Source organism: Streptomyces sp. NPDC002734 (assembly GCF_040295685.1).
Classification (GTDB): domain Bacteria; phylum Actinomycetota; class Actinomycetes; order Streptomycetales; family Streptomycetaceae; genus Streptomyces.
In genome coordinates this window covers 1-56,583 of sequence record NZ_JBEOVU010000030.1, presented here as the reverse complement: position 1 = coordinate 56,583, position 56,583 = coordinate 1, and the positions used below count along the sequence as shown (strand labels likewise).

The 56,583-nt window shown below is 72.0% G+C and carries 50 protein-coding genes; 21 read left to right on the top strand and 29 right to left on the bottom strand.

The features are described from left to right. Positions 1 to 452 precede the first annotated feature (452 nt). From truB to rimP, 7 genes are all read right to left on the bottom strand, one after another. The gene (truB, locus tag ABT026_RS24245; RefSeq protein WP_351117245.1) at positions 453 to 1,358 is read right to left on the bottom strand and encodes a tRNA pseudouridine(55) synthase TruB; all 906 of its coding nucleotides are present in this window, start codon (positions 1,356 to 1,358) and stop codon (positions 453 to 455) included. Then, positions 1,355 to 1,813 carry a 30S ribosome-binding factor RbfA gene (rbfA, locus tag ABT026_RS24240; RefSeq protein WP_351117244.1) on the bottom strand — a complete coding sequence of 153 codons (459 nt, stop codon included), beginning with the start codon at positions 1,811 to 1,813 and terminating at the stop codon, positions 1,355 to 1,357. The genes truB and rbfA overlap by 4 nt, the downstream gene beginning before the upstream one ends. 66 nt (positions 1,814 to 1,879) lie before the next feature. Then, entirely contained in the window at positions 1,880 to 2,176 is a 297-nt protein-coding gene (locus ABT026_RS24235) for a DUF503 domain-containing protein (RefSeq protein WP_351117243.1), read from the bottom strand. A gap of 180 nt (positions 2,177 to 2,356) precedes the next feature. Then, entirely contained in the window at positions 2,357 to 5,440 is a 3,084-nt protein-coding gene (gene infB / locus ABT026_RS24230; protein ID WP_351117242.1) for a translation initiation factor IF-2, read from the bottom strand. A 150-nt stretch (positions 5,441 to 5,590) separates the two neighbouring features. After that, on the bottom strand, positions 5,591 to 5,899 hold the full coding sequence (locus tag ABT026_RS24225) for a YlxR family protein (protein ID WP_351117241.1): 309 nt from the start codon (positions 5,897 to 5,899) through the stop codon (positions 5,591 to 5,593). A gap of 146 nt (positions 5,900 to 6,045) precedes the next feature. Next, positions 6,046 to 7,038, bottom strand: coding sequence for a transcription termination factor NusA (gene nusA / locus ABT026_RS24220; protein WP_351117240.1), 993 nt, complete (start codon positions 7,036 to 7,038; stop codon positions 6,046 to 6,048). Positions 7,039 to 7,040: 2 nt separating this feature from the next. Next, the gene (gene rimP, locus ABT026_RS24215) at positions 7,041 to 7,538 is read right to left on the bottom strand and encodes a ribosome maturation factor RimP (RefSeq protein WP_351117239.1); all 498 of its coding nucleotides are present in this window, start codon (positions 7,536 to 7,538) and stop codon (positions 7,041 to 7,043) included. Positions 7,539 to 7,858: 320 nt separating this feature from the next. Here rimP and ABT026_RS24210 point away from each other — a divergent pair, with 320 nt between their 5' ends. From ABT026_RS24210 to ABT026_RS24200, 3 genes are read left to right on the top strand one after another with little or no spacing between them, the layout of a single operon-like run. Continuing rightward, positions 7,859 to 8,431: a hypothetical protein gene (locus ABT026_RS24210; protein WP_351117238.1), complete on the top strand. Its 573-nt coding sequence runs from the start codon at positions 7,859 to 7,861 to the stop codon at positions 8,429 to 8,431. An 18-nt stretch (positions 8,432 to 8,449) separates the two neighbouring features. Further along, positions 8,450 to 8,863 (top strand): ferritin-like domain-containing protein, encoded by a 414-nt coding sequence (locus ABT026_RS24205; protein WP_502968047.1) that lies wholly within the window; start codon positions 8,450 to 8,452, stop codon positions 8,861 to 8,863. A 39-nt stretch (positions 8,864 to 8,902) separates the two neighbouring features. Further along, on the top strand, positions 8,903 to 9,820 hold the full coding sequence (locus ABT026_RS24200; RefSeq protein WP_351117236.1) for an aminoglycoside phosphotransferase family protein: 918 nt from the start codon (positions 8,903 to 8,905) through the stop codon (positions 9,818 to 9,820). A 131-nt stretch (positions 9,821 to 9,951) separates the two neighbouring features. On the opposite strand, the gene ABT026_RS24195 is transcribed toward ABT026_RS24200, so the two are convergent. The 7 genes from ABT026_RS24195 to ABT026_RS24165 all read right to left on the bottom strand — a co-directional run bounded on the left by ABT026_RS24195 (position 9,952) and on the right by ABT026_RS24165 (position 18,889). After that, positions 9,952 to 11,646 (bottom strand): proline--tRNA ligase, encoded by a 1,695-nt coding sequence (locus ABT026_RS24195; protein WP_351117235.1) that lies wholly within the window; start codon positions 11,644 to 11,646, stop codon positions 9,952 to 9,954. Between the two features lie 182 nt (positions 11,647 to 11,828). Continuing rightward, positions 11,829 to 12,380 carry a GNAT family N-acetyltransferase gene (locus tag ABT026_RS24190; RefSeq protein WP_351117234.1) on the bottom strand — a complete coding sequence of 184 codons (552 nt, stop codon included), beginning with the start codon at positions 12,378 to 12,380 and terminating at the stop codon, positions 11,829 to 11,831. A gap of 109 nt (positions 12,381 to 12,489) precedes the next feature. Further along, the gene (locus ABT026_RS24185; RefSeq protein WP_351117233.1) at positions 12,490 to 13,338 is read right to left on the bottom strand and encodes a GNAT family N-acetyltransferase; all 849 of its coding nucleotides are present in this window, start codon (positions 13,336 to 13,338) and stop codon (positions 12,490 to 12,492) included. A gap of 123 nt (positions 13,339 to 13,461) precedes the next feature. Then, positions 13,462 to 14,619 (bottom strand): flavodoxin-dependent (E)-4-hydroxy-3-methylbut-2-enyl-diphosphate synthase, encoded by a 1,158-nt coding sequence (gene ispG, locus ABT026_RS24180; RefSeq protein ID WP_351117232.1) that lies wholly within the window; start codon positions 14,617 to 14,619, stop codon positions 13,462 to 13,464. A 198-nt stretch (positions 14,620 to 14,817) separates the two neighbouring features. Next, positions 14,818 to 16,128 carry a M50 family metallopeptidase gene (locus ABT026_RS24175; RefSeq protein ID WP_502968046.1) on the bottom strand — a complete coding sequence of 437 codons (1,311 nt, stop codon included), beginning with the start codon at positions 16,126 to 16,128 and terminating at the stop codon, positions 14,818 to 14,820. Further along, entirely contained in the window at positions 16,125 to 17,366 is a 1,242-nt protein-coding gene (gene dxr, locus ABT026_RS24170) for a 1-deoxy-D-xylulose-5-phosphate reductoisomerase (protein WP_351117231.1), read from the bottom strand. Before dxr ends, ABT026_RS24175 begins: the two co-directional genes overlap by 4 nt. 80 nt (positions 17,367 to 17,446) lie before the next feature. Beyond that, positions 17,447 to 18,889: an aldehyde dehydrogenase family protein gene (locus ABT026_RS24165; protein ID WP_351117230.1), complete on the bottom strand. Its 1,443-nt coding sequence runs from the start codon at positions 18,887 to 18,889 to the stop codon at positions 17,447 to 17,449. A gap of 202 nt (positions 18,890 to 19,091) precedes the next feature. On the opposite strand from ABT026_RS24165, the gene ABT026_RS24160 reads away from it, so the two are divergent. Then, entirely contained in the window at positions 19,092 to 21,185 is a 2,094-nt protein-coding gene (locus ABT026_RS24160) for a type IV secretory system conjugative DNA transfer family protein (RefSeq protein WP_351117229.1), read from the top strand. An 84-nt stretch (positions 21,186 to 21,269) separates the two neighbouring features. Here the strand turns inward: ABT026_RS24160 and ABT026_RS24155 are convergent, their stop codons facing one another. Further along, positions 21,270 to 22,802, bottom strand: coding sequence for an MFS transporter (locus ABT026_RS24155; RefSeq protein ID WP_351117278.1), 1,533 nt, complete (start codon positions 22,800 to 22,802; stop codon positions 21,270 to 21,272). Positions 22,803 to 23,194: 392 nt separating this feature from the next. Between ABT026_RS24155 and ABT026_RS24150 the strand changes: the two genes are divergently transcribed. The 3 genes from ABT026_RS24150 to ABT026_RS24140 all read left to right on the top strand — a co-directional run bounded on the left by ABT026_RS24150 (position 23,195) and on the right by ABT026_RS24140 (position 27,521). Beyond that, on the top strand, positions 23,195 to 24,919 hold the full coding sequence (locus ABT026_RS24150; protein ID WP_351117228.1) for a PucR family transcriptional regulator: 1,725 nt from the start codon (positions 23,195 to 23,197) through the stop codon (positions 24,917 to 24,919). Between the two features lie 177 nt (positions 24,920 to 25,096). Beyond that, the gene (gabT, locus tag ABT026_RS24145) at positions 25,097 to 26,437 is read left to right on the top strand and encodes a 4-aminobutyrate--2-oxoglutarate transaminase (protein WP_351117227.1); all 1,341 of its coding nucleotides are present in this window, start codon (positions 25,097 to 25,099) and stop codon (positions 26,435 to 26,437) included. Positions 26,438 to 26,852: 415 nt separating this feature from the next. Continuing rightward, positions 26,853 to 27,521 (top strand): phosphatase PAP2 family protein, encoded by a 669-nt coding sequence (locus ABT026_RS24140; RefSeq protein ID WP_351117226.1) that lies wholly within the window; start codon positions 26,853 to 26,855, stop codon positions 27,519 to 27,521. A gap of 72 nt (positions 27,522 to 27,593) precedes the next feature. On the opposite strand, the gene ABT026_RS24135 is transcribed toward ABT026_RS24140, so the two are convergent. From ABT026_RS24135 to ABT026_RS24110, 6 genes are all read right to left on the bottom strand, one after another. Next, the gene (locus tag ABT026_RS24135) at positions 27,594 to 28,058 is read right to left on the bottom strand and encodes a hypothetical protein (RefSeq protein WP_351117225.1); all 465 of its coding nucleotides are present in this window, start codon (positions 28,056 to 28,058) and stop codon (positions 27,594 to 27,596) included. A 136-nt stretch (positions 28,059 to 28,194) separates the two neighbouring features. Then, complete coding sequence (locus ABT026_RS24130) at positions 28,195 to 29,613, bottom strand: NAD(P)/FAD-dependent oxidoreductase (RefSeq protein WP_351117224.1); 1,419 nt, start codon at positions 29,611 to 29,613, stop codon at positions 28,195 to 28,197. 30 nt (positions 29,614 to 29,643) lie between these two features. Next, a complete protein-coding gene (locus ABT026_RS24125; RefSeq protein ID WP_351117223.1) occupies positions 29,644 to 30,465 on the bottom strand; it encodes an ABC transporter permease in 822 nt (273 codons plus the stop codon). Then, positions 30,465 to 31,406 (bottom strand): ABC transporter permease, encoded by a 942-nt coding sequence (locus ABT026_RS24120; RefSeq protein WP_351117222.1) that lies wholly within the window; start codon positions 31,404 to 31,406, stop codon positions 30,465 to 30,467. The genes ABT026_RS24125 and ABT026_RS24120 overlap by 1 nt, the downstream gene beginning before the upstream one ends. Continuing rightward, positions 31,403 to 32,608 carry an ABC transporter ATP-binding protein gene (locus ABT026_RS24115; RefSeq protein WP_351117221.1) on the bottom strand — a complete coding sequence of 402 codons (1,206 nt, stop codon included), beginning with the start codon at positions 32,606 to 32,608 and terminating at the stop codon, positions 31,403 to 31,405. Before ABT026_RS24115 ends, ABT026_RS24120 begins: the two co-directional genes overlap by 4 nt. Positions 32,609 to 32,613: 5 nt before the next feature. Next, positions 32,614 to 33,828 (bottom strand): ABC transporter substrate-binding protein, encoded by a 1,215-nt coding sequence (locus tag ABT026_RS24110; RefSeq protein WP_351117220.1) that lies wholly within the window; start codon positions 33,826 to 33,828, stop codon positions 32,614 to 32,616. Between the two features lie 356 nt (positions 33,829 to 34,184). On the opposite strand from ABT026_RS24110, the gene ybiA reads away from it, so the two are divergent. The 4 genes from ybiA to ABT026_RS24090 all read left to right on the top strand — a co-directional run bounded on the left by ybiA (position 34,185) and on the right by ABT026_RS24090 (position 38,055). Continuing rightward, positions 34,185 to 34,700: a riboflavin biosynthesis intermediates N-glycosidase gene (gene ybiA / locus ABT026_RS24105; RefSeq protein ID WP_351117277.1), complete on the top strand. Its 516-nt coding sequence runs from the start codon at positions 34,185 to 34,187 to the stop codon at positions 34,698 to 34,700. Between the two features lie 118 nt (positions 34,701 to 34,818). Further along, entirely contained in the window at positions 34,819 to 35,895 is a 1,077-nt protein-coding gene (locus ABT026_RS24100; protein WP_351117219.1) for an adenosine deaminase, read from the top strand. Beyond that, positions 35,880 to 36,644, top strand: coding sequence for a glycerophosphodiester phosphodiesterase (locus tag ABT026_RS24095; RefSeq protein WP_351117218.1), 765 nt, complete (start codon positions 35,880 to 35,882; stop codon positions 36,642 to 36,644). The genes ABT026_RS24100 and ABT026_RS24095 overlap by 16 nt, the downstream gene beginning before the upstream one ends. Before the next feature lie 151 nt (positions 36,645 to 36,795). Next, positions 36,796 to 38,055: a serine hydrolase domain-containing protein gene (locus ABT026_RS24090; protein ID WP_351117217.1), complete on the top strand. Its 1,260-nt coding sequence runs from the start codon at positions 36,796 to 36,798 to the stop codon at positions 38,053 to 38,055. Here the strand turns inward: ABT026_RS24090 and ABT026_RS24085 are convergent. Together ABT026_RS24085 and ABT026_RS24080 are read right to left on the bottom strand one after the other, a co-directional pair. After that, positions 38,045 to 38,632 carry a hypothetical protein gene (locus ABT026_RS24085; RefSeq protein WP_351117216.1) on the bottom strand — a complete coding sequence of 196 codons (588 nt, stop codon included), beginning with the start codon at positions 38,630 to 38,632 and terminating at the stop codon, positions 38,045 to 38,047. The two genes, ABT026_RS24090 and ABT026_RS24085, sit on opposite strands and share 11 nt — an antisense overlap. Positions 38,633 to 38,782: 150 nt before the next feature. Next, positions 38,783 to 40,222: a gamma-aminobutyraldehyde dehydrogenase gene (locus ABT026_RS24080; RefSeq protein WP_351117215.1), complete on the bottom strand. Its 1,440-nt coding sequence runs from the start codon at positions 40,220 to 40,222 to the stop codon at positions 38,783 to 38,785. 187 nt (positions 40,223 to 40,409) lie between these two features. On the opposite strand from ABT026_RS24080, the gene ABT026_RS24075 reads away from it, so the two are divergent. The 6 genes from ABT026_RS24075 to ABT026_RS24050 all read left to right on the top strand — a co-directional run bounded on the left by ABT026_RS24075 (position 40,410) and on the right by ABT026_RS24050 (position 45,945). Next, positions 40,410 to 40,907 carry an Lrp/AsnC family transcriptional regulator gene (locus ABT026_RS24075; protein ID WP_351117214.1) on the top strand — a complete coding sequence of 166 codons (498 nt, stop codon included), beginning with the start codon at positions 40,410 to 40,412 and terminating at the stop codon, positions 40,905 to 40,907. 2 nt (positions 40,908 to 40,909) lie between these two features. After that, complete coding sequence (locus tag ABT026_RS24070; RefSeq protein WP_351117213.1) at positions 40,910 to 42,301, top strand: aspartate aminotransferase family protein; 1,392 nt, start codon at positions 40,910 to 40,912, stop codon at positions 42,299 to 42,301. A 91-nt stretch (positions 42,302 to 42,392) separates the two neighbouring features. Further along, complete coding sequence (locus ABT026_RS24065) at positions 42,393 to 43,091, top strand: hypothetical protein (RefSeq protein WP_351117212.1); 699 nt, start codon at positions 42,393 to 42,395, stop codon at positions 43,089 to 43,091. A gap of 219 nt (positions 43,092 to 43,310) precedes the next feature. Beyond that, positions 43,311 to 44,051: an ABC transporter ATP-binding protein gene (locus ABT026_RS24060; RefSeq protein WP_351117211.1), complete on the top strand. Its 741-nt coding sequence runs from the start codon at positions 43,311 to 43,313 to the stop codon at positions 44,049 to 44,051. Then, complete coding sequence (locus ABT026_RS24055) at positions 44,033 to 45,373, top strand: hypothetical protein (protein ID WP_351117210.1); 1,341 nt, start codon at positions 44,033 to 44,035, stop codon at positions 45,371 to 45,373. Before ABT026_RS24060 ends, ABT026_RS24055 begins: the two co-directional genes overlap by 19 nt. A 164-nt stretch (positions 45,374 to 45,537) precedes the next feature. After that, complete coding sequence (locus tag ABT026_RS24050) at positions 45,538 to 45,945, top strand: VOC family protein (RefSeq protein WP_351117209.1); 408 nt, start codon at positions 45,538 to 45,540, stop codon at positions 45,943 to 45,945. Positions 45,946 to 45,970: 25 nt separating this feature from the next. Here the strand turns inward: ABT026_RS24050 and ABT026_RS24045 are convergent, their stop codons facing one another. From ABT026_RS24045 to rlmN, 5 genes are all read right to left on the bottom strand, one after another. Then, entirely contained in the window at positions 45,971 to 46,768 is a 798-nt protein-coding gene (locus ABT026_RS24045) for a maleylpyruvate isomerase family mycothiol-dependent enzyme (RefSeq protein WP_351117208.1), read from the bottom strand. 23 nt (positions 46,769 to 46,791) lie between these two features. Then, a complete protein-coding gene (locus tag ABT026_RS24040; protein ID WP_351117207.1) occupies positions 46,792 to 47,814 on the bottom strand; it encodes an ABC transporter ATP-binding protein in 1,023 nt (340 codons plus the stop codon). Positions 47,815 to 47,816: 2 nt separating this feature from the next. Next, complete coding sequence (locus ABT026_RS24035; RefSeq protein ID WP_351117276.1) at positions 47,817 to 49,418, bottom strand: ABC transporter permease; 1,602 nt, start codon at positions 49,416 to 49,418, stop codon at positions 47,817 to 47,819. A gap of 56 nt (positions 49,419 to 49,474) precedes the next feature. Further along, a complete protein-coding gene (locus ABT026_RS24030) occupies positions 49,475 to 50,566 on the bottom strand; it encodes a thiamine ABC transporter substrate-binding protein (RefSeq protein ID WP_502968049.1) in 1,092 nt (363 codons plus the stop codon). Positions 50,567 to 50,793: 227 nt separating this feature from the next. Further along, positions 50,794 to 51,900, bottom strand: a complete 1,107-nt coding sequence (rlmN, locus tag ABT026_RS24025; RefSeq protein WP_351117206.1) for a dual-specificity RNA methyltransferase RlmN — start codon at positions 51,898 to 51,900, stop codon at positions 50,794 to 50,796. Between the two features lie 338 nt (positions 51,901 to 52,238). Here rlmN and ABT026_RS24020 point away from each other — a divergent pair, with 338 nt between their 5' ends. The 3 genes from ABT026_RS24020 (at position 52,239) to ABT026_RS24010 (ending at position 54,827) form a co-directional block, all read left to right on the top strand. Then, on the top strand, positions 52,239 to 53,738 hold the full coding sequence (locus ABT026_RS24020) for an RNA-directed DNA polymerase (protein ID WP_351117205.1): 1,500 nt from the start codon (positions 52,239 to 52,241) through the stop codon (positions 53,736 to 53,738). Positions 53,739 to 53,750: 12 nt separating this feature from the next. Further along, complete coding sequence (locus tag ABT026_RS24015; protein WP_351117204.1) at positions 53,751 to 54,242, top strand: hypothetical protein; 492 nt, start codon at positions 53,751 to 53,753, stop codon at positions 54,240 to 54,242. A gap of 447 nt (positions 54,243 to 54,689) precedes the next feature. Beyond that, positions 54,690 to 54,827 (top strand): hypothetical protein, encoded by a 138-nt coding sequence (locus tag ABT026_RS24010; protein WP_351117203.1) that lies wholly within the window; start codon positions 54,690 to 54,692, stop codon positions 54,825 to 54,827. A 372-nt stretch (positions 54,828 to 55,199) separates the two neighbouring features. Here the strand turns inward: ABT026_RS24010 and ABT026_RS24005 are convergent, their stop codons facing one another. Continuing rightward, positions 55,200 to 55,667 carry an NUDIX hydrolase gene (locus ABT026_RS24005; protein ID WP_351117202.1) on the bottom strand — a complete coding sequence of 156 codons (468 nt, stop codon included), beginning with the start codon at positions 55,665 to 55,667 and terminating at the stop codon, positions 55,200 to 55,202. 18 nt (positions 55,668 to 55,685) lie between these two features. Here ABT026_RS24005 and ABT026_RS24000 point away from each other — a divergent pair, with 18 nt between their 5' ends. Then, a complete protein-coding gene (locus ABT026_RS24000; RefSeq protein WP_351117201.1) occupies positions 55,686 to 56,465 on the top strand; it encodes a GntR family transcriptional regulator in 780 nt (259 codons plus the stop codon). Positions 56,466 to 56,583: the final 118 nt, after the last annotated feature.

Here is a 56,583-nt window from a genome sequence, read left to right as displayed (position 1 = left end):
CCCCCTTCCACTCCCTCCGTTCACTCCGAGCGCCCGTCCGGACGGGTGAATACGGCGTACGGGATGGAAAGAGGTTCCCCGGGGGGAACCGAGGGGGGGAACCCGTGGAGCGGCGCAGCGACCCCGTGCCGCCGCCGCTCCACGGTCCCACCGGGCGCAGCCGTCGCGTGAGCCGTCGCGAAGCCGCTCCGGGCGTGTTCGCGCGGTGTCGCCCGGGCAGAGCCTGCCTGGAGACGCCCGCGCAGGAGCCGACGCGGCCCACCGGGAGGAGCGGGAGCGGACACCGGGACCGCGAGGCGGTCACGCCTGCGCGGCGACCGGGGGAAAACCCGGCGGAGCCCCCGGCCCGGACAAGCCGAACGCGAGGACTCCGCCACGGGTGGAGCAGCACGAAGCCGTCCGCGAAGGCCCGGAGCCCTGCCGGGGCCGGGCGGGGCCGGGCCGGGGAAGGGTCAGCCGAAGACGGCCAGGCTCTTGGCCTTGCCCTTCAGCGGCTCGACGAGGGCCAGCAGGACGCCCTCGGGTCCGAAGACCGCGACCGGGCCGCCGTCCGCGTACTCGTCGGGCATCTCCAGCCGCACGCCGTTCAGCAGCAGCCGGGCACGCCGGGCGTCGACGTCCCAGCGGGGGAACGCAGCCGTGGCGGCCTCGGCGACCGGCATGACGGCCAGCTCCTTCTGGAGCTGGTCCAGGGTGCGCGCCGTGTCGATCTTGTACGGCCCGACCCGGGTGCGCCGCAGCGCGGTCAGGTGGCCGCCGACGCCCAGGCCCGCGCCGAGGTCGCGGGCGAGGGCCCGGATGTAGGTGCCGGAGGAGCAGACCACGGAGACGACCAGGTCGGTCACCGGGGTGCCGTCCTCGGCGACCGCCTCACGGACGTCGTGGACGAGGAAGGAGAAGACCGTCACCGGGCGGGCCGGGATGTCGAACTCCTCGCCCTCGCGGGCGCGCTTGTAGGACCGCACGCCGTTGATCTTGATGGCGCTGACCTTCGACGGCACCTGCATGATGCGGCCGGTCAGCTCCGCGACGCCCTTGTCGATCGCCTCGCGGGTCACCCCGGAGGCGTCGGCGGACGCGGTGATCTCGCCCTCGGCGTCGTCGGTGACCGTGGTCTGGCCGAGCCGGACGGTGCCGAGGTACTCCTTCTCGGTGAGCGCCAGGTGCCCGAGAAGCTTGGTGGCCCGCTCGACGCCGAGGACCAGCACGCCGGTCGCCATCGGGTCCAGCGTGCCGGCGTGGCCCACGCGGCGGGTCCTGGCGATCCCGCGCATCTTGGCGACCACGTCGTGCGAGGTGAAGCCCGACGGCTTGTCGACGATGACAAGGCCGTCGGGCGTGGGGGTGTGCTGCGTCATTCGGCGGTGTCGTCCGTCCCGGCCTCGTCGTCCTCGCCCGGCTTGCGGTACGGGTCCGCCTCGCCGGCGTAGCCGGCTCCCGCGGACGCCTCGCGCACCTTGGCGTCGGACTGCCGGGCCTTGTCGAGGAGGTCCTCGATGGTCCGGGCGGTGTCCGGGAGGGCGTCGGCGACGAAGGTGAGGGTGGGGGTGAACTTCACCCCGGCGGCACGGCCGACCTCGGAGCGCAGGATGCCCTTGGCGCTCTCCAGCCCGGCCGCGGCGGCCTTGCGCTCCTCGTCGTCGCCGTACACCGTGTAGAAGACGGTCGCCTCCCGAAGGTCCCCGGTCACCCGGGTGTCCGTGATGGTGACGTGCGAGCCGAGCCGCGGGTCCTTGATCCCACGCTGCAGCTTCTGGGCCACCACCTCTCGGATGAGGTCCGCCAGCCTCTTCGCCCGCGCGTTGTCGGCCACTGGTCCGTCTCCCGTTCCGTATCTCTTCGTGTTACAGCGTTGCGTGCAACAGCGTGCCTGTGTGGATCAGTCGTCGTCGTCGCCGTGGAACCGCCGCCTGACGGACAGCAGCTCCACCTCCGGACGGCCGGCGACCATGCGCTCGCAGCGGTCCAGTATGTCGGCCACGTGCGTCGCGTCCCCGGAGACCACCGCGAGACCGATGCCGGCCCTGCGGTAGAGGTCCAGGTGCTCCACCTCCGCGGCGCTGACCGAGAACTTGCGTTGCAGGTCGGCGACGATGGGGCGGACGACGGAGCGCTTCTCCTTCAGCGAGCGTATGTCGCCGAGGAGGATGTCGAAGGACAGAGTCCCTACGTACATGGTGTTTCCGGATGACCCGCCGGTCCGGGATCGGTGGCTCCTTGAACCGTACCCCGGTTCGCGGTTCCGCCGACGACCATTTACCGCGCACCGGCGGCGCCCCGGGAGTGCCCCGGAACGCCGCCGACACGCCGGTGGCCGGCGGTACCGAGGTACCGCCGGCCACCGTGAGCCGTTCCCTTACGAGCGCGGCTTCTCGCGCATCTCGTACGTCGCGATGACGTCGTCGACCTTGATGTCGTTGAAGTTTCCGAGGTTGATACCACCCTCGTAGCCTTCGCGGATCTCGGTGACGTCGTCCTTGAAGCGACGCAGGCCCTCGATGTTGAGGTTCTCCGCGACGACCTTGCCGTCGCGAAGGAGCCGGGCCTTGGTGTTCCGCTTGACCTCGCCGGAGCGGATGAGCACACCGGCGATGTTGCCGAGCTTGGACGAGCGGAAGACCTCGCGGATCTCCGCGGTGCCGAGCTCGACCTCCTCGTACTCCGGCTTGAGCATGCCCTTGAGGGCCGCCTCGATCTCCTCGATCGCCTGGTAGATGACCGAGTAGTACCGGACGTCCACACCCTCGCGCTCGGCCATCTGCGCGGCACGCCCCGCGGCGCGCACGTTGAAGCCGATCACGATGGCGTCGGAGCCCATCGCCAGGTCGATGTCGGACTCCGTGACCGCACCGACGCCGCGGTGCAGGATCCGGATGTCGACCTCTTCGCCGACGTCCAGCTGGAGCAGCGAGGACTCGAGAGCCTCCACCGAACCGGACGCGTCACCCTTGATGATGAGGTTGAGCTGCTGGATCTCGCCGGCCTTGAGCACCTTGTCCAGGTCCTCGAGGGAGACACGGCGCGTGCGCTTGGCGAACGCCGCGTTCCGCTCGCGGGCGGCGCGCTTCTCCGCGATCTGACGGGCCGTACGGTCCTCGTCCACCACGATGAAGTTGTCGCCGGCACCCGGGACGTTGGTCAGACCGAGCACCTGGACCGGGGTCGAGGGACCCGCCTCGGCCACGTTGGCGCCGCTGTCGTCGAGCATCGCCCGCACGCGGCCGTAGGCGTCGCCCACGACCATCGTGTCGCCCACGCGCAGCGTGCCGCGCTGGACCAGGACGGTCGCGACGGCGCCGCGGCCCTTGTCCAGACGGGACTCGATCGCGATGCCCTGCGCGTCCTGCGTGGGGTTGGCACGCAGGTCGAGCGAGGCGTCGGCGGTCAGGACGACCGCCTCGAGCAGGCTGTCGATGTGCAGGCCCTGCTTGGCGGAGATGTCGACGAACATGGTGTCGCCGCCGTACTCCTCGGCCACCAGGCCGTACTCGGTCAGCTGACCGCGCACCTTGGTCGGGTCCGCGCCCTCGACGTCGATCTTGTTGACCGCGACCACGATCGGCACGTCGGCCGCCTTGGCGTGGTTCAGCGCCTCGACCGTCTGCGGCATGACGCCGTCGTTGGCCGCGACGACCAGGATCGCGATGTCGGTGGAGCGGGCACCACGGGCACGCATGGCGGTGAACGCCTCGTGACCCGGGGTGTCGATGAAGGTGATGCGGCGCTCTTCGTCGTTGACCTCGGTCGCGACCTGGTAGGCACCGATGTGCTGGGTGATGCCGCCGGCCTCGCCCGCGATGACGTTGGTCTTGCGGATCGCGTCGAGCAGTCGGGTCTTTCCGTGGTCGACGTGACCCATGACCGTGACGACCGGGGGACGGACGACCAGGTCGTCCTCCTCGCCCTCGTCCTCGCCCCACTCGAGGTCGAAGGACTCGAGCAGCTCGCGGTCCTCCTCCTCGGGGGAGACGATCTGAACGGTGTAGTTCATCTCGCCGGCGAGGAGGTGCAGCGTCTCGTCGGAGACGGACTGCGTCGCGGTGACCATCTCGCCGAGGTTCAGCATGACCGCGACGAGCGACGCCGGGTTGGCGTTGATCTTCTCCGCGAAGTCGGTGAGCGACGCACCGCGCGACAGGCGAACGGTCTCGCCCTTGCCGCGAGGCAGCATCACGCCGCCGACCGACGGGGCCTGCATGGCCTCGTACTCCTGACGGCGCTGCCGCTTCGACTTGCGGCCACGACGCGCCGGACCGCCGGGACGGCCGAACGCGCCCTGCGTGCCACCACGGGCACCGGGGCCGCCGGGACGACCGCCGAAGCCGGGACGACCGCCGAAGCCGCCGCCACCGCCACCGGGGCCACCGCCGCCGGGACGACCGGCGAAGCCGCCGCCGCCGCCGGGACGACCGCCGCCGCCGGGACCTGCCGGACGGCCGGCGAAGCCGCCGCCGCCCGGACGACCGCCGCCGCCGGGACGACCGGCACCGGCCGGACCACGGCCGCCGGGGCCGCCGCCGGGACGCGGGCTGCCGGCAGCGGGACGCTGCGGCATCATGCCGGGGTTGGGACGCGGGCCGCCGGGGCCGCCGCCGGGACGGGGACCGCCCTGCGGACGGGGCATGCCGCCCGGGGTCGGACGCGAGCCGCCCGGAGCCTGGGGACGGGGACCGCCGCCCTGGCCGGGAGCCTGCGGGCGCGGGCCGGCGCCGGGAGCGCCGCCGGGACCCTGCGGACGGGCGCCCTGCGGGCGGGGAGCCTGCGGACGCGCCATGCCGGCGTTGCCGCCGGAGGTGAAGGGGTTGTTGCCCGGACGGGGACCGGCCGGACGGGCGCCCGGACGCGGAGCCTGACCACCCGGACGGGGGGCCTGACCACCGGGACGGGGAGCCTGGCCGGGACGGCCGCCACCCTGACCCTGACCCTGACCCTGGCCCGGACCGGCCGGACGGCCGCCGGGACGCGGGGCGCTCTGACCGGGACGCGCCGCGGGGCGCGCCGGCGGAGCGGCCGGGGCGGAGGGCGGAGCGGTGAACTCCGGCTGGGCGGGCGCGGCGGGAGCCGCCGGCGCGGCGGGAGCCGCGGGGGCGGGCCGGGGACCGGGGGTGGGGCGCGGACCAGGGGTCGGCGCACCGCCCGCGGGCTTCTCCGCGGCAGGCTTGGGGGCGGCCGGCGGCTTCGGGGCAGCCGGACGTGCCGCCTGCGCCGGGGACGGCGCGGGGGCGGGCTTGGGGGCGGCCTTCTTGGCGCCGGGCTTCGGGGCGGACTTGCCGCCGCCGCCACCCTGCTGGAAGGCGTCAGTCAACTTGCGTACAACGGGCGCCTCGATCGTCGAGGACGCCGATCGGACGAATTCACCGAGTTCCTGGAGCTTGGCCACGACGACCTTGCTCTCAACTCCGAACTCCTTTGCGAGTTCGTATACCCGGACCTTAGCCACTTCGCTCCTTTGAGGTCCGGGTTGGAAGCCGGACCGTCGCTACTTCATGGGCGTACTCATCGCGTACTCATCGAGTGCTCATCGCAATCTCGACCTGCTTTCAGAACTCGCGAGGTACCTGGGCCGCGCGGCTGCTCCGCGCGACGCTTCTTACGGTGCCGCCGAATCGGCGGCGACGGTCTGCTCGACGTACCGGCGCAACGCCGCCGTGTCGAGCGACCCCTGGGCGCGGAACGCCCGGGGGAACGCCTTGCGGCGGACCGCCTGGTCGAGACAGACCACGGCGGGGTGCAGATAAGCACCCCGGCCCGGCAGCGTACCGCGATGATCGGGGACGCATTCGCCCTCGACCGCCACGATGCGCAGCAGCTCGGTCTTGGCCGCCCGCCCCCTGCACCCCACGCACGTGCGTTCAGGGCCGTACTCGGGGCACACGCGGGTAAGCGTCCGGCCAGACACAGCTAAGTCTACCTCCCCGTACCGACGCCGGCCCGACTGGGCGGACGTCGTACGGTCGTCTCTGTCCTGATGTCAACCGTTGACACGGCTCAAACATTCCGTATCGCAGGTCACACCGCGAATCGGGGTGGGGCGACGGCCTGTGGTCAGGCCTCCTGGCCGTCCTGCTCGGTGTCCGGGCGGATGTCGATCCGCCAGCCGGTGAGGCGGGCGGCGAGACGGGCGTTCTGCCCCTCCTTGCCGATCGCCAGCGACAGCTGGTAGTCGGGCACCGTCACCCGGGCCGAGCGCGCGGCGAGGTCGACGACCTCCACCTTGTTCACCCGGGCGGGGGACAGCGCGTTCGCCACCATCTCCGCCGGGTCGTCCGACCAGTCGACGATGTCGATCTTCTCGCCGTTGAGCTCGTTCATCACGTTGCGCACCCGGGCGCCCATCGGGCCGATGCAGGCGCCCTTGGCGTTCAGGCCGCTGCGCATCGAACGCACGGCGATCTTGCTGCGGTGGCCGGCCTCACGGGCGATCGCGGTGATCTCGACGCTGCCGTCGGCGATCTCCGGGACCTCCAGGGCGAACAGCTTCTTCACCAGGTTCGGGTGGGTGCGCGAGAGCGTGACCGAGGGACCGCGGACGCCACGGGCGACCCGGACGACGTACGACCTCAGCCGCGTGCCGTGCTTGTAGTCCTCGCCGGGCACCTGTTCCTGCACCGGCAGGATGGCCTCGAGCTTGCCGATGTCCACCAGGACGTTCTTCGGGTCGCGGCCCTGCTGGACGACACCGGTGACGATGTCGCCCTCACGGCCGGCGTACTCGCCGAGCGTCGCGTCGTCCTCGGCGTCGCGCAGCCGCTGCAGGATGACCTGCTTGGCGGTGGTCGCGGCGATCCGGCCGAAGTCGGACGGGGTGTGGTCGAACTCGCGGGGCTCCTGCCCCTCCTCGAGCTCGTCCGGGTCCTCCTTCGCCCACACGGTCACGTGACCGGTCTCCCGGTCAAGCACGACGCGCGCGCGACGGCGGCTTCCCTCGGTCCGGTGGTAGGCGATGAGGAGGGCCGACTCGATCGCCTCGACCAGCAGGTCGAAGGAGATCTCCTTCTCCCGCACCAAGCCCCGCAGGGCGCTCATGTCGATGTCCACGGCTACGCCTCCTCGTCATTCTTGTTCTTGCGGCCGAACTCGACCTGGACACGCGCCTTGGCGACGTCCTGGAAGGCGAGCCTGCGTGTGGTGGCCTTGCGGCCCTTGATCCCGGGGACCTCGAGGTCGAGGCCCTCGTCGTCGACGCCCAGGATCCGCGCGACCAGTTCCTCGCCGTCGGTGAGCTGGAACCTGACCAGCCGGCCCGTGGCGCGGACGTAGTGCCGGTGCTCCGTGAGGGCGCGCTCCGCGCCCGGCGTGCCGACCTCGAGGTTGTACTCGCCGTCGCCCATCGCGTCCGTCTCGTCGAGCTTCGCCGAGAGCGCGCGGCTCACATCGGCGATCTGGTCGAGGTCGGCGCCCGTGTCCGAGTCGACGGTCACGCGCAGCACCCGCCGGCGGCCGACGGACTCCACCTCGATCTCCTCGAGGTCGAGCCCCTGGGAGGTGACGAGCGGTTCCAGCAGCTCTCGCAGCCTCTCGCTCTGGGTGGTGCTCATCCGGGTGACTCCTCGGCCGCGTGTGCTGTTGTGGGATTGGTCGCGTGTCAGGTCAAAGGGTATCCGGTCGCGGAGGGTGTTGCCGTCCACCGGGTGTCCCGTCCGCCGTGGCGCGGCACCGGTCGCCCGTGCGGGACTCGGACACGGGTACGGTGATCACACCTGTGCCGACCGGAGTTGACGGCGTGACGGGCCGTCACGCGCCGGGCGCGGATCCGCGCGAACCCGTCCGACCGCCGACGCCCGGCCGGAACAGGGAGAAGTGCGAACCGCCCGCCCGCCGCCACAGGCCCCTGCCACCCCAGCCGAGGACGCCCGCCGTGCCGTTGCCCCCTTCGCGCCCGCGCTCCGGGCCGCGCCGCAGAACCCTGCTCGCCTCGGCGGCGGGAACGGCGGCCGCGCTGCTCGCCGCCTGCTCCACCGGCTCCTCCCCCGGGCGCCCCGCCGCCCGCCCGACCCCGTCGGCCGACGAGCTCGCGCTGACCCGGGCCGCGGCGGACAGCACCGGGCTCGCGGCGCTCTACGACGCGGTGCTGGCCGCCCATCCCGGTCTCGGGGCACGGCTGACGCCGCTGCGGGACACCGCGCTGCGGCACGCGGAGGTCCTCGCCGAGCGCGCGGGGCGGAAGGCGTCGCCCTCGCCCTCCGCCGCCTCGTCGGCCGCCTCCCCTTCTGCGTCGGCTCCCTCCGCGACGGCTCCCTCCGCGTCGGCGTCCGGGCCGGCGGTGCCCGGCGAGGAGAAGCAGGCGCTGCGCCTGGTCGCGGACGCCGAGCGGGACCTGGCGGGGCGCCGCACCCGGGAGCTGTCCGGGCTCGGCGGCGAGCCCGCCCGGCTGCTGGCCTCGGTCGCGGCGGCCGGGGCCGTGCACGTCTACCTGCTGAGCGACGACTAGCCGATGGAGAGGTCCGGGATGAGTCTGGAGGCCACGCAGGCGGCCCTGCGGGCGGAGCACGCCGCCGTCTACGGCTACGGCGTGGTCGGCGGACGGGTCGGCGACGACCGGCGGTCCGAGGCCCGTGAGGCGTTCGAGGCGCACCGGGCCCGCCGGGACGACCTGGTCCGTGCCGTGCGCGATCTGGGCGGCGAGCCGGTGGCGGCGGAGGCGGCGTACGCGCTGCCGTTCGAGGTGCCGGACGGTGAGACGGCGGTCCGGCTGGCCGCCGAGCTGGAGGACCGGCTGGCCGGGGTCTACGCCGACCTGGTGCGCGCCGGCCGGGGCGAACGGCGCCGGGCGGCGGCCGACGCGCTGCGGGACGCGGCGATCCGGGCGGCCCGCTGGCGCGGCGGCGGCGTAGCCTTCCCAGGTCTCGCCGAAATGGCGTGAGGGACCGACCGGGCACAGCAGAAAGGGAACGACGCACGCATGGCTTTCCAACCGCCGCCACGCCTGGTCAGGGCACTGGCGGAGACCACCGGCGGCGAGGACTGGCTGCGCGGGCTGCCCCAGGCCCTGGACCGCGCCGTGGAGGCGCTCGGGCTGTCCGTGGAGCGGGTGCAGGTGCCGGGCGGGCGGAGCTCGCTGGTGGTCCTGGTGCGGCGGTCCGACGGCTCCCCGGGCGTGCTGAAGCTGATCCCGCGGCGGTCGCGGCCGGCGAGTGAGCAGGCGGCCCTGGCGCACTGGCACGGGCTGGGCGCGGCGCAGCTGATCGAGGGCGGGACCGAGGCGGTCGACGGGACGGGTGACGGGGTGCTGCTGCTCGAGCGGCTGAACCCGGACGTGTCGGTCCGCACGCTGCCGGAGGCGAAGGCGCTGCTGGAGGGCGCGGCGACGCTGCGGCGGCTGTGGGTCGAGCCGCCGCCGGACCACGTCTTCGAGACGGTGGAGGAGCGGACGGGGCGGCAGGCGGACGCCATGCGGGCGGCGCTGGTGGGCCCCGACGACGAGGCGGCCGCCCTGGTCGACACGGCGCTGGGGCTGCGGGCGGAGCTGCTCGCGGATCCGCCCGAACGGCTCCTGCTGCACGGGACGTTCCGGCAGAGCAAGGTGCTGGGCGGGGAGCGGATGCCGTGGCTGGCGGTGGGCCCGGACCCGGTGGTCGGCGAGTGCGCGTTCGACCTGGCGCGGCTGGTGCGGGACCGGGTGGAGGACCTGATCGCCATGCCGTCGGGCGCGGCGACGACCCGGCGCCGGGTGAAGCGGCTCGCGGAGTCGCTGGAGGTGGACCGGGAGCGGTTGCGGGGGTGGACGGTCTTCCGCGCGGTGGAGTCCGGGCTGCGGGCCCGCCGCGTCGGCCGCCCGCGCGACGCCGACTGGCTCCTCGAATTCGCCGCCTGGCTCTGACCCCTCCCGCCTGCGGGCCAGCGGCGCCAGCTCCTTGAGGGGAGGGACGGGTACTGACGCTGCCGCACCGGGGGAAAGCACCCGGCCCCGGACCCCCACGCCGGGGGATCCGGGGCCGGACAGGGTCGGGGTCAGGCCGTGAGGCGGGCGATCGCTTCGGCGACGGGGAGTTCCTCGCGCTCGCCGGTGCGGCGGTCCTTGAGCTCCACGACGCCCTCGGCGGTGCGACGACCCGCGACCAGGATCTTCGGCACGCCGATCAGCTCCGCGTCCGTGAACTTCACGCCCGGCGAGACACCGGCGCGGTCGTCCACCAGCACCCGGACGCCCTTCGCGGCCAGCTGCTCGGAGACCTCCAGCGCCAGCTCCGTCTGCGCGGCCTTGCCGGCGGCGACCACGTGGACGTCCGCCGGGGCGACCTCGGCCGGCCAGCACAGGCCCTTGTCGTCGGCGGTCTGCTCGGCCAGCGCGGCCACCGCACGCGTCACGCCGACGCCGTAGGAACCCATGGTCACGCGGACCGGCTTGCCGTTCTGGCCGAGCACGTCCAGCTTCAGCGCGTCGGTGTACTTGCGGCCCAGCTGGAAGATGTGGCCGATCTCGATGGCGCGGTCCAGCTTGAGGCCGGTGCCGCAGTTGGGGCAGGGGTCGCCCTCCTGGACCACCACGACGTCCACGTACGCGTCGACCTCGAAGTCACGGCCGGCGACGACGTTCTTCGCGTGGGTCTGGTCCTTGTTGGCGCCGGTGATCCACGAGGTGCCGGGCGCGACCCGCGGGTCGGCGATGTAGGTGACCTTCTCCAGGCCCTGCGGGCCGACGTAGCCGCGGACCAGGTCCTCGCGGCCGGTGAAGTCCTCGGCGGTGACCAGCTCGACCGCGGCCGGCGCGAAGTGCGCCTCGACCTTGCCGAGGTCCACCTCGCGGTCGCCCGGCACGCCCACCGCGACGATCTCGCCGTCGACCTTGACCAGCAGGTTCTTCAGCGTGGCGGAGGCGGACACGCCCAGCGAGGCTGCCAGCGTCTCGATGGTCGGGGTGTTCGGGGTGGGGATCTCCTCGAGGGCGGGCACGGCGGAACCGTCCACCGGCTTCAGCTCGTAGGAGACCGCCTCGGTGTTGGCGGCGAAGTCGCAGTTCGGGCAGTCGGCGAAGGTGTCCTCGCCGGCCTCGGCCGGGGCCAGGAACTCCTCCGACTTCGAGCCGCCCATCGCGCCGGCCGTGGCGGCGCAGATGCGGTAGTCGAGGCCGAGCCGGGCGAAGATCTTCCGGTAGGCCTCGCGGTGCAGGGCGTAGGACTGGGCCAGGCCCTCGTCCTCGGTGTCGAAGGAGTAGGAGTCCTTCATGCAGAACTCGCGCCCGCGCAGCACGCCGGCCCGGGGGCGGGCCTCGTCGCGGAACTTGTTCTGGATCTGGTAGAGGATGACCGGCAGGTCCTTGTAGGAGGACGCCTGGTCCTTCACCAGGAGGGTGAAGATCTCCTCGTGGGTGGGGCCGAGCAGGTAGTCGGCGCCCTTGCGGTCCTTGAGGCGGAACAGCTCCTGGCCGTACTCGTCCCAGCGGCCGGTGGCGTCGTAGGGCTCGCGCGGCAGCAGGGCGGGCAGCAGCACTTCCTGGCCGCCGATGGCGTCCATCTCCTCGCGGACGATCCGCTCGACGTTGGCCAGGACCTTCCTGCCAAGCGGCAGCCAGGACCAGACGCCGGCGGCGGTGCGGCGGACGTAGCCGGCGCGGACGAGCAGCTTGTGGCTGAGCACCTCGGCGTCGGCCGGGTCGTCGCGCAGGGTCTTCGCCATCAACCGGGACATGCGCTGGACCTGGGCCATGTTCTACAACTCCTGCTGCGTAAGGATGATGGCCCCGAGGTTAGCCGGGCGGCCCGCGACGGCGGAAATCGGTTTGCCCTGCGACGGGCGTTCGGCCCCTTCCTCCGCGCGCCGGGCGCCCCGGTTCCTCCGCGCGCCGGGCCCCCGTTCCTCCGCGCCGCCGGGCGCCCCGGCCGTCCCCGTCAGCCCCGGGGCAGCGGGAGCGGCGCGCCCATCACGGCGTAGGGCACGGCGGCGCTGGGGAAGTGCACGCGGCGTGCCAGGTCGGTGTAGCCGAGGGTGCGGTACAGGCGGCGGGCGGGGCTCTCCTGGTCGATGGCGGAGAGGATCGAGCGTGGCTCGGCGGCGGTGTCGGTGATGGCGGTGATCAGCGTGCGGCCGATGCCCTGCTTCTGGTGGAGCGGGTGGACGTGCAGCTCGGTGATCACGAAGGAGTCGTCCAGCCACTCGTCGTTGCCCAGGGCCCGCAGGTAGGGCTCGACCACGGTGGACCACCAGTGGGTGCGGTCGTTGGGCATGCCGTAGACGAAGCCGGCGAGCCGTCCGTCCGGGGTGGTGGCGCCGAGCGCGCGGGCGCCGGGCATGGTCATGTGTCGCTGGACGATCTGGCGGCGCACCATGATCTCGTCCTCGCCCAGCCCGAACGCCTCGGCCTGCACGGCGAGCGCCTCGTCGACCCGGGCCGACAGATCCAGGGGGGCGACCATCACGGGGCCGGAGGGGGAGTTCGGCATGCCGGGAGGGTACCCGCTGACCGCCGGGTGGCATCCGCCCGGATTCGGTCCGCCCCGCCCCGGCGGTTCGGAGCGGCACGCCCACGCAGGCCGGAAACGCACGCCCGGGTCAGAAGAGCACGCTCATGAAGGTGCCGGTCTCGCGGAAGCCGACGCGGCGGTAGGTCGCGCGGGCGGGCGCGTTGAAGTCGTTGACGTAGAGGCTGACGACCGGGGCCACGTCGCGCAGCGCGTAGCGCAGGACGGCGGCCATGCCGGGCGCCGCGTGACCCTTGCCGCGGTACTCGGGGGCGACCCAGACGCCCTGGATCTGGCAGGCCTGCGGGGTGGCGGCGCCGATCTCGGCCTTGAAGACGACCTTGCCCGCGTCGTCGACGTGCGCGAACGACCGCCCGGTGGCGACGAGTTCGGCGACCCGGGCCTGGTAGAGGAGCCCGCCGTCGCCGGCCAGCGGGGAGACGCCGACCTCCTCGGTGAACATGGCGACGCAGGCCGGGAGGATGGTCTCCATCTCGTCCTTGCGGATCCGCCGCACCTTCGGGTCGGGCGTCACGTCGTCCGGCATGCGGTCGGTGACCATCAGCGGCTGGCGGGCGCGGACGTCCCGGGCGGGTCCCCAGTGGGGCTCCAGGAGACGCCAGAGCTCGGCGGTGGGCCCGGCCGGGCCCACGATGGAGGAGCAACGCCGCCCGGCGCGCCGGGCGCGGTCGGCGAAGGCCCGCACCGCGCGGGTGGTGGCGCAGATGGGGACCAGATTGGCGCCCGCGTAGCAGAGCGAGGTGAGGATCCCGTCCTCGTACCAGCCCCACATCTCGCCGCCCAGACGCCAGGGGTCCAGCCCGGCGATCCGGACGCGCGCCGCCACGAAGGCGTTCGCGACCGGCTCGCGGTCGAGAACCGCGAGCGCCGCGTCCAGGTCGCCGGGTTCCAGAACCCTGGTGGTCGTCTGCGTCAACACGGGGAGGGCCTCGTCATACGATCTGCTGGTTCCGCCACTGTACTTGCCGCCCGGCGGACGTGCCGCCGGGTCGGCGGGGCCGCGGATCCCTCCCTGGTGCCCCCTGGCGGGGCGGTGAAGCGGTCAGCCGGCGACGGAGACGGAGGGCTCGCCGGAGCCGATGCCGTCGGCCTCCATCTGCGCGGCCAGCTTCATGGCCTCCTCGATCAGGGTCTCCACGATCTTGGACTCGGGCACGGTCTTGATGACCTCGCCCTTGACGAAGATCTGGCCCTTGCCGTTGCCGGAGGCGACGCCGAGGTCGGCCTCGCGGGCCTCGCCCGGACCGTTCACCACGCAGCCCATGACGGCCACCCGGAGCGGGACCTCCATGCCGGTGAGGCCGGCGGTGACCTCCTCGGCCAGCTTGTAGACGTCGACCTGGGCGCGCCCGCAGGACGGGCAGGAGACGATCTCCAGGGTGCGCTGGCGCAGGTTGAGCGACTCGAGGATCTTGATGCCGACCTTGACCTCCTCGACCGGAGGCGCGGACAGCGAGACGCGGATGGTGTCGCCGATGCCCTGGGAGAGCAGGGCGCCGAAGGCCACGGCGGACTTGATGGTGCCCTGGAAGGCCGGACCGGCCTCGGTGACGCCGAGGTGCAGGGGGTAGTCGCACTGCGCGGCCAGCTGGCGGTAGGCCTCGATCATCACGACCGGGTCGTTGTGCTTGACCGAGATCTTGATGTCGCGGAAGCCGTGCTCCTCGAAGAGGGACGCCTCCCACAGCGCGGACTCGACCAGGGCCTCGGGCGTCGCCTTGCCGTACTTCTTCAGCAGGCGCTGGTCGAGGGAGCCGGCGTTGACGCCGATGCGGATCGGCGTGCCGTGGTCCTTGGCGGCCTGCGCGATCTCCTTGACCTTGTCGTCGAACTGCTTGATGTTGCCCGGGTTGACGCGCACCGCGGCGCAGCCCGCCTCGATGGCGGCGAAGACGTACTTCGGCTGGAAGTGGATGTCCGCGATGACGGGGATCTGCGACTTGCGCGCGATCACCGACAGCGCGTCGGCGTCGTCCTGGGTGGGACACGCCACGCGCACGATCTGGCAGCCGGAGGCCGTCAGCTCGGCGATCTGCTGGAGCGTGGAACCGATGTCGGAGGTCCGGGTGGTGGTCATGGACTGCACCGAGACGGGAGCGTCACCGCCCACCGCCACCGTTCCGACCTGGATCTGCCGGCTCTTCCGGCGCTCGGCGACCTTGGTCGGAACGGACGGCATGCCGAGTGAAATCGCAGTCATCTGCTGTGCAACCCCATGGTGTGATCAAGCTCGAGGCAGTCGAACACGCTCGAAGCGGTCAACAAGCTCCAGGCCCCGGTTGGGCTCCGGGATCCGAGATTACGGCACCGCCCGCCGCCCCGGCACGCCCGCTCCGAACAAATCCGCACAACGGCGGACGCGAAGGATCAATACGGGCGGCCGGACGGCGGGCGTCGGTCAGGAGATGCGGACCGGGTTCACCACGTCCGCGATGCCCACCAGCACGGTGAAACAGACGAACAGGGCGGCCACCACGTAGGCGGCCGGCATCAGCTTGGCCACGTCGAACGGGCCGGGGTCGGGCCGCCGGAAGACGCGGGCGATGCCGCGCCGCAGGGACTCCCAGAGCGCACCCGCGATGTGCCCGCCGTCCAGCGGGAGCAGCGGCAGCATGTTGAAGAGGAACAGCGACAGGTTGAACCCGGCCACCACGAAGACGAAGCCCGCCACCTGCTGGCTGGCCGGGATGTCGAGGGTGACGATCTCACCGCCGACCCGGGCCGCGCCGATCACGCCCATCGGCGAGTCGTCCTCGCGGGGTCCGTCGCCGAAGGCGGCGTCCCACAGGGCGGGGATCTTCGACGGGAGCGCGATCAGACCGTCGACGGCGTCCTCGACCCGGTCGCCCATCCAGACGATCGAGTCGCCGAAGTCCTGCCGGAACACGCCGCTGGCGGGGCTGAAGCCGAGGAAGCCGGCGTTCACGAACTCGCCGCGCACCGGCATGCCCCGGTCGTCCTTCTTGGCCACCCGGTTGGTGGTGATGTCCGCCTCGAGCGTGAGCCGCTCGCCCTTGCGGTCCACCACGATCGGGACGTCCTGTTCGCCCGCCCGGGTGCGGATGGCGTCGGAGAGGTCGTTCCACTCGGTGGTGTTCACCCCGCCGACCGAGAGGATCTTGTCGCCGGCCCGCAGACCGGCGGCGGCCGCGGGGGCCTCCGGGTCGTTCTTCTCGCAGGTGTCGCGCTTCTCGCTGGCCGCGATCACGCACTTCTGCACCGAGCTGACCACGTTGGTCTCCTCACGGATGCCGAAGCCCATGAGGTAGACGAAGAACAGCACGACCGCCAGGATCAGGTTCATGAAGGGCCCGGCGAACATCACGATCACGCGCTTCCACGGCGTGCGCGTGTAGAACATCCGGGTCTCGTCGCCGGGCCGGATCTCCTCGTAGGCGGCCGAGCGGGCGTCCTCGATCATGCCGCGCCACGGCGAGGTGGAACGGGCCTCGATGCGGCCGTCCTGGCCGGGCGGGAACATGCCGATCATGCGGATGTAGCCGCCGAGCGGGACGGCCTTGACGCCGTACTCGGTCTCGCCCTTCTTCCGCGACCAGATCGTCGGGCCGAACCCGACCATGTACTGCGGCACGCGGATGCCGAACAGCTTCGCCGTCGACAGGTGGCCCAGCTCGTGCCAGGCGATCGAGATCAGCAGGCCCACGAAGAAGATGACCATGCCGAGCCCGAACAACAAGATGGTGGTCATCCACGCGCCTCCGCGCTCGTCAGTTCACGCGCCCGGGCCCGCGCCCAGGTCTCCGCCTCGAGGACGTCCGGCAGGGTCAGGGAAGTTCCCGCGCTCGGCGTGCCGTGCTCCTCGACCACCCGGACGACCGTCTCCATGATGGCGGTGAACGGCAGCCGGCCGGCCAGGAACGCCTCGACGCACTCCTCGTTGGCCGCGTTGAACACGGCCGGGGCCGTCCCCGCGAGCTCGCCGACGTGCCGGGCGAGGTTCACCGAGGGGAAGGCGTCGTTGTCGAGGGGGAAGAACTCCCAGGTGGACGCCGTCGACCAGTCGAAGGCGGGGGCGGCGTCCGGGATGCGCTCGGGCCAGCCGAGGCCGATGGCGATCGGCCCGCCCATGTCCGGCGGGGTCGCCTGGGCCAGCGTCGAGCCGTCGGTGAACTCGACCATGGAGTGCACGTAGGACTGGGGGTGGACCACGACCTCGATGCGGTCGAAGGGGATGTCGTAGAGCAGGTGCGCCTCGATGACCTCCAGCCCCTTGTTGACCAGGGTGGCGGAGTTCACGGTGATGACGGGGCCCATGGCCCAGGTGGGGTGCGCCAGCGCGTCCTCGACCGTGACGTCCGCGAGTTCCGCCTTGGTGCGGCCGCGGAACGGCCCGCCGGAGGCGGTGACCACCAGCTTGCGGACGTCGGCGCGGGTGCCGGCGGCCAGCGCCTGGAAGAGCGCGGCGTGCTCGGAGTCGACCGGGATGATCTGGCCGGGCTTGGCGACCGCCTTCACCAGCGGGCCGCCCACGATCAGCGATTCCTTGTTGGCCAGCGCCAGCGTCCGCCCGGCCTCGAGGGCGGCCAGGGTGGGAGCCAGGCCGATCGAGCCGGTGATGCCGTTGAGCACCGTGTGGCACGCGGAGGCGGCGACCTCGGCGGCGGCGTCCGGGCCCGCGAGGATCTCGGGCAGCGGCTCGGCGCCGTAGCGCGCGGCCAGCGCCTCGCGCAGCTCGGCGGCCTTGTCGGCCCTGGCCACCGCGACGGTCCGCACCCGCAGCCGGTGCGCCTGCTCGGCGAGCAGGTCCACCCGTCCGCCGGCGGCGGACAGCGCGGTCACCCGGAAGCGGTCCGGGTTGCGGAGCACGAGGTCGATGGCCTGGGTGCCGATCGACCCGGTGGACCCGAGGATCACCACGTCCTTCGGTCCGTCGGACGGATCGAAGACCAGATGCGGGTCGGCAAGCGGGGCAGGGCTGTCAGTCATCCCCCCATTGTGGCCCCCGCCCAGGCGCCCGGGAGTCCGCCCTCGTGTGATTCGGGGCGGACTCCCGGGCGAATGGGTCCCTACAGCGCAAGCCCGGTCATCACCAGGACGCGCTCGTAGGTGTAGTCGTCCATCGCGTAGCGCACGCCCTCGCGGCCCACGCCGGACTGCTTGGCGCCGCCGTACGGCATCTGGTCGGCCCGGTAGGACGGCACGTCGCCGATGATCACGCCGCCGACCTCCAGGGCGCGGTGGGCGCGGAAGGCGGTCTGCAGGTCGTGCGTGAAGACGCCCGCCTGGAGGCCGTACGGCGAGTCGTTGACCGCGGCGAAGGCCTCCTTCTCGCCTTCGGTCCGCTGCACGGTGAGCACCGGGCCGAAGACCTCCTCGCAGGAGAGGGTGACGCCCTCGGGCACGCCGGCCAGCACGGTCGGCGCGTAGGTCGCGCCGTCGCGGGCGCCGCCGGTGAGCAGCTCGGCGCCGGCCTTGACGGCCTCGTCGACCCAGGCCTCGACGCGCTTGGCGGCGTCCTCGCTGACCAGCGGGCCGACGTCGGTGGCGTCGTCGGCCGGGTCGCCGGTGACCTGGGCCTCGACCTTCTCGACGATCAGCGGGACCAGGCGGTCGTACACGGCGGCGTCGGCGATCACGCGCTGCACCGAGATGCAGGACTGGCCGCCCTGGTAGTTGGAGAAGGTGGCGATCCGGGTGGCCGCCCACTCCAGGTCCTGCTCGCTCGCCCAGTCCGCCAGGACCACGGCGGCGGCGTTGCCGCCGAGCTCCAGGGTGCAGTGCTTGCGCGGCACGCTGTCGCGGATGGACCAGCCGACCGGGCCGGAGCCGGTGAAGGAGATGACCGGCAGGCGCTCGTCCTGGACGAGGGCGGGCATCCGGTCGTTGGGCACGGTCAGCACGGACCAGGAGCCGGCCGGCAGGTCGGTCTCGGCCAGGATCTCGCCGAGGACCAGGGAGGAGATCGGGGTGGCCGGGGCGGGCTTGAGGATGATGGGCGCGCCGACGGCGATGGCCGGGGCCACCTTGTGGGCGCTCAGGTTGAGCGGGAAGTTGAACGGCGCGATGCCCAGCACCACGCCGCGCGGCACGCGGCGGGTCAGGGCGAGCCGGCCGGTGCCGCCCTGGTCGGTGTCCAGCCGCTGCGCCTCGCCGGCGTTCCAGCGGCGGGCCTCCTCGGCGGCGAGCCGGAACACGGAGATCGCGCGGCCGACCTCGCCGCGGGCCCACTTGACCGGCTTGCCGTTCTCGGCGGAGATCAGCTGTGCGATCTCCTCGGTGCGCTCGGTGAGGCGGCGCGCCACGTGGTCGAGGGCGGCGGCGCGGACGTGCGCCGGGGTGGCGGCGAACTCGTCCCGCACGGCGTGGGCGGCGGCGACGGCCTCCTCCACCTGGGCCTCGGTGGGGACGCTGACGGTCCCGACGGTCCAGCCGTCGTACGGGTTGGTGACGTCGAACGTCTCGTCGCCGGTGGCCTCGCGGCCGGCGATCCAGAAGGCATGGGAGGTCATGCGTCCACGGTAGGCGGGCCCGGGGCCGTCCCGACCTGGCCACCGTGGAGCGGGACGACGTCCGTTTGCTCCGAAGCGGCGCACGGTCCGGCGGCGGCCGGCCGGTGCTCACCGCTGCGCGCGCGGGAGCCCTGCGGCGGGCCCGGGCGCACTACATTGAGGCCCCGTACATGTGACGTCACGCAGCGCACCTGGGGGCCCGATGGACACCGACGGCAAGCCGGACACCCACTCCGTCCACCCGCCACGCCCTCGCCACGCCCCCTCCGTCGAGGCGGCGCCCGCCGGCGCGGCGTTCCTGGACTGGCTGCGCACCCCGCGTCCGCAGGCGGCTCCCGGCATCTGGCGGTTCGGGCACCGGCCGCGGCCGGACGAGGAGCCGGAGGTGACCCCGGCCCGGCAGCTGGTGACCGGGGCGGTGATCTCGTTCCTGGTGGGCTGGCTGGTGTGGTCGCTGCTGTGGAACGGCTACCTGGGCGGCTGGTGGCTGCTGCCGCTGTGGGCGATGGTGCCCGAGTCCTGGGCCGAGCCGCACTCGGTCGCCGCGGTGGTGGTCGTCTACGCCTACTACGCGCTGGTGGGCGGCGTCATCTTGGTGGCGGTGGCCCGGCTGGGCCGCTGGGCGGAGCTGTGGCGACGGTTCGGGCCGCCTGCCTGGCGCCCGCGCCGGCCCGCCGAAGCCGTCGTCCCCCGCTCCCCCGACGAGGACCCCGCGCGGTTCCCGGAGCTGCGGGCCGCCGGCTCGCCGGAGGCCCTGGCCGCCGCGGACCGGCTCGCGGCGGACGCGCGGGCCGGGCTGATGCGGGACATCGACCACGCCCGCCTCACCCGCGCCTGGCAGAGCGTGCGCGCCGGCCGGCTGCCGCTGACCACGTTCGCGGACGCCGTGCTGAAGGACGGCGCGGCGGCCTGCCCGCATCCGTCCGGCGCCCGCGACCTGCCGGTGCGCACCGCCCGCCACGACCTGCTGACCGGTCAGGTGCGGCTGGGCGCCGCCGCCGACGACCCGCGCAACCCGTACGCCTACCGCGACGCAGGGGTGGCACTCGCCCCCGACCTGCTGGCCACCTCGCTGGTGGCGGTGGGCCCGGCCGGGGCCGGCAAGACCTCCGCCCTGGTCCGCCCGCTGGCCGAGTCACTCACCCTGCACGCCCTGGCCGGCCGCGCCGCGGTGGTGGTGGTCGGCGCCGACGGGGCCGGGCTGGGCGCGAGCGACGCCTACGACGTCGTCGTGCGGATCGGCGACCCCGACTCCCCGCACGACCTCGACCTGTACGGCGGGACCGCCGATCCGGACGAGGCGGCGGCGGTGCTGGCCGAGGCGCTGGCCGGGGACGTGGCCGATCCGCAGGGCTCCGGCGAGGGCGGGCGGCGGCCGGCCACCGTCCTGGCCCAGCTGCTCGGACCGTTCCGCGCCGTCCACGACCGGTTCCCTTCCGTGCCGGAGCTGCGGGCGCTGCTGGACGGCGACCCCGAGCAGCTGGCGGCGCTGCGCGAGGCACTGGCGCGGGATCCCGCGCACGCCTCGCTGGTGCGCGAACTCGACGCCCGGCAGCGGCAGGCGGGGCGGCACGGGGACGCGGCGCCGCTGCTCGCCGACCGGATCGCGCTGCTGGACCGGCCGGCCTTCGCGACCTTCTTCGACACCACGGGGCGCACCCGTCCGTTCTCGCTGCGGGCGCTGGACCACCCGGTGCGGGTCCGCATCGACCTGCCGCGTCACGGGCACGCGGAGGCCGCGCGGATCCTGGCGCGGCTCGTCCTCGCGCAGTTCGCGGCGAGCGTGGCGGTGCGCCGGGACCGGTCGCTCTTCGCCTGCCTGGTCCTCGACGAGGCCGCCGGGGTGGTCACGCCGGAGGCGGTGCGGGCGGTGCAACGGCTGCGGTCGGTGAACGCCGGCGTGGTGCTGACGCTGCGCACGCTGGACGACCTGCCGCGAACGCTGCGGGGGCCGCTGCTGGGATCGGTGGGGTGCAGGGTCGCGCTGTCCGGGCTCACCCCGTGGGACGGGCAGGACTTCGCCGAGGTCTGGGGAAAGGAGTGGACCGAGGCGCGCGACGTCACCGACCGGCAGATCGTCGCCGAGACGCCGGCCGGCAAGGCGGTGCACGCGCTGCGGCGGGTGATCACCGGTCGGGCGCCTACGGCGCGGGCGGTGACGGTGCGGCAGGTGGAGCGTGAGCGGTGGTCGGCCTCCGACCTGGCCCACGGGGTTCCGCCCGGTCACGCGGTCGTCTCCCTGACCACCGCCGCGGGCGAGCACGCGCCGCCCCTGCTGACCGACCTGCGCGCCTGACGACGGGGGCGCGCGGCCCTCGGCGGCAGGGCGCCCGCGCCCACGCGGGGGAACGTGCGCCCCGGCCGTGCGGCGGGCGTCCGGTTACGCGGCGGGCGCCTTGCCCTGGAACCTGTGCAGGTCCGCGGCGCGCGTCTGGATCACCAGCACCGCAACCAGGGCCGCCAGCGCCGCCATCAGGGCGGCGGCGACGAACGCCGAGGTGATGCCCGCGGCGAGCGTCTGTTCCCGCAGCTCGGGCGGCAACGCGCCGGTCTGCCGGAAGCGCCGCCGTTCCTCCGGCGTGGCGGTGGTGAGGAACGAGCGGACCAGGTCCTCCGCCTTGTTCCGGCTGCCGGTGCTGAAGATGGTCACCAGGATGGACAGGCCGAGGGAGCCTCCGACCTGCTGGGTGGCGTTGAGCACCCCGGACGCGGCGCCCGACTCCTTCTCGGCCACGTTGGAGACGGCCATCAGCGTGAGGGAGACGAACTCGAAGCCCATGCCGAAGCCGAAGACGAGCATCGGCCCGAGGATGCCGCCGACGTAACTGCTGGTGACGTCCAGGCGCGACAGCCATCCCAGGCCGGCCGCGGCGAGGACGGCTCCGGTCACCATCACGATCTTGGGGCCGGTCCGCGGCAGCAGCTGGGAGGCGATTCCGGCGCTGACCGCGATGACGGCGCTCACCGGCAGGAAGGCCAGGCCCGCCTGAAGCGGGCTGAAGCCCAGGACGTCCTGCACGAAGAGGGTCAGGAAGAAGAACATGCCGAACATCGCCGCCGCGAGGCAGAGCATGATCGCGTAGGTGCCGGCCCGGTTCCGGTCGCGGAACAGTTTCAGCGGCGTGATCGGCTGCCGTGAGGTGCGCTCGACGAGGAGGAAGGTCCCCAGCAGGACGACCGCGACGGCGAAGGCGGTGACGGTGAGGGGGTCGGACCACCGCTTCTCCCCCGCGCGGATGAACCCGTACACCAGGGCGACCATGCCGAGCGTCGAGGTGACGGCCCCCGCCGCGTCGAACCGTCCCGGCCGGCGCTCCGACTCCCGGATGTACCGCAGGGTGGCGAGGACGATGAGCAGGCCGATGGGCACGTTGACGAAGAAGATCCACCGCCAGGTCAGCCACTCGACGAGGATGCCTCCACCGAGGAGCCCGATCGCGCCGCCCCCCGCGGACACCCCCGCGAACACGGCGAACGCCCGGTTGCGTTCGCGTCCCTCCTCGAAAATGGTGGCGATGAGCGCCAGCGCCGTCGGTGAGGCGACGGCGCCGCCGATGCCCTGGAGGGCGCGGGCGGCCAGGAGCTGCCAGGGCGCCTGCGAGACGCCGCACAGCAGCGACGCGAGGGTGAAGAGCGACACGCCGAACAGGAACATCCTGCGGCGGCCGAGGATGTCACCGGACCGGCCGCCCAGCAGGAGCAACCCGCCGAAGGTGAGGGTGTAGGCGTTGATCACCCACGCGAGGTTCGCCGTGGTGAAGTCGAGTGCCGTCTGGATGTGCGGCAGCGCGATGTTGACGATGGTGATGTCCAGCACCACCATCAGCTGGAGCGAGGCGAGCACCAGGAGCGCGACCTGCTTGCTGCCGTTCTCCGGAGTCGTCCCGCCGGCGTCCGGCCCCTGGCGTCGCAAGCTCGGTGACACTGTCAGCTCCCTCCGCTGCGGGCACCGGCCCGGGGCCGGTTCGCGCAGGTCGGCGGCCTTGTCGTCGACGACGAAGGCGGGCCCTCCGTACGGGTCGACAGTACGGTCGGCCCGCTGCCCGGGCGACCGCTGCGGACCGTCCGGGGGACACCCGCCCGACGCCCGCCCCGGCCTCGGCGCCACGCCCGCCGCGGCACCGGCGCCACGCCCGTCCCGGCCCCGGTGCCACGCCCGGCTCCCACGGGGCGGCACGGCCGAGGGCGGAACGCGTCCGCCGTCGGCCGTGGGCGGAACGCGTCCGCCGCGGCCTGCCAGTGCGGCACAATCACCGGTGGGTTCACTCCAGTCCGGCCAAGGACCCCCGCCTGTCAGGAACACCGATGCCGCCCACCCTCGCCTCGCTGCTGCACCACTCCGCGCTGCACCTGACCCTCCGGGCCGGTGAGGGCACCCCGCTGGACGTCCCCGTCCGCTGGGCGCACGTCAGCGAGCTGCCGGACCCCGTCCCCTACATGGAGGGCGGGGAGCTCCTGCTCACCACCGCGCTGAAGGTCGACGCCGAGGACCCGGCGGAGGCCGGCGGTTACGTGCGCCGCCTCGCCGCCGCGGGGGTCGTCGGCCTCGGCTTCGGCGTGGGCGTCAACTACGAGAAGGTGCCCGAGGCGCTGGTGGCGGCCGCGGCCGAACACGGCCTCCCGCTCCTGGAGGTGCCGCGCAGCACGCCCTTCCTCGCGATCAGCAAGGCCGTCTCCGCGGCCATCGCGGCGGACCAGTACCGGGCGGTGACGGCGGGCTTCGCCGCGCAGCGCGAGCTGACCCGACGGGCGCTCGGCGACGGGCCCGAGGGGGTGCTGGCGGCGCTGGCCGCCCAGGTGGACGGCTGGGCCGCGCTGTACGACGCCGCGGGAGCGGTGGTCGCGGTGGCGCCCGACTGGGCGGAGCGGCGCGCGGCGCGTCTCACCCCGGACGTGCAGCGCCTGCGCGACCGCCAGTCGCCCGCCACCGCGGTGATCGCCGGGCAGCGGGACCCGGACGAGGGGGCCGAGCGCGTCGGGGCGGCCGGCGACGGTCCGGCGCACGAGGAACCGCCCCGGGACGGGGACCGCGAGCAGGCCCGCGACACCGGCGAGGACCGGGTCGAGCTGCACACCCTCGGCACCGGCCGCCGCCCCCGGTCCGCGCTCGCCGTCGGCACCGCGGCCCCCCTCGGCACCGCCGAGCGGTACGCCGTGCACTCGGCGATCGCGCTGCTCACCCTCACCACCGAGCGGTCGCGCTCGCTGCACGAGGCCGAGCAGCGCATCGGCGCCGCCGTGCTGCACATGCTGCTGTCCGGCGAGGCGCAGCACGCGCGGACGGTCGCGGGCGACCTGTACGGCGGGCTGCTGGACGCGCCGTTCCGGGTGGTGGTGGCGGAGTACCGGGGCGAGGAGCTGGCCACCGCGCTGGAGGCGGCGGCCGCCTGGGCGGGCGAACCGGTGCTGGTGGTGCCGGAGGAGGAGCAGGGCCGGCTGGTGGCGCTGGCCGCGGACGGCGGCGCCGCGCTGGCCGCCTGCGCCGAGCAGGCGGCGGCCCTGGAGAGCGCGGCGGAGCGCGGCGGGCCCACGGCGGCCGTCGGCGTGTCCGCCCCGGCCGGGCCGACCAGTGTGGCCTCGGCGTACAAGCAGGCCGTCCAGGCGCTGGCGGTGGCCCGTCGGCGGGGTCGGGTCCTGGTCGAGCACGAGCACCTGGCGGCCGGCTCGGTGCTGCCGCTGCTCGCCGACGACGCCGTCCGCGCCTTCGCCGAGGGCCAACTGCGGGCGCTGCGGGACCACGACGCCACCGGTCGCGGCGACCTGGTGGCCTCGCTGCGCGCCTGGCTGTCCCGGCACGGCCAGTGGGACGCGGCCGCCGCCGACCTCGGCGTCCACCGGCACACCCTGCGGTACCGGATGCGCCGCGTCGAGGAGATCCTGGGCCGCTCCCTCGACGATCCGGACGTCCGCATGGAACTCTGGCTCGCCCTCAAGGCCACGGGCAACGGGAACGGAAACGGCCACGGCGCAGGACCCTCCCGGGGAGCCGGCCGGCGCCCCGCGGACTCCGCGGACGCCGGGGACAGCTGACCGGACCGGCCCGCACTGCGCCATCCCGGACAACGCGACGCGCCGAACGCTCCTGCGTGGAGCATGCTCGCCCCGCCCGCCTGGCCCTAGCCTGCGAACAGGAGGGAAGTGTCCGCCCGGCGAGCGCCGGACGAGGACCCCCGCCCCGACCGCCCGCTCGACCCCAGGGAGCCCCCCATGTCCGCATCCGCGCTGCCGCAGGAGCGTCGGCTCGTCACCGCCGTCCCCGGCCCGAAGTCGATCGAGCTGCAGGCCCGCCGGGCCGCCGCGGTCGCCCAGGGCGTGGGCTCCACCCTGCCGGTCTTCGCCGCCCGTGCGGACGGCGGCGTCATCGAGGACGTCGACGGCAACCGCTTCATCGACTTCGGCTCCGGCATCGCCGTCACCACGGTCGGCGCCTCCGCCGAGGCCGTGGTCCGCCGGGCCTCCGCCCAGCTGGCCGACTTCACGCACACCTGCTTCATGGTCACCCCGTACGAGGGCTACGTCGCCGTCGCCGAGGCGCTGGCCGAGCTGACCCCGGGCGACCACGCCAAGAAGTCCGCGCTGTTCAACTCCGGCGCCGAGGCCGTGGAGAACGCGGTCAAGATCGCCCGCGCGTACACCAAGCGCCAGGCGGTCGTGGTCTTCGACCACGGCTACCACGGCCGCACCAACCTCACCATGGCGCTGACGGCGAAGAACATGCCGTACAAGCAGGGCTTCGGTCCGTTCGCCCCCGAGGTGTACCGGGTGCCGGTGGCCTACGGCTACCGCTGGCCGACCGGGGCCGAGAACGCCGGCCCGGAGGCCGCCGCCCAGGCGGTCGACCAGATCGTCAAGCAGGTCGGCGCCGAGAACGTGGCCGCGATCATCATCGAGCCGGTGCTCGGCGAGGGCGGCTTCATCGAGCCGGCCAAGGGCTTCCTGCCGGCCATCCGCGAGTTCGCCACCGAGAACGGTATCGTGTTCGTGGCGGACGAGATCCAGTCCGGCTTCTGCCGCACCGGCCAGTGGTTCGCCTGTGAGGACGAGGGCATCGTCCCGGACCTGATCACCACCGCCAAGGGCATCGCCGGCGGTCTGCCGCTGGCCGCGGTCACCGGCCGCGCGGAGATCATGGACGCCGCGCACGCGGGCGGCCTCGGCGGCACCTACGGCGGCAACCCGGTCGCCTGCGCCGCCGCGCTGGGCGCCATCGAGACCATGAAGGAGCTCGACCTCAACGCCCGTGCCCGGCACATCGAGGAGCTCATGAAGGGCCGCCTCGCGGCGATGGCGGAGAAGTTCGACGCCATCGGCGACATCCGCGGCCGCGGCGGCATGATCGCCATCGAGCTGGTGAAGGACCGCACGACCAAGGAGCCCGACGCGCAGCTCGCCGCCGCCGTCGCCAAGGCCTGCCACAACGAGGGCGTGCTCGTCCTCACCTGCGGCACCTACGGCAACGTTCTCCGCTTCCTCCCGCCGCTGGTCATCGGTGAGGAACTGCTGAACGAGGGACTGGACGTCCTGGAGCAGGCGTTCGGCGCCGTCTGACAAGGTCAGCGGGGTAAATGGGGCCCGGGCCTCCGCCCCGGGAGACCCTGTGAAGAACGTGTGCGGGGTGGATGGCGGGACGGGGCGACGACTGTCCCGGCCTGCTGGTCTGCCGTAAGTTCGTCCCAGATGAGAGACACCCCGAACCCGCGGTCCGCCGCGGGGGTCCGGGCCGAGGTTTCCCCAGCCACGGCCTGACGGTGCTTCGCGCACACCCGGAGACCTGACGCTCCGGGTTCTCCTCACCGATCGGACGGCCGTCCGCCCCAAACCCCCCGGGGCGTACGGCACCCGATCCGGACCGTCACTTCACGGCGGTCCTCCGAAGGGCCGGCACACACCCCCCCTTGTGCCGGCCCTTCGGCATGTCCGGGCGCGTTCCGGCGTACGCGTCACGTCAGGCACCCTGGGGGGCGTGCCGATCACCTCCTCCCGTCCCGCCGCCCCGCCCCGCCCGCGCCGATCGGCGCGGTGTGCGCTGCCCTGGCTGCTGGGCCTGCTGTTCACCGTGCTGACCTGGCAGGTCGCCTCGGAGGGTCCGCTGGCCCGGGCCGACGAGCGGCTGGGCCGGGCGCTGATCGAGCGGGACGGGCTCTCGGCGTTCCTCGCGGACCTGGGCAACGCGGAGGTGGCCCTGCCGGTGCTGGCGGCCGCGGCGGGCTGGGCCGCGCTGCGGGGCCGCCGGGCGGGGCGGGCACGGTGGTGGACGCCGCCGGCCGTGGCGGCGGGAGCGGCGGTGGCCGTCCCGCTGGTGGTGGCGCCGCTGCAGGCGCTGATCGCCCGGCCGGGGCCGCCGCCGATGGCCCCGGAGACGGGTTTCTACCCCTCGGGTCACACGGCCACGGCGGTCGTCCTCTACGGCGTCGCGGCGCTGCTGCTCCTGCCCTGGCTGCGGCGGCGGGCGGCGCGGCTCGCCGTGGTCCTGCTGTGGGCGACGCTGGTCGCGGGCACGGCCGTGGGGCTCGTGCGGCACGGCTACCACTGGCCGCTGGACGTGATGGGCAGCCTCACCGCCGGCGGCGCCGTCCTCACCGCGCGCACCGGCGGCCCGGCCGCCCCGCGTGACGCGGAGGCCGCCCCCTGACGTCGCGGACGCCGCCCCGGACGAGGCGAGGCCCGCGCCAGGACGGCGTGAAGCCCGCGCCGCCCGGGGGCGTCAGGTGCCGTTGAGGCCGGCCACCGCCTCGTGCATCGCGATCTCCAGCAGCACGGGGTCCGTCAGGAGCCCCGTCCCGTCGGGCGGGACCACCCACCGCATGCGGCCCCCGGCCCTCCCCCACCTGCGCCCGGGGTGGGGCACGACCACCCAGGTGCCGCGCCCGGCCGCCCGCACCCCGGTGCCGAGCCACCGCCCGGCGGTGCCCGGCGGGACGAAGAACCCCAGGCGGTGGTCGTCGAACCCGGCGAGCACCGGCCCCATCCGGTCCAGGCACCGCCGCAGCACCGCCAGCGTGGCGTGACCGAGTTCGCCCGGCAGTATCAGCACGTCCCAGGCCTTGCCGGCCGGCAGCAGGGCCACGCCGTCGGCCCGTTGCCCCCATTCCGCGCGGCAGGCCGCCGGGTCCGGGGCGACCGACGCCAGCCACTCGACCGCCCGCCTCACCGCAGCCGTCCCGTTCATCCGCGGACCACCTCCTCGCTCCCGGCGGGCCGCCGTCCGGCCGCGCGCACTGTCCGTGGGAGAGAGGAGGTTGTGTCCCGGTCATTACGCGACTTCGACGGACTCACCCGTTCGGGTGAGCAACCTGAAGGGATCCTCAGCTGTCGAAGCCGAGGCCCACCCGGTCCAGCGCCCGCAGCCACACGTTGCGCCGGCCGCCGTTGACGTCGGCCCGGGCCAGCGACCAGCGGGTGAGCGCGATGCCGGTCCAGGCGAACGGCTCGGGCGGGAACGGCAGGGGCTTGGAGCGCACCATCTCCAGAGCGGTCCGCTCGGTCTCCTCGCCGTCGAGCAGGTCGAGCACGACCTGCGCGCCGAACCGGGTGGCTCCCACGCCCAGCCCCGTGTAGCCGACGGAGTAGCCCACCCGTCCGCCGTGCGCGGTGCCGAAGAAGGGCGCGAACCGCGAACAGGTGTCGATGGCGCCTCCCCAGGCGTGGGTGAACCGCACGCCCTCCAGCTGCGGGAAGCAGGTGAAGAACTGCTCGGCGAGCGCGGCGAAGGTCTCGGGCCGGTTGTCGTACTCGGCCCGCACCTGCCCGCCGTAGCGGTACACCGCGTCGTAACCGCCCCACAGGATCCGGTGGTCGGCGGTGAGGCGGAAGTAGTGGAACTGGTTGGCGAGGTCCGCCAGCCCCTGTCTCCCCCGCCATCCCACCGAGGCCATCAGGTCCTGCGGCAGCGGTTCGGTGACCAGGGCGTAGTCGTACACCGGCACGGTGTAGGGCCGCACCCGGCGCAGCAGGCTGGGGAAGACGTTGGTGGCCAGAGCCACCTTGCCGGCCCGGACCGACCCGTAGGGCGTGGGCACGTGCACCCCGGCGCCCTGCCGGCGCACGGACAGCGCGGGGCTGTGCTCGTGGATCCTCACGCCCAGCCGCAGGCAGGCCTGCTTGAGTCCCCAGGCCAGCTTGGCCGGATGGACCAGGGCGACGCCCCGGCGGTCGTAAATGCCTCCGAGGAAGGTCGGGGAGTCGACGTGGGCACGCACCCCGTCCGCGTCGAGGAGGTCGACGTGGTCCGCGAGCCCGTGCTCCTCCATCGTCCGGTACAGCTCGCGCAGTTCGCCGATCTGGTGCGGTTCGGTGGCGAGGTCGATCTCGCCGGTGCGCTCGAACTCGCAGTCGATGCCGTACCGGGCGACGGTGTCCTCGATGGCGTCGAGGTTGCGGGCGCCCATCTCCTCCAGGGTGCGGATCTCGCCGGGCCACCGGGAGAGTCCGTTGGCGAGCCCGTGGGTGAGGGAGGCGGCGCAGAAGCCGCCGTTGCGCCCGGAGGCGGCCCAGCCGATCTCCTTGCCCTCGAGGAGCAGCACGTCGCGGCCGGGGTCGCGTTCCTTGGCGAGCAGGGCCGTCCACAGGCCGCTGTACCCGCCGCCGACCACCAGCAGGTCGCAGGTGGCGGCGGCGGTGAGGGCGGGCTCGGGGCGGGGACGGCCCGGGTCCTCCAGCCAGTACGCGGCCGGCCGGGCCTCGGCGAGAGACTTGGTCCAACGGTTCATGGCTCCAGGGGCCATGAATCTCAACTCCCCACAGGATCTGTCGGATTACGCCTTGTTGCGCGTGTTTCTCTTCTCCATGCGCCGCCGGCCGTTGCCCACGGCCATGGAGATCACGACGACCAGCACGGCGACCAGGAACATGGCCGTGCCGACGACGTTGATCTGCACCGGGGTTCCGCGCTGCGCCGATCCCCAGACGTACATGGGGAAGGTGACCGTGGAACCCGCGGTGAAGTTGGTGATGATGAAGTCGTCGAAGGAGAGCGCGAAGGCGAGGAGCGCGCCGGCCGCGATGCCGGGCCAGGCGATGGGCAGGGTGACCCGCAGGAAGGTCTGCGCCGGTCCGGCGTAGAGGTCCTGCGCGGCCTGCTCCAGGCGGGGGTCCATCGACATCACGCGCGCCTTGACGGCGGTGACGACGAAGCTGAGGCAGAACATGATGTGGGCGATCAGCACCGTCCAGAAGCCCAGCCGCGCGCCCATGTTGAGGAACAGGGTGAGCAGCGAGGCGGCCATCACGACCTCGGGCATCGCCATCGGAAGGAAGATCAGCGAGTTGACCGCGCCGCGCCCGCGGAAGCGGTAGCGGGCCAGGGCGAAGGCGATCATGGTGCCCAGCACGGTGGCCGCCAGGGTGGCCCACAGGGCGAGCTGGAGGCTGAGCGCCAGCGATCCGCAGAGGCCGGAGACCCCGCACGGGTCGCTCCAGGCGTCGGTGGAGAACGTGTGCCAGGAGTAGTTGAAGCGGCCGACCGGGTCGTTGAACGAGAAGACGGTCACGACGACGTTGGGCAGCAGCAGGTACGCGAGGGTCAGCAGGCCGAACACGACGACCAGACGCCGCCGGATCCAGGTGACAAGGGCCATCAGACGAGATCCTCCGTCCCGGAGCGGCGGATGTGGACGCTGACGGCCACCAGGATCACGGCCATCAGGATGAAGGAGAGCGCCGCGGCCGTCGGGTAGTCCAGGACGCGCAGGAACTGCGTCTGGATGACGTTGCCGATCATGCGGGTGTCGGTGGAGCCCAGCAGGTCGGCGTTGACGTAGTCGCCGCCCGCCGGGATGAAGGTCAGAAGCGTCCCGGCCACCACGCCCGGCATGGACAGCGGCAGGGTGACCTTGCGGAAGACGGTGGCGGGGCGGGCGTAGAGGTCGGCGGCCGCCTCGTGCAGGCGCGGGTCGATGCGCTCCAGCGAGGTGTACAGCGGCAGGACCATGAAGGGCAGGAAGTTGTAGGTCAGGCCGCAGACCACCGCCAGGGGTGTCGCCAGGACGCGGTCGCCCGCGGTCAGGCCGAGCCAGCTGGTCACGTCGAGGACGTGCAGGGTGTTGAGCGCGTCGACGACCACTCCCCCGTCGGCGAGGATCGTCTTCCACGCCAGGGTGCGGATCAGGAAGCTGGTGAAGAACGGCGCGATCACCAGGATCATGATCAGGTTGCGCCACCGTCCGGCGCGGAAGGCGATCAGGTAGGCCAGCGGGTAGCCGAGGAGCAGGCACAGCACGGTGGCGGTGCCCGCGTAGAGGACCGAGCGCAGGAACTGCGGCCAGTACTCGGCGACCGCGTCGGCGTACGTGGCGAAGTGCCAGGTCACCTGGTAGCCGGCCTCCAGCGACCCGGTCTGCACCGAGGTGGACGCCTGGTAGATCACCGGCAGGGCGAAGAAGACCAGCAGCCACAGCATGCCGGGCAGGAGCAGCAGGTAGGGGACGGTCCGGCCGCGGCGGCGCGGCGGCCGGGCGGGCTTTCCGGCGCCGGCCGGAGCGGGGGGCGGGGCGGACTCGGCGAGCGTGGTGGAGGTCATCCGGCGTCCCCCTTCCCGGGCGTCGCGGCGACCGTGCCGGACATGTCCGCGGTCTCGAGGGTCTCGGTCCCGGCCTCGATGTCCTGGGCGGCGTCCAGCGCGAAGGTGTGGGCGCGGCTCCAGTGCAGGACCACCTCGGCGCCGGGCGCGAGGCGGGGGTCACGGTCGACGTTCTGCGCGTAGACCGCGAGGCCGAGGCCGGCCGGGCTGTTCACCAGGTACTGGGTGGAGACGCCGAGGAAGCTCGCCTCGGTGACGACGCCGGTGACCTGGTTGCGGCCGGCGGGTATCCGGTCTGCCTCGTCGGCGTGGGTGAGCGCCGCCTTCTCCGGGCGCACGCCCACCAGCAGCCGCGTTCCGGCGCCCGCGGGGACGGGGCAGCGTTCGGCGGGCACGCCCAGGGTGTCGCCGCCCGCGCGGACCAGGATCTCGTCCTTGGCCGTGGAGAGGACCTCGGCCTCGATCAGGTTGGAGGTGCCGAGGAAGTTGGCGACGAAGGTGGTGGCCGGGTTCTCGTAGAGGTCGGCGGGGGCGCCGAGCTGTTCGACCCGGCCGCCGTTCATCACGGCGACGGTGTCGGCCATCGTCATGGCCTCCTCCTGGTCGTGCGTGACGTGGATGAAGGTGATGCCGACCTCGGTCTGGATGCGCTTGAGCTCCAGCTGCATCTGCCGTCGCAGCTTGAGGTCGAGGGCGCCGAGCGGCTCGTCGAGCAGCAGCACCCTGGGGTGGTTGATCAGGGCGCGGGCCACCGCGACGCGCTGCTGCTGGCCGCCGGAGAGCTGGTGCGGCTTGCGGCGGGCGAACTCGCCGAGCTGCACCAGGTCGAGCATCTCCCCCACCTGCTGCTTCACCGAGCGCACCCCGCGCCGGCGCAGGCCGAAGGCGACGTTCTCGAAGACGTCCAGGTGCGGGAAGAGGGCGTAGGACTGGAAGACGGTGTTGACCGGCCGCTTGTACGGGGGCAGCCGGGTGACGTCCTGGTCGCCGAGGTGGACGGTGCCGGTGCTGGGCTCCTCCAGTCCGGCGATCATCCGCAGGGTGGTGGTCTTGCCGCAGCCGGAGGCGCCGAGCAGGGCGAAGAAGGAGCCCTCGGGGACGGTCAGGTCGAGGGGGTGGACGGCGGTGAAGTCGCCGTAGACGCGGCTGATGCCGCTGAGGCGGACGTCGCCGCCGGAGGTGGTGCCGGTCATCTCGGTCATGCCTTTCACGCGCCCGTCAGCTTCGCGAACTTGGCCTCGTAGGCCGTCTCTTCCTTGTCGGTCAGGGAGCGGAACGCCCGTGACTTCGCGGCCATGTCCCGGTCGGGGAGGATCAGCGGGTTCGCGGCGGCGTCGGCGTCGATCTTGGCGAGCTCGTCCTTGACGCCGTCGACCGGGCAGACGTAGTTGATGTACGCGGCGAGCTGCGCCGCCATGGCCGGCTGGTAGAAGTGGTCGATCAGCCGCTCGGCGTTGGTCTTGTGGCGGGCCCTGGCCGGCACCAGCAGGTTGTCGGTGGAGGTCAGGTAGCCGCTGTCCGGGACGACGAAGTCGATCTCGGGGCTGTCGGCCTTGAGCTGCACGACGTCGCCGGCCCAGGCGACGCAGGCGGCGAAGTCCCCGCTGGTGAGGTCGGCGGTGTAGTCGTTGCCGGTGAAGCGGCGGATCTGCCCCTTGTCGACGGCCTTCTGGAGACGGGCCACCGCCGCGTCGTAGTCGTCGTCGGTGAAGTCGCCGGGGTCCTTGCCCATGTCCAGCAGCGTCATGCCCATGGTGTCGCGCATCTCGGTGAGGAGGCCGACGCGTCCCTTGAGCTTCGGGTTGTCCAGCAGGTCCGACACCGACCGCACCTCGACGCCGTCCAGCGCCTTCTTGTTGTAGGCGATGACGGTGGAGATGCCGGTCCACGGATACGAGTAGGCGCGGCCGGGGTCCCAGTCCGGGGAGCGGAACTGGGCGGAGAGGTTGGCGTACGCGGTCGGCAGGTTGGAGGCGTCGAGCTTCTGCACCCAGCCGAGGCGGATCATGCGGGCGGCCAGCCAGTCGGTCACGCAGATCAGGTCGCGGCCGGTGTCCTGCCCGGCGGCCAGCTGCGGCTTGATCTTGGCGAAGAACTCGTTGTTGTCGTTGATGTCCTCGCTGTACCTGACCTTGACGCCGGTCCGCGCGGTGAACGCCTCCAGGGTGGGGTGGCGTTTCTCGCTCTCGTCGACGTCCATGTACTCGGTCCAGTTGGAGAAGCTGACGGTCTTCTCCTTCGCCGAGTGGTCGTCGGCGGCGGCCGCACCCTGGGTGCTCCCGGCCGGCGGGATGCCGCACGCGCTCAGCGCGCCGGCGCCTCCGGCCGCGAGCACGCCGCCCGCCGACGCGCGCAGCAGGGAGCGGCGGCTGAGGGCGGCCCTGCGGGCCGGGGGGAGGCGGTCGGGCTGGTACTGCTCCATGCGCGAGGTGCCCTTTCGGGATGCCCTTTCGGGTGGTGTCGACGGGAGGGAGGCGGTCCGCCGCCGGAGGGCGACGGCCTTGCGGCGTCCGGCCGCCCGGGGGGGTGGCGGCCGGGGGCGCCGCGACGTGGTCCGCGAGGACCGGCGGGGCCAGGCTGGGTGCCGATCCTGACAGAGCGGCGGGGCTCCAACAAGGGATTCCGTTGTTGCCATTTGATTAATCAACGGAATCTGTCGACCACGCGCGGGTCGTGCGGAAAACCCGGGGGCGCGTCGTCGGCACCGCGTGCGAGAGTGCGAGGGTGACGGACAGGCGAGCGAACCAGGTGCGCAGTCGTGAGGACCTGGCCCGGCTGATGAGCTCGGGGACCAGGGTCAAGTTCCTGCATTTCTGGGGCCACCGGCCGCAGAGCGACGGCGGCGTGGGCGCCGGCTGCCTGAGCCAGTGGTGGCCGTCCCCGTTCACCGTGGACGGCAGGCGGTACGGGACGGCCGAGCACTGGATGATGGCCGCCAAGGCCCGCCTGTTCGGCGACGCGGAGGCCGAGAACCGGATACTCGAGGCCGACGGCCCGGCCCGGGCGAAGAATATCGGACGAACGGTCCGCGACTTCGACGAGGCGGTGTGGGAGCGGGAGCGCTTCGGCATCGTCGTCGAGGGCAGCGTGCACAAGTTCGCCGCGCACCCGGAGCTGCGGGCGTTCCTGCTGGGCACGGGCGACCGCGTCCTGGTGGAGTCCAGCCCGCTCGACCGCGTCTGGGGCACGGGCCTGGCGGCGCGGGACGACGGGGCCTCGGACCCCGCCCGGTGGCGGGGGCTGAACCTTCTGGGCTTCGCCCTGATGGAGGCCCGGGAGCGGCTGGCGGGCTGAGGGGCGACCCGGCGGTGGGCGCGGCGGCCGGCACCGCGGTGCTTCGGTCCGGGGGCGGCGGGCACGGGGCCCGGAACGCTCGGCCTACGATGTCGTGACCCCCAGGAAGGACCCCCGCATGACCGACCAGCCCGCCGTCCCCCGCACCCTCGACGCCGGGGTTCCCCGCGACCTCCACGCCTTCGTCGCGGGTCTGCCCAAGGCCGAGCTGCACGTGCACCACGTCGGCTCGGCCTCCCCGCGGATCGTCGCGGAGCTGGCCGCCCGTCACCCGGACTCGAAGGTCCCCACGGATCCAGAGGCGCTGGCCGACTACTTCACGTTCACGGATTTCGCCCACTTCATCCAGGTGTACCTGTCGGTGGTCGACCTGGTCCGCACCCCGGAGGACGTCCGGCTGCTGACCTACGAGGTCGCCCGCGACATGGCCCGCCAGCAGGTGCGCTACGCCGAGCTGACCGTCACCCCGTACTCGTCGGTCCGCCGCGGCATGGACGAGAAGGCCTTCATGGAGGCCATAGAGGACGCCCGCAGGTCCGCGGAGGCCGACTTCGGCACCGTGCTGCGCTGGTGCTTCGACATCCCGGGCGAGGCCGGCCTGGAGTCCGCGGAGGAGACCGTGCGGCTCGCCACGGACGACGCGCTGCGCCCCGAGGGCCTGATCTCCTTCGGTCTGGGCGGCCCGGAGATAGGGGTGCCCCGGCCGCAGTTCAAGCCGTACTTCGACCGCGCCCGCGCGGCCGGGCTGCACTCCGTCCCGCACGCCGGCGAGACCACCGGGCCCGGGACCGTGTGGGACGCGCTGCGCGAGCTGGGCGCCGAGCGCATCGGTCACGGCACCAGCTCCGCCCAGGACCCGCGACTCCTCGAGCACCTGGCGGAGCACCGGATCGCGCTGGAGGTCTGCCCGACCTCCAACATCGCCACCCGTGCCGTGCGCACCCTGGACGAGCACCCGATCAGGGAGTTCGTGAAGGCCGGCGTGCTGGTCACGGTCAACTCCGACGACCCGCCGATGTTCGGCACCGACCTGAACAACGAGTACGCGGTCGCCGCCCGGCTGCTGGACCTCGACGAGCGGGGTCTGGCCGACCTGGCGAAGAACGCGGTGGAGGCGTCCTTCCTCGACGCGGCCGGCAAGGCCCGGATCGTCACCGAGATCGACGCGTACACGGCGGCATGGCTCGCCCCCTGACCGCGGTCGCCCACCGCGGCGACCCCTACCGGCACCGCGAGAACACCGTGGCCTCCCTGCGCTCCGCCGTCCGGCGGGGCGCGGACGCGGTGGAGGTGGACGTCCGTCTCACCCGTGACGGCGTCCCGGTGCTGCTGCACGACCGCACGCTGAAGCGGCTGTGGGGTCAGGACCTCCCCGTGGCCTCGCTCACCTCGGCGGACGTCCACGAGCTCACCGGCGGCGGCGTGCCCACACTGGCCGAGGCGCTGGAGGCCACGGCGGGCCACCGGCTGCTGCTGGACCTGCCGTACGACGCCGTGGGGACGCCGGCCGCCGTGCGGCGTGTGCTCGGGACCGTGTCGGAGGGCGGGGCGAGGGAGCGCGTGTACTGGTCGGGTGCGGCGGCGACGCTGCTGGCGGTGCGGTCCGCCGACCCGGCGGCCGAGCTCGCCCTGACCTGGACGACGGCCGCCCCGCCGCGCCCCGGTCTGCTGGCGGCCCTCCGGCCGCGGTGGCTCAACTACCGGTTCGGTCTGCTCTCCGGGGACCTGGTGCGGCGAGCGCACGCCGACGGTCACCTGGTCCAGGCGTGGACCGCGGACACCGGCCGCACCATGCGGCGGCTGATCGCGGCGGGCGTGGACGCGGTCACCACCAACCGGATCGACGTGCTGACGCGGCTGCGCGACGCGGGGGTCCGGGCGTCGGGCGGCGCGGGGGACGCGGGCGGAACGCGCGACGCGGGCGGCGCGGGCGAGGCCCCCTAGGGGTGGTCCCCGGCTGCGCCCGGGCGTGAAGTGCCCCTGGGCTGAGGGCAGTTACAGGGTCGCGCCCCTCCTCGGCGATGATCCGCCCCGGTGGCCGCCGCCCGCAGGATGACCGTGCCGGAAAGGCGCCCCGTCATCCCGAGGAGACCGCATGCCCCGCAGCACCGCCCGCTCCCCACGCACCAACGGCACCACCCGCACCGCCCGCCCGGCCTCTCCCGCCGCGGGCACGTCGCGTACCGCGCGCCGCACCCGCGGCACGGCCGTCACCGCCGTCGCCGCCGCGCTGGCCCTGGGGATCGGCGCCCTCGCGCTGCCGGCCGGCGCCGCGACGGCCGCCCCACGGCCGCCCGTCTCCTGCGTCACCCTCGCGGCCGGGCCCGACGCCGACGCCCTCTGCGAGGCGATCTCCGCGCTGCCCGACGACGAGGCGACCGCCGCCCAGATCCGCGTCGGCGGCCACGGCGCCTGGCTCGGCACGGCCGGCGTGCGCGACCTGGACACCGGCGCCCCCGCCCTGCGGCACGCCCGGTTCCGGGCCGGTTCCACCACCAAGATCGTCACCGCCTCGATGGTGCTCCAGCTCGCCGCCGAGGGCCGGATCGGCCTCGACCGGCCGGTGCAGCGCTACCTGCCGGGCCTCTTCCCCGACAGCTTCGCGCCGATGACCGTCCGCCAGCTGCTGAACCACACCAGCGGCCTGAAGCCCGGCGCCTCCTTCGGCGACACCACCGAGGACATGTGGGAGCACCGCTTCGAGACCATGACCCCGCGGGAGGTGGTCGCCGGGTCGATCGCGGCGGGCCCCGGCGCCACCCCCGGCACGGTGCAGCGCTACTCGAACATCCACTACGTCGTCCTCGGCCTGATGATCGAGAAGGTCACCGGCGACACGCTCGCCCACCAGGCCCAGGTCCGCGTCTTCCGTCCGCTGGGCATGCGCGACAGCTACTTCCCGGTGAACGGCGACCCGCGGATCCACGGACCGCACAACCGCGGCTACGAGAAGATCGGCGGCCGCCTCACGGACGTCACCGACTGGAACATGACGGACCGTTTCGCGGCCGGCGACCTGATCTCCTCCACCGCCGACCTGGAGACCCTGCTGGTCTCCCTCTTCCGCGGCAAGGTCGTCCCCAGGCCCTACCTGGACCAGATGTTCGAGGTGCCGGAGGTCAAGGACTACGACACGGGCGAGGACGCGACCATCGGCCTGGGTCTGGAGCGTTTCGTGAACCCCGCCGGCCTGGAGATCTGGGGCAAGACGGGCTCCCGCCCCGGCTACCACACGGTGATCGCGGCCACCCGGGACCTGTCCCGCACCGTGGTCTACTCGGTCAACTCCACCGACGCCCGGGGCGACGGCAACGCCATCGCCCAGCGGTTCGCCTTCCCCGCCTTCAACCGCTGACCGCGCCCGCCCCGGCCGCCGGCCCCGCAGCCGCGGCGTCGGCCCGGGCGGCCGGGGCGGCCTCGGCACTCTTGACCGCCTCGGCGGCCTCGGCGGTCAGTGCCTCGAGTCGCTTGATCCGCCGGCGCAGGACGAGCAGCGGGATCACCCCGAAGACGCCGAAGGAGATGTCGATCAGCGTCCAGAAGACCGGGATGCCGCGGATCGGCCCGCAGATCAGCGCCAGCGGGACGACGCCGGCGCAGGCGATCATCCCGAACTCGATCACCCAGATGTTGCGCACCGGGTCCCGGTAGGGCCCCCAGAAGGCCACCGCGATCACCAGGTGGGCGAACGCCAGCCAGTCCGTGCCGTACAGCAGGAACGGGTACGAGGCGTCCGCCTCGTCCAGCCCCCGGCGTACCCGGGTGATCCACTCCATCAGACCGTCGGGCGTCGGCAGCGCCTCCAGCACCTCCTGCGTCCAGCGCAGTTCGTGCACCAGCGGGAAGGCGGTGGCGCCGCTCAGCACCAGGCACACCACGAGGAACAGCAACCAGCACCGAATGCCCCTCAGCAGGGCGGCTCCGTCATCCACACCGAGCAGCGTACGCCATCTTTGAACGCGTTCAAATACGGTTTCGGCCGTCCCTGCGGGCACGTGCCGTGCGCGCACACGCGAACGGGGCCCCGGGCGGTTCGATCACCGCCCGGGGCCCCGTCGTCGTCGCGGGGTACGCCGCTGCCGTCAGCCCTCCAGCGAGGTCATCACGTGCTTGATGCGCGTGTAGTCCTCGAAGCCGTAGCCGGAAAGGTCCTTGCCGTAGCCGGACTTCTTGAACCCGCCGTGCGGCATCTCGGCGACCAGCGGGATGTGGGTGTTGATCCACACGCAGCCGAAGTCCATCGACCGGGACATCCGCATCGCGCGGGCGTGGTCGCGGGTCCACACCGAGGAGGCCAGGGCGTAGTCGACGCCGTTGGCGTACTCCAGCGCCTGCGCCTCGTCGGCGAAGGACTGGACGGTGATGACCGGGCCGAAGACCTCGTTCTGGATGATCTCGTCGTCCTGCCGCAGGCCGGAGACGACGGTCGGGGCGTAGAAGTAGCCCTTGTCGCCGACCCCGTGGCCGCCGGCCTCGACCTTGGCGTGCGCCGGGAGGCGGTCGATGAAACCGGCGACCTGGGCGAGCTGGTTGGCGTTGTTCAGCGGCCCGTAGAGCACGTCCTCGTCGTCCGGCTGCCCGGTCTTCGTGCCGGCCGCCGTCTTGGCGAGGGCGGAGACGAACTCGTCGTGCACCGACTCGTGGACCAGCACACGGGTGGCGGCGGTGCAGTCCTGTCCGGCGTTGAAGTAGCCGGCCTCGGCGATGGCGGAGACGGCCTTCTCGATGTCCACGTCCTCGAAGACGACGACCGGCGCCTTGCCGCCGAGCTCGAGGTGGACCCGCTTGAGGTCCTTGGCGGCGGAGCCCGCGACCTGCGTGCCTGCGCGCACCGAGCCGGTGATGGAGGCCATCGCCGGGGTCCGGTGCTCGACCATCATGCGCCCGGTCTCGCGGTCGCCGCAGACGACGTTGAAGACGCCCTTGGGCAGGATGCCGCCGAGGATCTCGGCGAGCAGCACGGTCGACTCCGGCGTGGTGTCCGACGGCTTGAGGACCACCGTGTTGCCCGCGGCGATCGCCGGGGCGAACTTCCAGACGGCCATCATCATCGGGTAGTTCCACGGCGCGACCTGCGCGCAGACGCCGACCGGCTCGCGGCGGACGATGGAGGTCAGGCCCTCCATGTACTCGCCGGCCGAACGACCCTCGAGCATCCGCGCGGCGCCCGCGAAGAAGCGGATCTGGTCCACCATCGGCGGGATCTCCTCGCTGCGGGTGAGACCGACCGGCTTGCCGGTGTTCCTCACCTCGGCCGCGATGAGTTCCTCGGCCCGCTCCTCCACCGCGTCGGCGATCTTCAGGAGGGCCTTCTGACGCTCGGCGGGCGTGGTGTCGCGCCAGGCCGGGAAGGCCGCGGCGGCCGCGGACATGGCCGCGTCGACGTCGGACTGCGCGGACAGCGGGGCGGTGGCGTAGGGCTCGCCCGTCGTCGGGTCGATCACCTCGGTGGTGCGCCCGTCGGCGGCGTCCCGGAACTCACCGTCGATGTAGTTGCGCAGACGACGCAGTTCGGTGGTCACTGCCGGCCTCCTGATCGATGCGGGTGTCCCGCTCACGCGGAACGTCTCGTTGCTTGAGACGCCCACCCTAGTCCGGAACCGCACGTTTCCGACACCCCCGACCACGCCACATCTGCGAAATCCGCAGTAAATCGACTCCTGAACGACGAATTTCATCGGTCGACTCTTGCCGAACGATCGATCCGTCGTGCAGAGTGGCACCGTGGCCAGTCGAAACGCAGACCCGAGCGGCGGCACCCCGCACCTGGATTCCGTCTCCCTCGCGATCATCGAGCAGCTCCAGGAGGACGGCCGGCGCCCGTACGCGGCGATCGGCAAGGCGGTCGGCCTGTCCGAGGCGGCGGTGCGCCAGCGCGTGCAGAAGCTGCTGGACCAGGGCGTGATGCAGATCGTCGCGGTGACCGACCCGCTCACCGTGGGCTTCCGCAGGCAGGCCATGGTCGGCGTCCACGTCGAGGGCGACGTGGAGGCGGTGGCCGACGCCATCGCCGCCATGGACGAGGCGGAGTACGTGGTGATGACGGCGGGGCGGTTCGACCTGATCGTGGAGGTCGTCTGCGAGGACGACGATCACATGCTGGAAGTGATCAACCGGCGTGTTCGCGCCGTCCCCGGGGTGCGCTCCACCGAGAGTTTCGTCTATCTCAAGCTGAAGAAGCAGACCTACATGTGGGGAACGCGATAGCCGTGAACAGCCAGGACAGCCAGGCTTTCAGCAGCAGCAAGGACCGCGGCAGGGCCGCCTACGACCACCTGTGGATGCACTTCACCCGCATGTCGTCGTACGAGAACGCCCCCGTCCCGACGATCGTGCGGGGCGAAGGCGTCCACATCTTCGACGACAACGGCAAGCGGTACCTGGACGGCCTGGCCGGTCTCTTCGTGGTCCAGGCGGGCCACGGCCGGGCGGTGCTCGCCGAGACGGCCGCCGCGCAGGCGCGTGAGCTGGCGTTCTTCCCCGTGTGGTCCTACGCCCACCCCCAGGCCGTCGACCTCGCCGAGCGGCTCGCGCACCACGCCCCGGGCGACCTGAACAAGGTCTTCTTCACCACCGGCGGCGGCGAGGCGGTGGAGACCGCTTGGAAGCTGGCCAAGCAGTACTTCAAGCTGACCGGCAAGCCCACCAAGCACAAGGTGATCTCCCGCGCCACGGCCTACCACGGCACCCCCCAGGGCGCCCTCTCGATCACCGGCCTGCCCGCTCTGAAGGCCCCGTTCGAGCCGCTGGTGCCGGGCGCGCACAAGGTGCCCAACACCAACCTCTACCGGGCCCCGCTCCACGGCGACGACCCGGAGGCGTTCGGCCGCTGGGCCGCCGACCAGATCGAGCAGCAGATCCTCTTCGAGGGCCCCGACACGGTCGCCGCGGTCTTCCTCGAGCCGGTGCAGAACGCCGGCGGCTGCTTCCCGCCGCCGCCCGGCTACTTCCAGCGGGTCCGGGAGATCTGCGACACCTACGACGTGCTGCTCGTCTCCGACGAGGTCATCTGCGCGTTCGGCCGCCTGGGCACCATGTTCGGCTGCGAGAAGTTCGGCTACCAGCCGGACATGATCACCTGCGCCAAGGGGATGACCTCGGGCTACTCCCCGATAGGGGCCTGCATCGTCTCGGACCGGCTCGCCGAGCCGTTCTACCAGGGCGGCAACGTCTTCCTGCACGGCTACACCTTCGGCGGCCACCCGGTCTCCGCGGCCGTCGCGATGGCCAACCTCGACATCTTCGAGCAGGAGAAGCTCAACCAGCACGTGCTGGACAACGAGGGCGCCTTCCTCGGCACCCTGGAGAAGCTGCGCGACCTGCCGATCGTGGGCGACGTGCGGGGCAACGGCTTCTTCTACGGCATCGAGCTGGTCAAGGACAAGGACACCAAGGAGACCTTCGACGCGGAGGAGACCGAGCGGGTGCTCTACGGGTTCGTCTCGAAGAAGCTCTTCGAGAACGGCCTGTACTGCCGGGCCGACGACCGCGGCGACCCGGTGATCCAGCTGGCCCCGCCGCTCATCTCCGACCAGGGCACCTTCGACGAGATCGAGCAGATCCTCCGCGCCACCCTGACGGAGGCGTGGACCAAGCTCTGATCCTGATCAGATCGCTTGTCGCCCGGATCCGCCGCGCGCCACTCTGTCCCTCCCGACGGGGCGTTCCCGCTGGGAGAGACAGGGGGCGGACATGAGGCGTGCGGTCACCGCGGTGGCGGTCGTGGCGGCGTGGGCGGTACTGGCGGGCTGCGGGGGCGGAGGCGGGGAAGCCGGCGCCTCGGTGGCCACGCCCCCGAAGCCGTCGGCGCCTTCGAGCACTGCGGCCTCCGCGTCGCCCGTCCCACCATCCTTCGACCCGGAGGCGTACTGGGCCGAGGTGGCGTCGGGCCTGGCCGCCGGGGACCGCCCTGCGGAGGGTCCCGCGCAGGTCCGTCATTCCACGGGCAAGGGGGGCAACGTCACCTTCGTCTGGGAGACCGGTGACGGGCGCGTCTGCTGGGCCATGCAGCAGAGCCCGGGCGCGATCACGGCCTGCCTCAACGACCCGTTGCCCATCGGCAGCAAGCCCCGCGTCCAGGAGCTCTACCAGACCGGTGGCGTCTACGGCGACTTCATCCTCTTTCTGGCCGACCGCGAGAAGGTCACCTCACTGTCCTGCGGGACCCGCGACCTGGCCTTCGGCGAGGGAGAGACCCTGTCGGACGGCCGCCGCACCGTGTACGCCGTGCACGTGCCCGACTCGCAGCCCGATACCCCGGAGGGGGACGTCTCGGGGAAGGTGACCGTCGAGGTCGAGCGGAGTTCGGGGCCGGCGACAGAGTACCTGCACCTGGGGGACCGGGACGACGCGTCGGCGGAGCGGTTCGAGCAGAGCACCAAGTGCGACTGACGGTCGACCTCACCCCTCTCGGGCAGATGAGCTGACCGTGTGACAAGACGGCGAGGCTGCGGGGCCGGACGGGTGAGACACGGAGCCCCAGAGCCCCGGCCTCGCACGGCCGCCGCCCGGTTCTACCTAGCGTGCCCAGTGACCGATCGGGGCTGTCTTCGTTCCCCCGGACGAGGGAACGGACAGCAATCGCACGCGATCTGAACCGAGGTGACGCCCGTGGAGGCCCCGCCGGACAACGACGTGCTCTGGGCACGAGCCCTGCACTTCACGCATCGCGACCGCACGCCCGGGCTGAACGGCGTTTCTCTGGGCGTCCGGGACGGCGAGATCCTCGCCGTGGGAGGCCCGCGCGGCAGCGGCAAGACGACTCTGCTGCGCTGCCTGTCGGGCATGCTGTCGCCCACCAAGGGGGAGGTCTGGTTCAACAGCACCCCCGTGCACACCATGGGCCCGCTGAGCCGCGAACGGCTGCGCCGGGAGCGGTTCGCCTGGGTCGACCCGGAGCCGGGACTCGTCCCGGAGCTGAACGTCTGGGAGAACGCCGCCCTGCCGCTGATGCTGCGCGGCCTGGGCCGCCGCAAGGCCAGGGAGCGCGCCGTCGACTGGCTGGAGCGCCTGGACGTCGGTGCGTTCGCCCGCAAGAACCCGCTGGAGCTCAACCAGGCGCAGCGTCAGCGGGTGGCCATCGCCCGCGCTCTCGCCCCCTCCCCCACCGTGCTGTTCGCCGACGAGCCGACCGCGCCGCTGCACCGCGCCGACCGGGTGCACGTGCTGCGCACCCTGATGACCGCGGCCCGCTCGCACGACATCACCGTCGTCCTGGCCACCGGCGACCTCGAGGCGGCCGCCCTGGCCGACCGGGTCGTCCACCTTCTCGACGGACGCCGTGTCAGCAACGCGCAGCTGCCCCCGGCTGCCGGCACGGAGGGGCGCGCCTCGTGCTCGCTCTCCGTCTAGGCCGCCGTTCCGGCGCCGCCGTCCAGCTCCGCCGGCTGATGGTCGCGGCGGCGTCCGGCGGCACCGGGTTCCTGCTGCTGTCCTCCCTCGCCCATGCCCTGGCCCATCCGGAGGCCCCGGGCGACGCCTCCGTCCGGCTGGCCTGGTGCGCCGCGCCGCTGGCCGCCACCGTGTACCTGGCGGTGGCGGTGGCCCGCACCGACCCGGGGACCCGGCCGCGACCGGGGCTGTCGGCCATCGGTCTGGGGCCGGGCCGCCTGATGGCCGTCTCCGTGGTGACGACGGCGCTGAGCTGCCTGCTCGGCTCGGCGCTGGGGCTGCTGTTCTTCCTGCACCTGCGCGGCGATCTCACCGGCATGCCGTTCGACGGCGGGGCGGCCGCCCTCCTCTCGGCCGGCCCTCCGCTCCCGCTGCCGGCCACGCTCACGCTGCTCGCCCTGGTCCCGCTGATCGCCTCCGTGGCGACCGCGTCGGCGCTGCGGCCGCGGGAGGCGGGCGGGCTGCGTGCCTCGGCCCGCCGCCGGATGCCCGACGCCCGGCGGGGGAAGCCGCGGGCGGACTCGTCTCCCTCCGGCTCCCCGGCCCCCGCAGCGTCGCCGTCCCCTGCCTCGGTCCTCGACGGCGAGGCCGCGGCCACGGGCGGCGTCACGGCGGTCGCCGTGGCAGCGGACCAGGACGAGGACGCGCCGGTCCCCGCTCCGGTGACCGACGTGCCGGCTCCGCTGACCGCCGCTCCCGACGGGCTGCCCTGGGGCGTGGCGATCCTGGTGGCCGGCCTCGGCGTCGCCACCTATGCCAACCGCACCGGTGTCGCCCTCTCCCCCGACCTGGCCACGGTGCCCGGGGGCCTGCTGGCCGGCTGGGCGCTGGCCGCGCTGGGCCTGGCACTGATCGGTCCCGGCCTCACCCACCTGTGCGGACGGCTGCTGCAGGCCGCCCGCCCGGGCGCGGTCCGCCTCCTCGCGGGGCGGGTGCTGATGGCCGAGGCCTCCCGGGTGGGGCGTCCGCTGGGCGTGGTCGCGGCGGTCGCCGCCCTGGCCTACGCGCTGATCCTGCGCTACGGCCTCGGCGGTGCGGTCCTCGGCCCGCTGGGGGCGCTGGGCGCGGTGCTGGTGGCGGGCTGCACGGCGGCGACCCTGGCCGCGGCCGCGATCGAGGTCCGTCAGATCCGGGCGGACACCATGCTCGCGCTGCTGAGGGTGGGCGCCCCGGCCACCACGCTGCGGGCCTGCGCCGCGCTGCGCGGGGGCGTCCTGCTCGCCGTCTTCGGTCCGCTCACCGTGGCGGTGGCCGAACTGGCCTCGCTCACTCCGGGGAGCTGACCCGGCAGCGGAACCGATCCGTCGCCGATGAATCCGCCGGAAACGGATCCGTCGGAAAGGGATCCGTCCGAAAGGGATCCGAAAGGGCGCCGAACTCCCGATGAGTTCGGCGCCCTTCCACGGTCTCCCCTACAACCGCACACCGTGTCGAGGAAGGCGTTCCCATGTACCAGCAGATGATCTTCGTGAACCTGCCCGTCGGAGACATCGAGGCGTCGAAGAAGTTCTTCTCGCAGCTCGGCTACTCCATCAACCCGCAGTTCTCCGACGAGACGACCGCCTCCGTGGTCGTCGCCGACAGCATCGTCGTGATGCTGCTGGCGCACGAGAAGTACCAGCAGTTCACCGACAAGGAGATCGCCGACGCCAGGAAGACCAGCGAGGTGATGATCGCCCTGAGCGCGGAGAGCCGCCAGAAGGTCGACGAGCTGGTGGAGCGGGCGCTCTCGCTGGGCGCCACCGAACCGCGCGCCCCGCAGGACCTGGGTTTCATGTACGGCCGGGCCTTCGACGACCTGGACGGTCACACCTTCGAGGTCGTCTGGATGGACCCGGCGGCCGTTGAGGGCTGATCGGTCCGGCGCCTGCCCGGAGCGGTCAGGCCCACCGCGTGCGGGACAGCCAGAGGTCCAGCAGCGCGCGGTCGCCGAGCACCTCGAGCGACCCGGCGTCGGGCGCCGTCCGCCGCTGGAAGGCCAGCATCACCTCGGTCAGCGGTCCGCGCAGCGCCACGTCGGCCCTGCCGTGCCGCCGGCTCCACCGGACGCTCTCGTCGGCGAGCTCGACCAGCCACTCGGCGTCGAGCCCGGCGGGGGCGTCGGTGGCGTGCAGGTGGAGGGTGCGGCCGCCGAGGCGCAGGGCGACGCCGTCCGCGTCGTCAGGGTCCCGCTGGGCGAACCGGACGATCCCCAGCCACTCCTCGATGGTGTCGGCGGCCACCTCGGGCGCCACCTCGTAGGGCTGCCCGGCGGCGAAGGCGGCGTCGGCCCGGTGGACGGCCAGTTCGTTGCTCATCCGGCGGGCCCAGAAGCCGGCCGTCCGCTCCTCGTACCAGGACCAGACCGGCGTGTCCGGGGCCGCACCGGACAGAGCCTCGACGAGCAGCCGCCCGGACTCCGCCAGCCACGCGTCGAGCGCGGCCGCGTCGCCGCGCGCCTCGGGCCCGTCGAACCCGGGGACCTCCTCGTCGGGGAGGTCCGCGGTGGCCCTCCGGGCGACCAGCAGCGCGGCCCACCGCAGCGCCCCGCCGACGTGCCGGACCAGGTCCTCCAGCGTCCAGTCGGGGCAGGTCGGCACCCCGGCGGCCAGGTCCGCGCCCGGGACCACCACCGACCTCAACTGCTCCACCTGGCGGCCGACGTTCGCGATGTGGTCCTCGTGCGAGAGAGTGATCATCCCCGCACCCTAGGCTCCACGGTTCAGCCGAGCACCACGGTTTCGCGGGTGTCGAAGGAGACCGCGACCCTCTCCCCCTGCGCGGGGGCGTCCCGCAGCGGGCACACCGCCTCCAGTTCCGGCGCGTCCCCGTCCGGGCGCAGCCGCAGCGCGACCTGCGCGCCCTGGAAGGTGCGGGCGGTCACCGTGTACCCGGCCTCCGCGCCCAGCGGCGTCACCCGGACGCCCAACGGCCGTACCAGCACGGTCCGTTCGCCCTGCGCTGAGCCCTCCGGGACGGGCACCCGGCCCCAGGGAGTCTCGGCGACCGTCCCGGAGACGCTCGCCCCGGTGACGTTCTCGAAGCCGAGGAAGCGGGCCACGAAGGCGTCCGCGGGGCGCTGCCAGACCTCCAGCGGCGTGCCGGTCTGGGCGACGCGGCCGTCCCGCATCACCACGACCCGGTCGGCGAGCGCGAAGGCCTCGCCCTGGTCGTGCGTGACGGCCAGCACGGTCGTGCCCAACCGGCCGAAGAGCTCGCGGAGTTCGACCACCAGACGCTCGCGCAGGGTGCGGTCGAGCTGACCCAGCGGCTCGTCGAGCATCAGCAGCCGGGGGCTGGGAGCCAGCGCGCGGGCGAGGGCGACGCGCTGCTGCTCGCCGCCGGAGAGCGTGCCGACGCCGCGCCCGCCCGCCCCGGGGAGCCCGACCAGCTCCAGCAACTCCCGTACTCTCTGCTCCTGTTCCTCGCGCCCCGCACCGCGCATGCGCAGACCGAAGGCGACGTTGCCGGCCACGTCGCGCTGCGGGAAGAGCTGGTGGTCCTGGAACATCAGGCCCACTCCGCGCCGGTGCGCGGGCACCCGCACCTGGTCGCGGCCGTCCAGCAGCACCCGTCCGGCGTCCACCTGCTGCAGGCCCGCGACGGCCCGCAGCAGCGTCGACTTGCCGCTGCCGCTGGGGCCGAGCACGCAGACGATCTCGTGCTCGGCGACCGCCAGGTCCACCGCGTCAAGGGCGGCGTGTCCGCCGAACCGGACCGTCGTGCCCTCCAGGCTGAGCAGCATCGTCAGAACTCTCCCGTCCGGTCGCCCCGCAGCCGCTCCAGCACCAGCAGGGCCGCCGCGCACACCACCATCAAGATCACCGAAAGGGCCATGGCCTGGCCGTAGTTGAGGTCGCCGGGCCGCCCGATGAGCTTGGCGACGGCGACCGGCAGGGTCGGGTTGTCGGGCCGGGCGATGAACACCGTCGCCCCGAACTCGCCGAGGGAGACCGCGAAGGCGAACCCGGCGGCGATCAGCAGCGCCCGGCGCACCATCGGCAGGTCCACCTCACGCCACACCCGCCACGGCGAGGCGCCGAGCACCGCGGCCGCCTCCCGCAGACGGTGGTCGACGGCGCGCAGCACCGGCAGCATGGTCCGCACCACGAACGGCACGCCGACCAGCGCCTGCGCCAGCGGGACCAGGATCCAGGTGGCGCGCAGGTCCAGCGGCGGCTCGTCCAGGGCGATCAGGAAGCCGAAGCCCACGGTCACCGCGGAGACGCCCAGCGGCAGCATCAGCAGCGCGTCGAACCCGCGCACCCACCGGCCGGCGTCCCGCCGGGCGAGGGCGGCGGCCGCGAGTCCGCCGATCACCACCGCGATCGCCGTGGCGGCCACCGCGTACTCGAGCGAGTTCCCCACCGCCTCGATCGGCGGGACGAGGAAGGCGCCGCCGTCCTCCTCGGTGAGCCGCCGGTAGTAGCCGAGCCCGGCCGCGAAGGACCGCTGCACCAGCACCGCCGGAGGCAGCACGATCAGCACCGCGGTCACCACCAGCACCCCGGCCAGCAACAGCCGCTGACCGGCGCCGCGCGGCGGACGCGCGGTGGTGGAGGGGTCGACCAGCCGCAGGGTGGCCTCCCGCCGCCGCACCGTCCAGGCGTGCACGGCGAGGACCCCTCCCACCGCGGCGAACTGCACCAGGCTGAGCACCGCGGCCGTGGACAGGTCGAGCAGGGCGGCGGTGCGGCGGTAGATCTCCGTCTCCAGCGTGGAGACCCCGGGACCGCCGAGGACCTGCACGATGCCGAAGGAGGTGAAGGTGAACAGGAAGATCATCAGTGCCGCCGCGGCGACGGCCGGCCCCAGCGCGGGCAGGGTCACCGTCCGCCAGGCGGCGAAGCGCGAGGCCCCCAGCATCCGGGCGGCCTCCTCCTGCCCCGGGTCGAGCTGCGCCCACAGGCCGCCGACCGTGCGCACCACCACCGCGAAGTTCACGAACACGTGCGCGAGGAGGATGGCCCACACCGTGCCGTCGAGCCGGACGCCCCACCAGGTGTCGAAGAGCCCGCCGCGCCCGACGACCGCGAGGAACGCGGCGCCGGCCACCACGGTCGGCAGCACGAACGGCACGGTGACGACCGCCCGCAGCACCTCCCGCCCGGGGAACCGCAGCCGGGCGAACACGTACGCGGCGGGCAGCGCCACCACCAGGGTGAGCGCAGTGGAGGCCAGGGCCTGCCAGAGCGTGAACCAGAGGACCTCCCGGACCTCCGGCCGCCCCAGCACGCCCGCGGCCTCCCCGAGCTGCCAGCCCCCGTCCTCGCCGCGCAGTCCGCGCAGGACGATGGCGACGACGGGGTAGGCGAAGAAGACCGCGAAGAACGCGACCGGCACGGCCATCAGGCCGAGCCGCGCCGCGTCGCTCCGCAGCCTTCCCGGGGCGCCGGTGCGGGTGGTCACCGCAGGACGAGCGACGACCACTGGTCGACCCACTGGTCACGGTTGCCGGCGATCTTGCCGGGCTCCATCGTCTTCGGGTCCTCGATCTTCACGCCGTGCTCGGTGAAGACCTCCGGCAGCGCGGCGTCCTCGCGGACCGGGTTGACGAACATGTTCAGCGGCAGGTCCTCCTGGAACCGCTTGGAGGCCAGGAAGTCCAGCAGCGCCTTGCCGCCCTCGGGGTTCGCCGCGTTCTTCAGCAGGCCCGCGTACTCGACCTGCCGGAAGCAGGTCCCGGTGGCGACCCCGGTCGGGGCCTCCTTCGGCTGCGGGTCCGCGTAGACGACCTCGACCGGCGGGGACGAGGCGTAGGAGACGACCAGCGGACGCTCCCCGCCCGCCTGCTTGCCGCCGGCGGACCCCGAGAACTCTTCGTTGTACGCCTGCTCCCAGCCGCTGACCACCTTCAGGCCGTTGGCCTTCAGCTTCTTCCAGTAGTCCTGCCAGCCCTTGTCGCCGTACTCGGCGGCGGTGCCCAGCAGGAAGCCGAGACCGGGCGAGGAGGTGCTCGCGTCCTCGGTGACCAGCAGGTTCTTGTACGCCGGCTTCACCAGGTCGTCGAAGCTCTTCGGCGGCTGGAGGCCCTTCTTCTCGAAGTACGCCTTGTCGTAGTTGACGCAGACGTCGCCGGTGGTGACGGGGGTGGCCTTGTTCCCCTCGACGCGGAACTCCTCGCCGAGCTTCGCCGACTCCTTCACCTCGTACGGGTCGAAGATCTCGTTGCCGAGGGCGCGGGAGAGGAGCGTGTTGTCCACGCCGAACAGGACGTCGCCCTGCGGGTGGTCCTTGGTCAGCACGGCCTTGTTCAGGGCCTGCCCGGCGTCGCCGTCCTCCAGGACCTTGACCTTGAAGCCGCTCTCCTTCTCGAAGGCGGCGATCACGTCCTTCGACGCGGCCCAGGAGTCGTGGCTGACCAGCGTGACGGTCTTCTTCCCGGCCGGCTCCTGCGCGTCGCCGTCCCCGGAGCCCCCGGAGCCGCACGCGGAAAGGGCGAGCGCGAGCACGGCCACCGTCGCGGCGGCCGACTCCTTCTTGACGTGCCTCTTGATGTACTTCGTGACGTGCACGGATTTCCTCCTGGCTGACCAGGAAGAGACGCCGCCCTGCCCGGGGACCACGCGGGTCCCCGGGCAGGGCGCAACAGCTCGAGTCGACCGAACTCCCTACCCAGAATGACCTGGGCGAGGTTCAGAGGGTCTGCGGTCGGTACCGCACTCTCAGCGCTGCAGCGCTCCCCTGTCGGATAATCGCTATTCGGATGTGTGACGTGGCCAGATTACCGCTCGGTGGCGGCCAGCTGACCACAGGCCCCGTCGATCTCCTGCCCGCGGGTGTCGCGGACCGTCACCGGCACGCCGTGCGCGGCGATCGCCTCGACGAACGCCTTCTCGTCCTCGGGCCGCGAGGCGGTCCACTTGGAGCCCGGCGTCGGGTTCAGCGGGATGAGGTTGACGTGCGCGGGCTTGCCCTTGAGCAGCCGGCCCAGCCGGTCGCCGCGCCATGCCTGGTCGTTGATGTCGCGGATCAGCGCGTACTCGATGGACAGGCGGCGCCCCGACTTCGCGGCGTACTCCCAGCCCGCGTCCAGCACCTCCCGCACCTTCCAGCGCGTGTTCACCGGGACCAGCGTGTCGCGCAGGTCGTCGTCCGGGGCGTGCAGCGAGATCGCCAGGCGGCACTTGAAGCCCTCGTCGGAGAACCGGTTGATCGCGGGCACCAGGCCGACCGTCGACACGGTGATGCCGCGCTGCGACAGCCCGAGACCGTCGGGCTCCGGGTCCGTGAGGCGGCGGATCGCCCCGGTCACCCGGTTGTAGTTGGCGAGCGGCTCACCCATACCCATGAACACGATGTTGCTCAGCCGCGCCGGGCCACCGGGGATCTCCCCGTCACGCAGCGCGCGCATGCCGTCCACGATCTGGTGGACGATCTCCGCCGTGGACAGGTTCCGGTCCAGCCCGGCCTGGCCGGTGGCGCAGAACGGGCAGTTCATCCCGCAGCCGGCCTGGGAGCTGATGCACATGGTCACCCGGTCCGGGTACCGCATCAGCACCGACTCGACGAGCGTGCCGTCGAACATCTTCCACAGCGTCTTGCGGGTGGTGCCCTCGTCCGTGGACAGGTGCCGCAGCGGGGTCATCAGCTCGGGAAGCAGCGCCTCCTGGAGCTTCGCCCGCGAGCCGGCGGGGATGTCCGTCCACTGCTCCGGGTCGTGCGCGTACCGCGCGAAGTAGTGCGTCGAGAGCTGCTTGGCGCGAAACGGCTTCTCGCCGATCGCGGCCACCGCTTCCTTGCGCTCGGCGGGCGTGAGGTCGGCGAGGTGCCGCGGCGGCTTCTTGGCTCCGCGCGGGGCGACGAAAGTGAGTTCTCCGGGCTTAGGCATGGCTGTACCAGTGTCGCAGATCCAATGGGGTGACCTGGGGCTGTGAGGCGAGACGCCTGTCGTTGGTGGTCGTCACACGTCATCGCTGGGTCCCTTCGGACGGCCCACAGACGGCCCCGCAAAGGATGCCTGACCTCGAACAGCAGAGGACGCGTAGAGGACTCACACGCAGGCATCCCGACTCCAGCGCGCGCCACACGACCGGCAGGACGGCGACGGTCCGGAAGGACTTCGACATCGCCCAACTGCGAAGACCCGGAACGGCAACTCTTGCCGAGAGCCTAAGCAAGCCTGCTAGCCGTATCATCAGTGACCAGGCTGACGGGGGGAGGCAATAGATGCGCAAGTTCGTTAAGGCGATGGCGCTAACACGGACACTGTCGACCGCAAAAGATCTACTGATTCGAAATCAGGAATACTCGGAAATTCCCGATGTTGCCGCTTACGCCGACATCGAACATCAGTGGAATCGGGGCTACAGGGAGACTCTGGAAGTCGCCATAGCAGACGGAGATTGCACTCCGCGACATACCGAGATAGTCGACTATCCAAAGAACGCCATTTCATTCCGCCCGTTGGCTCGATTCTCTGCTAGAGATCGGCTCATTTATGATGCGCTCATATTCTCGGCAGCCGCGAGCATTGACAGACAGATCCGAAAGCCCGTATACAGCTACCGCTGGGACCACAGGATCGGGAGGCCGAAATTCTGGTACCAGCCTTGGAAGCAAATGCAGGCGAAGGCGCGGATCACCCTCCGGTCGGACAACTGGCTTCGCATGGCGACACTGGACGTTTCGTCGTTCTATGAACACATCGACGTCACTATTCTTGCAGACGATCTAGCCTGTCTATCAAGATCGGCCGATCACTCCAAGAACCTCAACAGGTTCTTGGATAGCTTTCAGCGGATTAACCACGCCTGGGGCTTGCCTCAAGGCTCGGACGCCTCGGGGATCTTGGCGAATCTCTATCTCGCTCCAGTCGACGAGTACCTAACTAAAAGCGACTTCAAGTACCTTAGGTACTCCGATGACGTTATGGTTTTCCACCGGGACTGGACCGAGCTTCGGGACGTATTGAGCGAGGTTAACAGAATTCTGAGGGCCCGCAGGTTGTCAATGTCTGCACAAAAGACCGCGATACTGGAACCTGAGGAGGCCTTCAAACGAATCCACGACGTGCGCAAGGCTTCACTTTCGGCGGCCTGCGACATTGGCATCCCCGGGGCATACATAGAGGTACGTCAGTACTTCGACGAGATAACCAAGCAGGAGTCATCAGACACCCGAAGCCTTCGCTTCGTGATCAACCGACTGGCAAGACTTCGCGACGAATATGCCGTTAGCTGGTGTCTCGACAACCTGCCATTCATCGCCCACATAGCCAAGGAAGTATTCTCATACCTCGCCCTCTTCAAGAACCGCGTAGAAGAAATACAGAGAAAACTAGTCAACTTCATGCGGTCAGGAGCAAGCAAGAGCTACCCATACCTTGAACAGAGAATCCTCCGATATTTTTTGACTATGAACCTGAACGACCTTCAAATGAAAGAATCTGCATGGCTGATTCTGGAAGACAGAAATCGAGAGGACTTCCCTCGCGAGTTCGCCAGCCGATACCTTGGTCGCGCAGCTTCCGTTTCGGAGGCCCAGCTTTTGCGGCACAAGTTCGAGGAAGAGCCAAGCATCACCATGCGCAGAGCCCTCTTGATGTCCCTCTACGAGTCACGGAACCTATCCTCACGGTATCTGAATGACGTGGAGGAGTATCTTCCCCAGCTCAAATGGGTGTGCAAGTATCTGCGCGCCGAGCCGCCTCAAATACCAGTCTCTTAGAAAGGTGCCGAGATGGCGCTGACCGATGCCCAGCACGACTCCCTTAAAGAGCAGCTAGATTCACTGCACGGAAGCTGCCTTTACAGCGCTCAGGCATACTTCGAAGCCGCGAAACGAGCCGAGCTATGGGGCCGACTCATGGTGTTTCTGCCAGCCTGCTTGTCCGCAGTATCTGGATTCATGACTTCCATTGGACCAAAGCCTTTTTGGGGCGCCATGGCTGCGGTGGCAGGCAGCGTAGCCGCGACAGCGTCTTTCCTTGGCACAACGAAGAAGGCCACAGATTTTCTGAACTCAGCTCGCTCCTACACCATTTTGCGCCACAAAGTAAAGCTTGAACTTCGATTCCTATCCGCTGATCCAAGCATCAGCTTTCAGGATGCCCGGGGTCGGGTAGAGCAGTTGAACAACGAGTACACACAGATAGTCGCCGGTGATGCTCCCGTTCCCAACAGATCGTTCAATGTAGCTAGCAATAGAATTGAGCAGGGCATGGCCTCCTAGTTGCATTTCGCTGCCGGATTTCACCTCACTTGCATTCCAACACGTCGCGCGTCGGGGCTCGGGCACTGCGTCCGAGCCCCGTTGCATTGGTCGCACGGTACCGGTGAAGCTGCGATGACCCAGTCGCGCCGGCGGGCTGACCACCCGGGAGAGCGGGGCTCTACGCGCACCTACGTCGGGCGTCCCGTCGGTGCGCACTACGGGCGGGCCGTCACCGAGGTCACCCGACCCGATGAAGAGGGCGTCTACGTTCGGGGGCAGTCGCGCATGTTTGCCGTAGTTACTGTAATTCGTTGCTGTCCTACGCCCGCCCCCGTATGCTTGAGATCCGCTTACTTCAAGATCCACACCAACATTCATACGTAGATCGTGCTTGGAGCGAAGAGCCACAGCGGGCTCACCTGGTTAGCCATGCCGTCTACGCCTTCAAGAGAGGCGTAGTTCCGCATGCCCGAAAACGAAATCGCAGCCGCACTCATCGCTCTGAGTCTGGTGATCTTCCTGATCTTCGGAGTCCTGGCTCTCCTGCGCTGCAACCGCAAGGACATCACCGAAGTCCTTCGCATCCTCCTGCGCCGAAAGTAGCGCGCCCGCGGGCTGTCGGGGACGACCCCGACAGCCCGCACATTTCCACGCGGTCGGCGGAGCGGCTTTGGGCTGGAGCTGCTTTGGGGCGAGTGATCATGGCCCCGTAAGCTGATGGCGAGTCGGGCAGTCAGTGGACCTGCCCGTAAAGCACGACGTTGGGGCCATGATCTTCGAGGCTCGCCCCAAAGCGGCTGCCTAAAGCCGTGGAGCCGACCGCCCCAGCCACAGAGGGGTTCTCCCCCTTCATGCCCGCAGCCGCCGAGCGCGCCGCCGAGCGCGGCCAGCCGGGGCGAAGACAGGAGGCAGGCCGCGCCGCAGAGGCGGCGCGCGCCCGCGCCGTGCGCGGGCCTTGATGAAGTAGAGAAAGTCTTACCGCGCTTGGCTCAGGCGCTTGCCGTCATGGCTCCGAACGTGGGGCCCGTTGCCGTCCAGCGCATCGAGTAGCCGCACTGCGTAGACCTCGGACATGCGCTCGGCCACTTCCGCCGGCGTGAGCCAGTCGACAGCGGTCGACTCCGCGGATGTCCGCTCGAACCCTCCCGACGGCTTGCACCGGAACACCAAGGCGACGATGCCGCGCGTCGTGTTCTTGTAGACCCCCGTGAGCTCGTTGACCTCAACGCGGATGCCGGTCTCTTCCCGGACTTCCCGGACTACCCCGTCTTCCGGGGACTCGGAGAGCTCCAGCACGCCACCCGGGAGTTCCCACGTTCCGTTGTCCGCCCGGCGGATCGCCAGTAGCCGTCCGTCCTCGCGCACCACAACTCCCGCCACGGACACAGAATGCAGTGGCGTTGACTGGGTCTCTCGGACGCTGTTACTCATGTACAGGAGCATAGGAGAGTGAGAAGGACTATGGGAACAGCCGTAGGAGGTGGGAGGGCCGTACCGAGGTACGTCCAGATCGCCGAGGAGATCGTCCAGCAGATCCGCGCTGGGGTGCTCAAGCCCGGCGACCTGGTGCCGAGTGAATCCGAGTTGGTCGAGCGCTACGGCGTGGCCGGCGGCACCATCCGCAAGGCGATGGTCGAAGTCCGGGCGAGCGGACTAGTGGAGACCCGGCATGGCAAGGGCTCGATCGTGAAGGACCGACCGCCCGTGCGGCTCCGCTCCTCCGACCGCTTCCGCGCCTCACACCGCCGAGAAGGCAAGGCGGCCTACCTCGCCGAGTCGGCCCGGTCCGGCGCGACCGCCAAGGTGAGCGTCCTCTACATCGGCCCTATGGAGGCCCCGGAGGAGATCGCGGAACGCCTCGACGTCCCCGTCGGCACTCAGGTCCTCGCACGCCGACGCCTCTACTTCCGCAACGGCGTCCCCGTCGAGACCGCCACCTCCTACCTCCCTTGGGACGTGGTCAAGGACATTCCCGAACTGTTCTCCGAGAATCCCGGTCCGGGCGGCATCTACGCCCGCCTGGAGGACGACGGCCACGTCTTCACGGAGTTCGTGGAGACGCTCCAGGCTCGGCCGGCGGCCAAGGCGGAAGCCTCCGAACTCGCTCTCAGCCCTGGCGCCCCGGTCATCCACCTGCTGCGGAACGCCGTCACCGAAGCCGGTCGCGTGGTCGAGGTGTGCGACACCCTCATGGCCGCTGACCAGTTCATCTTCGAGTACCGCATCCCCGCCACCGACTGACGCCACCTGAACTCTCCACAGCCCGCCGGGACTTCTTCGTCTCGGCGGGTTGACTCATGTATAGGAGTCGTGCACTCTTCATATCGTCACTCCTATACATGAGTGACGGAGTCGAACA

Excerpts from the sequence above, each read along its gene's own strand:
- ABT026_RS24035 (WP_351117276.1), bottom strand. The coding sequence starts at position 49,418 with ATGGCCGTGCCGGTCGCGTTCTTCGCGGTCTTCTTCGCCTACCCCGTC.
- ABT026_RS24235 (WP_351117243.1), bottom strand. The coding sequence starts at position 2,176 with ATGTACGTAGGGACTCTGTCCTTCGACATCCTCCTCGGCGACATACGC.
- ABT026_RS24120 (WP_351117222.1), bottom strand. The coding sequence starts at position 31,406 with ATGACCTCCACCACGCTCGCCGAGTCCGCCCCGCCCCCCGCTCCGGCC.
- ABT026_RS24125 (WP_351117223.1), bottom strand. The coding sequence starts at position 30,465 with ATGGCCCTTGTCACCTGGATCCGGCGGCGTCTGGTCGTCGTGTTCGGC.
- ABT026_RS24000 (WP_351117201.1), top strand. The coding sequence starts at position 55,686 with ATGGGAACAGCCGTAGGAGGTGGGAGGGCCGTACCGAGGTACGTCCAG.
- ABT026_RS24050 (WP_351117209.1), top strand. The coding sequence starts at position 45,538 with ATGTACCAGCAGATGATCTTCGTGAACCTGCCCGTCGGAGACATCGAG.
- ABT026_RS24160 (WP_351117229.1), top strand. The coding sequence starts at position 19,092 with ATGGACACCGACGGCAAGCCGGACACCCACTCCGTCCACCCGCCACGC.
- ABT026_RS24095 (WP_351117218.1), top strand. The coding sequence starts at position 35,880 with ATGGCTCGCCCCCTGACCGCGGTCGCCCACCGCGGCGACCCCTACCGG.
- ABT026_RS24020 (WP_351117205.1), top strand. The coding sequence starts at position 52,239 with ATGCGCAAGTTCGTTAAGGCGATGGCGCTAACACGGACACTGTCGACC.
- ABT026_RS24165 (WP_351117230.1), bottom strand. The coding sequence starts at position 18,889 with ATGACCTCCCATGCCTTCTGGATCGCCGGCCGCGAGGCCACCGGCGAC.
- ABT026_RS24200 (WP_351117236.1), top strand. The coding sequence starts at position 8,903 with ATGGCTTTCCAACCGCCGCCACGCCTGGTCAGGGCACTGGCGGAGACC.
- ABT026_RS24010 (WP_351117203.1), top strand. The coding sequence starts at position 54,690 with ATGCCCGAAAACGAAATCGCAGCCGCACTCATCGCTCTGAGTCTGGTG.
- ABT026_RS24115 (WP_351117221.1), bottom strand. The coding sequence starts at position 32,608 with ATGACCGAGATGACCGGCACCACCTCCGGCGGCGACGTCCGCCTCAGC.
- ABT026_RS24175 (WP_502968046.1), bottom strand. The coding sequence starts at position 16,128 with ATGACCACCATCTTGTTGTTCGGGCTCGGCATGGTCATCTTCTTCGTG.
- ABT026_RS24090 (WP_351117217.1), top strand. The coding sequence starts at position 36,796 with ATGCCCCGCAGCACCGCCCGCTCCCCACGCACCAACGGCACCACCCGC.
- ABT026_RS24015 (WP_351117204.1), top strand. The coding sequence starts at position 53,751 with ATGGCGCTGACCGATGCCCAGCACGACTCCCTTAAAGAGCAGCTAGAT.
- rlmN (WP_351117206.1), bottom strand. The coding sequence starts at position 51,900 with ATGCCTAAGCCCGGAGAACTCACTTTCGTCGCCCCGCGCGGAGCCAAG.
- ABT026_RS24150 (WP_351117228.1), top strand. The coding sequence starts at position 23,195 with ATGCCGCCCACCCTCGCCTCGCTGCTGCACCACTCCGCGCTGCACCTG.
- ABT026_RS24190 (WP_351117234.1), bottom strand. The coding sequence starts at position 12,380 with ATGCCGAACTCCCCCTCCGGCCCCGTGATGGTCGCCCCCCTGGATCTG.
- ABT026_RS24205 (WP_502968047.1), top strand. The coding sequence starts at position 8,450 with ATGAGTCTGGAGGCCACGCAGGCGGCCCTGCGGGCGGAGCACGCCGCC.
- ABT026_RS24045 (WP_351117208.1), bottom strand. The coding sequence starts at position 46,768 with ATGATCACTCTCTCGCACGAGGACCACATCGCGAACGTCGGCCGCCAG.
- gabT (WP_351117227.1), top strand. The coding sequence starts at position 25,097 with ATGTCCGCATCCGCGCTGCCGCAGGAGCGTCGGCTCGTCACCGCCGTC.
- ABT026_RS24110 (WP_351117220.1), bottom strand. The coding sequence starts at position 33,828 with ATGGAGCAGTACCAGCCCGACCGCCTCCCCCCGGCCCGCAGGGCCGCC.
- ABT026_RS24040 (WP_351117207.1), bottom strand. The coding sequence starts at position 47,814 with ATGCTGCTCAGCCTGGAGGGCACGACGGTCCGGTTCGGCGGACACGCC.
- ABT026_RS24135 (WP_351117225.1), bottom strand. The coding sequence starts at position 28,058 with ATGAACGGGACGGCTGCGGTGAGGCGGGCGGTCGAGTGGCTGGCGTCG.
- dxr (WP_351117231.1), bottom strand. The coding sequence starts at position 17,366 with ATGACTGACAGCCCTGCCCCGCTTGCCGACCCGCATCTGGTCTTCGAT.
- ispG (WP_351117232.1), bottom strand. The coding sequence starts at position 14,619 with ATGACTGCGATTTCACTCGGCATGCCGTCCGTTCCGACCAAGGTCGCC.
- ABT026_RS24130 (WP_351117224.1), bottom strand. The coding sequence starts at position 29,613 with ATGGCCCCTGGAGCCATGAACCGTTGGACCAAGTCTCTCGCCGAGGCC.
- ABT026_RS24065 (WP_351117212.1), top strand. The coding sequence starts at position 42,393 with ATGAGGCGTGCGGTCACCGCGGTGGCGGTCGTGGCGGCGTGGGCGGTA.
- ABT026_RS24195 (WP_351117235.1), bottom strand. The coding sequence starts at position 11,646 with ATGGCCCAGGTCCAGCGCATGTCCCGGTTGATGGCGAAGACCCTGCGC.
- ybiA (WP_351117277.1), top strand. The coding sequence starts at position 34,185 with ATGAGCTCGGGGACCAGGGTCAAGTTCCTGCATTTCTGGGGCCACCGG.
- truB (WP_351117245.1), bottom strand. The coding sequence starts at position 1,358 with ATGACGCAGCACACCCCCACGCCCGACGGCCTTGTCATCGTCGACAAG.
- ABT026_RS24100 (WP_351117219.1), top strand. The coding sequence starts at position 34,819 with ATGACCGACCAGCCCGCCGTCCCCCGCACCCTCGACGCCGGGGTTCCC.
- rimP (WP_351117239.1), bottom strand. The coding sequence starts at position 7,538 with ATGAGCACCACCCAGAGCGAGAGGCTGCGAGAGCTGCTGGAACCGCTC.
- ABT026_RS24005 (WP_351117202.1), bottom strand. The coding sequence starts at position 55,667 with ATGCTCCTGTACATGAGTAACAGCGTCCGAGAGACCCAGTCAACGCCA.